Source organism: Streptomyces sp. f51 (genome assembly GCF_037940415.1).
In the GTDB taxonomy this organism is placed as follows: domain Bacteria; phylum Actinomycetota; class Actinomycetes; order Streptomycetales; family Streptomycetaceae; genus Streptomyces.
In genome coordinates this window covers 7,260,728-7,316,665 of the sequence record NZ_CP149798.1, presented here as the reverse complement: position 1 = coordinate 7,316,665, position 55,938 = coordinate 7,260,728, and the positions used below count along the sequence as shown (strand labels likewise).

The following is a 55,938-nucleotide window of genomic DNA, read 5'->3' as shown; positions in this document are numbered from 1 at the left end:
TCAAGGACGACCCGTCCCTGATCCCGGGCGCGGTCGAGGAGTTCCTGCGCTGGGCCTCCCCCGTCTACCACTTCCGCCGCACCGCCACCCGCGACGTCGAACTCGGCGGCAAGCAGGTCAAGGAGGGCGACAAGGTCGTGATGTGGTTCGCCTCCGGCAACCGTGACGAGGAGGTCTTCGGCAACCCGTACGACTTCGACGTCACCCGCACCAACAACGACCACATCACCTTCGGCAAGGGCAGCCCTCACCTGTGCCTGGGCAATCTGCTCGCCCGCACCGAGATCCGCATCATGTTCGAGGAGCTGATCCCGAGGATCGCCGACATCAGGCTGGCCGGCGACGCGCCCCGCGTCCTGTCCAACTTCGTCAACGGCATCAAGAAGCTGCCGGTGGAGGTCACGCTGGCCTGACGACGGTGGCGGCCTCGGGACGCTGCCCGCGGCACGCGCGACACACGACACGGCTGCCCCCCGTCCCGCCGGACGGAGCGACAGCCGTGTCGAGCGGTCCGCGCCGGAACTACCTCACGTCGACGTAGTCGCCCGTGGCGGCCTTGGCACCGGTGGTCGTGGTGCCGGCGAAGTTCCAGCGCCAGTAGCCGTCGACCGAGGCGGTAACCGTGGTCTTCAGGGTGCCGGTGCTGCTGGAGTTCACCGTCTTGACGGTGGTGTAGGTGCTGGATCCCTTCTTGCGGAACTGGAGCTTGACTGGCTGGCCGGTGTAGCCGTGGTACTGGTAGTCGTCCCAGTTCGCGCGCTTCAATGTGCCCGTCACGTTGATGGCCTTGCCCTTGGTCACCGGCTCCGGGGACGCGTTCACCGTCAGCGTGCTCGCGCGCTTGAGGTGGAAGCTGTCGATGCGCTCGTCCCACCGGTAGTCGTCGTCGAGCGCGTCCACCCAGGAGCCCACGTACCAGGTGCCCGCCTGGTCGTTGGCCAAATCGACCTGGGGGTCGAAGGTGAACGAGTGCGTGCACTCGCTGTCGGTCTCGCAGATGGTCTCGTCGTTCGCGTACCCGAAGCCCGGACCCTCCAGAGTGGTGTCGGCCGACAGCAGACCCGAGTCGTCGTCAGCGTAGATCGTCACGTCGAAGGTCTTCGCGGCGGTGGTGCCGATGACAACGTCCGAGCCGTGGTTGACGGATACACCGAGGATCTCGGTGTCGCCCGAGCCGCCGTCGGCGTGAGCCGCCGGCGCCACGAGGCCGACGACCCCGAGCGCCGCGGCGACAGACAGCGCTACGCGCTTGCCCATGTGGTGTTTCTCCTTCATCCAGGCCACGACGAGCACCAAGGCGCGTCATGACCTCGTCTTCGCAGGCGACCTCGCCGGCGCCCCTTCCCGATAGCCGACTTCGGAGTCGGGGGAAGGAATGAGCGCTGCGGGCCATGCCGTGGTGAGCTGCGAGTTTCGCAGAAGGAAATGAATCATGCACTATCCGTGACGAGCTTGTGACGATTCCGAAAAGATGCAGCTCGGGGGCATCACGGCCTGGAGCGAAGCCGTCGCCGGCGGCCCGGTCCGAGTTGTGGACGCAGCAGCAGAAGACCGGGCCCCTCGTGCGCGCAGATCCAGTGGATCCCTGGCGTCGCGGGGCTTCTCGATCTCGCGCAGCCGTACCCGCGCGTGACCTTCGTGCTGCTGGCCGACGTGCACGCTCAGCCAGGTCGAGCAGCAGCCTCCGCCGCCAACGCTTCCGGCCGGACCAAGAACGCCGACGACGGCCCCTTATCGGGCGGCGCGGTCCAGAACTCTTCTCGGGAAGACCGACTCCCGGGTGAGAAAGGCGAGTTGGGCGTGCTTCGCCGGGAGGTGGACGTCGGGGAGGTCCACCTCCGGCAGCACGACCTCGGGCCCCGGAGTGAAGCCCTGCCGGTGGAAGCGGGCGATGGCCTTCTCGTTGCGCACGTCCGGGTCGACCACCACACGCTCGCGGTCCAGGCCCAGCAGGACGTACGACGCCACCGCGCTCAGCAAGGCCGTGGTCCAGCCGGGACGGCCGCCGCCGGGTCCGGCCGGGGCGAGCAGCAGGTGGACGCCGATGTCGCCGGGCTCCACCGGATAGCACGCGCCGACGCGATCGGCGCCGGGCTCGTAGGTCTGGAGCAGCGCGACGGGCTCGTCGTCGTTCACGAGCAGGTGGGCGTGGTGGGTGCCGAGCGTTGCCATGTGGGCGTATATCGCGACGACTTGCTCCTCGGTCAGGTCTCTCATGCCCCAGAAGGCGGCCCGGTCCGCGTTCACCCAGTCATGGACGACCGGGCCGTCCAGCGCCGCATCCAGCGGCAGGACGCGGACGGTGCCGTAGCCGTCGACGAACTGCTCGTACAGGGCTGCGCGCGTGATGGGGGTGCGAGACATGCGACTCCTCCGTTCGGCCGGTCACGGTCACGTACCGGCGGTTCCTGTGACCATCCTGTGCGCCACATGGCCATATTAGGTTAGGCTCACCTAACTAATAACCCGGTGATGTCGTGGCGAGGGGCGGAGAAAGTGACAGGGCAGGCGCAGGGGCGGGGTTGGGAAGGCGCGGTGCTCAGACTGCTGCGCGCGAAGGACTACGTGTTCACCGTGACGGACGCGCAGGACGTCACTCCCGAGTACCGCCGGGTGCGCTTCACCGACGGGGGCATGCTGGCGGCGACCGGCGTGCACCCGACGATGTGGGTGCGGCTGTGGTTCGACAACGCGGGCAAGCCCCACCAGCGGGCCTACACCCTGGTCGAACCCGATCCGGAAGCCGGCACCTTCGCCCTGGAGTTCGCCCTCCACGAGGGCCGCGCGAGCAACTGGGCCAGGGCGGCCGGACCCGGGGACACCGTCGAGGCGACCGTCCAGGGCACGGGGTTCGAGCACCCCGAGCCCGCGCCCTCCCACGTCTTCGCCGTCGCCGACCCGGCCTCCCTGCCCGCCCTGAACTCCCTGCTCACGGCGCTGGCTCCGGTCCCGGCGACGATCTGGTTCGAGGGCGGCCTGGAGGGACTGCCCTTCCGGGCCGCCGCGCACCACGACGTACGCCAGGTGCCACGCCGGGACAACGGACGCCATCTGACCGAAGAGGTGAAGTCGGCCCTGCCCGAGCTGCTGAAGGACAGCCCGCGGCCCTACGTGTGGATCGCGTGCGACACGGCGACCACACGCGCGCTGTCGGCGCATGTCCGCAAGGAGCTCTCCGTGCCCAGACAGCGGGTCAACGCCCTCGGATACTGGCGAGCGGGCTGAGCAGGGCCGGGTGCCGGGGCGGTGCGGGCGGCACGGGTGCCGGGGCGGCACGGGTGCTCGGGCGGCGCGGGCGCCGGGGCGGCACGGGTGCTCGGGCGGCGCGGATACCGGGGCGGCACGGGTGCTAGGGCGGCGCGGGCGCCGGGGCTGCGCGGGCGCGAGGGGCACGACACCCTGGCCTGCCGTCCGTGCGGCGACCGGCCACCTTCACCCCCGCGCCGCCCTCACCGCCGTCCCCGCGGCGACCGGCCCCCCAGCCGCGCTCACCCCGGTACCGGCCGCCCCACGCCCGGTACCGCCCGTTCGGCGGCGCTGAACGCGGGGCGTGCCAGGAATCCATCCTTCATGCAGTCCCCCACGCCACACTCTGTCGCCATCGCCGCCGCCGAAGAGCCGGCAGTAGCCGAACGCGCCGGTGTCGCTCCCCCGGCCGTCGCGGAACCCGAGCGGCGGGCAGGTCGCCCCGGGCCTCCCGGCGACGGTCTGGAGGCCCGCCTGGCCGCCGTCGCGGCGGAGATGGACGCGCGCCTCGCGGTGGCGGCCGTCGCCTACGAGGTCAACACGGCGCACATCGAGACGCCCCCGGTCGACTGGACCCGGATCGGCGCTCCACCCGGTCCGCCCGGCGCGCCCTCCCCCGCGGCTCCGGTCCCCACCGCTCCCCCGGCCCTCGCTCCGCAGGCCACCCCCATCGCCGCCCTCCTGCACCGCGCGTCACTGCGGCTGCGCACGGACGGCTGGTGCGCGGGAGGGCTGACCGACGAGGACGGTCATCTGTGCTCGCAGGGCGCGATCCGCAGGGAGTCCGGCGGCGACCGCCATCTTGAAGCGCAGGCCATGACCGTGCTCCTGGAGGCGATCCGCAGATGCTTCGGTCCCGACGTGGAATCCGTGCCGACCTTCAACGACGCCTGGGGCAACGGCCGTGAGCCGACCCGCATGCTGGAACAGGCCGCCGTCCTGGCCGAGGCGCGCGGCATCTGACGCCACCGCCCGCCCGGCCGTCGACAGCGGACGCGCGGTCGGCCACCCGCCCGTCGGCCCGGGGTCTCATCGGAAGGCGACGATGTGGCGCTCCGCCCAGTCGGCGAAGGTCCGGGGCGCGCGGCCGAGGACCCGCTCGACATCGGGGCTGACGCGCTGTTCGGCGGGGGTGGGCTCGCCGAGGATGGACAGGGTCGTGGCGACCACGGGCTCCGGCATGAACCGGAGCATCTGCGCGCGGGCCTCGTCGGGGGTCTGCTCGACGAACCGGACGGGCTCGCCCAGGGCGTCGGCGATCGCCGCGGCCCCCTGCCGGGGCGTGTTCAGCTCCGGCCCGGTCAGCTCGTAGATCCGTCCCGCGTGACCGTCCTCCCGCAGGGCGGCGGCGGCGACCTCCGCGATGTCGTCCGGGTCGACCGTCGGGAGGCCGATGTCGGCGAACGGGGCGGCGACGGTCCTGTCGGCGCGGACCGACTCGGCCCAGGCGTAGGCGTTGGAGTCGAAGCCTCCGGGCCGCAGGATCGTCCAGTCCAGGCCCGATTCCCGTACGGCGTCCTCGATGGCACGCGCCGTGTCCCCGTGCGAGGCCGACCCCGGCCGCGTCGCGACTCCCTGGGAGGACAACAGGACGACTCGTCGTACGCCACCGGCCTTGGCGACGTCGAGGATGTCCCTCGGGCTCAACAGGTGTGCGCTGGGGCCCCCGTTCTGGAGGAACAGCGCGTCGGCTCCGTGGAACACGGGCCTAAGGCTCTCGGGATCGGCGAGGTCCGCCCGTGCGTGCCCGACGCCGTCCGGTACGTCCGTCTCCGCGATCCCCCTGGAGGTCGCGGTCACCCGAACACCGGCTGCCGCGAGGATCCCCACGAGCGACCGGCCCACGTTGCCGGTTGCCCCCGTCACTACGAACATAAACAACTCCCGTGTCGATTCAGCGTGTTGTCCCGCCCGGTCAGGGCGGAATCCGCCGCGGAGACCTGCTCTCCGGGCGACACGGGGACGCTAACACCGCCGATATAGTAGGTACCTAGAGGAAAGTGACTACCCCGAGGGGGAGTACGTGGCCGACAGCACCGACCGGATGGCGGATGCCGCGACCGACCCGGAACTCGCCTGTCCCACCAGCGCGGTCGTGGAGATCGTGTTCAGCCGGTGGACCACGCCGATCCTGTGGTCGCTGCACACGGACGGCCGGCAGCGTTTCGTCGAGCTGGAACGGCGGATCGGCACGATCACACCGAAGGTGCTGACCCAGCGGCTGCGGCAGCTGGAACGCGACGGCATGGTCCTGCGCACCTACCACCCGGAAGTCCCGCCCAGGGTCGAGTACGAGATCACCGAGCTCGGCCGCAGCCTGGCCCCGCTCTTCGCCCAGCTCGCCGGCTGGGCCGCCACCAACCTGGACAAGGTCGAACGGGCCCGCGCCGACTACGACACCGAGCCACCCCGCTAGGACCCCTCGCGCCGGGCCCGGACCACCTGCTCGTGGCGGAGGGCGACGACGGTCACATCTGCGGATACGCGCTGGCCACACCGCCGAACAAGGGACAGAGCTGGATCGTCAGTCTCGCGGTCGACCCGGCCGTGCAAGGCATGGGCGTGGGGCGGCAGTTGATGCGGGAGACCCTCAAGTCCCTGCGCGCCGCGGGGACGGGGACCGTCCTGCTGTGGGTGGAGCCGGCCAACGACCATGCCATAGCGCTCTACGAGTCCCTGGGGTTCGTCCGTGACCCCGCGGGCACGCGCCCGGACCACTTCGGCCCGGGCGCCGACCGCCTCCTCATGTCGCTGCCCCTGAGCGGCTGAGGCACACGGCCGGCCGGGGCGGGCGCCCGTCGCGTCGACGGGTGGTGCCCCGGCCGGCCGTGCCCGGCAGTCCTTCGTGGCCCGCTACGACGCCGAAGGGCCTTCGAGTTCGGCTCGCCTGGCGGCCAGTGCCATCCCCAGCACCTTGTCCCGGTAGGGGTTCGCGGGGCTCAGGGCCGCCGCCACCGCCACCGCCTCCTCCAGCAGGGCCATCCGCCGCTCGGGCAGGTCCCGCACCGAGGGGGACGCGCTCGCCTTCACCAGTACGTACGCCAGTTTCGACCCGTAGACCTCCGGCTCGACCGGTGTCAGGGTCCGGTAGATCCACAGTCCTTCCCCACCGCGCACCACCCGCACGTTGGCGCTCAGCAGCATGACCCTCGCCCGCATGACCATGTCCTGATCCATCGATCCCCCTTCGCTCCACCACCCCCCGGCCCGCCCCGTCGCACGACGGGACAGCACGACGAACGCGCCGGCAGCCCGAGTCGGGTGCCGGCACGTACGCCGGTGGGTGGATGACGACGAGTCTGCGGGCAGTCCCGTGCCCGTGCCAAGGTCAAACGGACGTGCGCTCCGTCCTACCGCGAACGCCCCCCGAGCAGGCATGATGGACCTGACACTCTCCCAGGCCACCTCGCGCCACGGACCGCGCGCCATCAGGCGGTCACGGGAGCGGGCCGGGGTCCCGGCCCGACCGTGACTCCGTCCGGTCCCGCCGGGATACTGCGGTCATGGCATTCCTCGTCTTCATGACCCTGCCCGGGCTGGTCATCATCCTGACGGCGCTGTCGTTCGTCGATCAGCTGCTGTTGCGTGCGAGCAGGGCCGGTGTCCTTCCCTGGCGCAACTCGGCACGTCAGGGGCAGATCTCGGCGACCGGGTTCGAGCAGCTGCACGCGAGCCTTTCGCCGGGCAAGCAGACCGAGCTGAAGGAACGCCAGTCGGCCCTGCTGCTGCGCGACGACGAGGAGGACGGGGCGCCGCCGAACCGGACGACGGTGGATCTCGACGGAGGAATCGCGGTCGTCCGCATCCCCGCCGCATAGGATCGCCCGCATGGCACTGCGGCCCGCTCACGTCATCGTCAAGGCGCTCGACAGCTCGGCGGTCGGCCGGTTCTGGGCGGAGGCGCTCGGCTGGAGCGCGTACAGCCCCGGCGTGACGACGTACGTCGGGCCTCCCGGCGGGCCCGTCTGGCCGGACCCGGTCTTCCTCGGCCTCGACGTCGTTCCGGTGCCGGAGCCCAAGACGGCGACGAAGAACCGGGTGCACCTCGATCTCGCCACGACTTCGGCGGCCCATCAGGCGGAGCTGACCGAACGTCTGAGGTCACTCGGCGCGACGCCCGTCGACGTGGGCCAGGGCGAGGTGCCGTGGACGGTCCTCGCCGACCCGGAGGGCAACGAGTTCTGCGTGCTGGAGCCGCGCGAGGTCTACCGGGACACGGGGCCGATCGCCGCGGTGGTGGTCGACTGCGTGGATCCGCGGGCCATGGCCCGGTTCTGGGGCGAGGCGACGGACTGGACCGTGCACGAGGTGGCCGACGATCACGCGACCCTGCGGTCTGGCAAAGGCGTCGGCCCGTATCTCGAATTCCTGCGCGTTCCCGACGTGAGGACCGTGCCGGACCGCCTTCACCTCGACCTGCTGCCGTATCCCGGTGACGACCAGGAGGCGGAGGTGGCCCGGCTGCGGACGCTCGGCGCCACCGACCTCGACATCGGCCAGGGCGACGCCCCGTGGACCTGTCTGACCGACCCCGAGGACCACGCGTTCTGCGTCCTCGCCCCGCACTGACACGCCACGCCGTCGGCGGTGCCACGCGCGCTCACCGGCGGTGACAGCGACGGCGGACGCCGATGCCTGGCTAATGTGGGCGGTTCCTCGGCGTGATGCCCAGCCCGGTCCGGCGGACGGCGCGGGCGCCTCGTACGGCCGGGGAACGCCCCGATGTCTTGGTGAGAGCACAGGGACTGCCGTGAACGAGGTGTCGCCCGCAATGCCCGCGTCGGGGGAGGAACGCCATGCCACCTGGCTGGAGCTGTTCTTCGACCTGGTGGCCGTGGCCGGCGTGGCCCAGATCGCGCATCTGCTGCACGGCGAGCCCGGCGCCGGCGATCTCGGGCTGTACGTCCTGCTGTTCCTGGCGTTCTGGACCGCGTGGATCTGCTTCACGCTGTACGGGAACGTGGCGGGAGAGCGCACGCACACCCGCACGGTGCTGGCCGCGATGTTCGGGATGGCCGTCATGGCGGCCGCCGTGCCCGGCGTCCACGCGGGCGAGGACGGTCAGGCCAGGGCGCTGGCGCTCGCCTACATCGTGGTCCGTTCCCTCGCCAGTGGGGCCTGGCGGCATCGCCGGGAGATCCTCGTGGACTGGCCCGCGGCCCAGATGTCCCTCGGCGTGATCCCGTGGATCGTCTCCCTGTGGGCGGACGAACCCGCCCGCTACTGGCTCTGGGCCCTGGGCATCGCCCTCGACCTGTACGTCACGTTCACCGTCTCCGCACGCGACATCATCGAGAGCCGTCGAGCCCACGACCGGCGCGAGGAGACGCGCTCCCGGCGCAGGGAGCCCGTACTGCCCGTGTCAGTGGCCGCGCCGGACGCCGACCACCTGAGCGAACGGCTCGGCCTGTTCGTGATCATCGTGCTGGGCGAGGGTGTCGCCCAGGTGATCGAGGCCGCGTCCGATGCTCCCTGGAACCGACGGCTCTACGGCCTCGCCGCCGCCGCGTTCTTCCTCCTGGTCGCCCTGTGGTCGCTGTCCTTCCGGCACGGCTACGCGGGGGTCCCCTACCTCACCGCGCGCTCCCTGCCGGCCCGGGCGGCCCTCCCCCTGCACTGCTTCCTGTCCGGCTGTCTGGCGGCCCTCGCAGCCGGTCTCGGCGCTGCGGTGGAGCACCTGGAGACACTGCCCGACAGCACACGATGGCTGTTGTGCGCGTCGCTCGCCGGGTACTTCCTGCTCACCGGAGTCGCCGCGCCGCGCCAACTCGTCGGCGCCCGCCGCCGACTGCTGCTGTCCGTCGTCCTGCCCTGCGCCGCCGTACCGCTGCTGATCGCAGGGTTCGGTGCCGGACTCGGGACCGTGGCCGTGGTGTGGCTGCTGGTGGCGGTCACCCTCTGGCCGACGTTCTACGAGAGCCGGCGCGCCGGACATCCCGGGTCGGACCCGCGCCAGGAGGCGTGAGCCTCGTAGGGCGCCCCGATCACCGACCGGACGCAGAACGCAACGCGGCGACCACCCATCGACTCGGTGGCCGCCGCGAACGCGCGGGACGCACACTCACCAGGAGTGCGCGACGTCGATCACCAGGCGCCCGGAGAGCTGGGTCACCCGGAACGGCAGCCGGGCGCGTACCCCGAGTCCCACCTGGGTGACGCCCTCGAAGCTGGCGCCGAACTTCGCGTCCCTGAAGGTCCGGTAGCCGGTCAGGTCCACGCCCGGAAGGGGCCGGCCGCCCCGCCCGGGATAGGTCGGGGTGTTGGTCTGCGGGTCGTACGAGGGCGCGGACACCAGGATCTCGATGATCGCCCCGCCGGAGACCGGGATGAGGATGTTGGACGGGTCCTGGTAGAAGGCGTCGACGTAGTGCACGGTGTACCCGATCCCCGTGGTTCCGGCGGTGGGCACGTCGAGGACCATGCGGTCGTAGCAGTCGTGCTGACCGGTCCTGATGTCGGTGAGCGAGCCGTTGTCGCTGTCGGCCGCGGTCTTCGGGAGGCTGCCCCAGCCGGTCGGACACGTGACCGCCGTCGTGGCCGCGCCCGCCGGTGTGGGCATGGCCACGACCACGCCCGCACCGGCCATCGTCAGGGCGGCCAGCACCGCCGTGAATCGTCTCGTACGCATGGTTCCCCCTTGTGTCAGCGGCTCTCGGTGGGCCTGCCATGTACGACATGACGGTCAAGGTTTTGGTTGTACGGACCGCCCCGGAAAGGGACCCGTCATCCGTGCCGCCCGCGACCCGCACCGCGCTCAGGAGAACAGCCGCGACGGCCCCCGCGCACCGGGCCGGGTGCGAACGGCTCTCGCTCGCACCCGGCATCGGCCACATCTACCGAATCCGCCACCTCACCGCTCAGAAAGCGGAGTTGGCGAACCAGAGCGTCAGCAGGTCCTCGTCCCCCTCGCACTCGACGCCCTCGGCGTGGCGGTCGAGGCGGCCGTAGACCAGCAGCAACAGGTTGGCAGCCGTTCCCCGGACGGTCGCCTCGGCGGATCCGGCCGCCGCGCCCGACGGGTCGAGCCCGAAGCCGTCGGGCCGCAGGCGGACCAGCCAGTCGCCGTCACCGTCGGTCGCCCGGAACCGGATGGTCCTGTCGGGACCGCGCAGGTTGGCGACACCGGGTGCGAAGGAGCCGGCGAACGGCAGGTTGACGAGGAACTCGTCGACGCCGTCGACCGCGAGCGGGCGGTCGACGGTGGGCCGCAGTCCGAGCGCCTCCTCGGCGTCGACCCGGTGCAGCAGGGTCTCGAAGAGCATCCGGCGCGCCCAGAAGCGGGCGTGCTGGTCGACGCCCCAGGCCCACATGGGGAGGTCCGGGTCGGTGGCGGCGAATGCCACGGCCGCCACCGTGGCGCTGTCGGCCAGCCAGTCGGCGTAGCCCTCCCACTGTTCCGGAAGGCGCAGGTCGACGTCACGCGTTCGCGGGGGTTCCTGGACGCGGGCGTGCAGGAGGGCCGAGAACCAGCGCTGGACACTGCCGGTGTGCTTGACCAGGTCGGCCAGGGTCCAGCCGGGGCAACTCGGCACCGGGGTCGTCGAGTCGGCGTTCTCGAGCGCCGCGACGAACCGGGCGGTCTCCACCATGATCGCCGCACGGTGGTCGACCGGAGTCGCTCCCTGTGCGCGGCCGTCCGGGGACATCATCGTTGGGGTGCCTTTCCACGAGCTACGGGCTACGGGTTGTGGGCTGCGGGTTACGGGTTGTGGGCTACGGGCTGCGGGGGAAAGAGGGCCCGCTCACGCGGACTTGGCGTCGGACCCGGCGGCCGCGAGCTCCGCGGGCTCGGACGCGGTCGCCGCGCGCTCCGTTCCCTCGGGAGCGGCGGACTCGCGCACCACGGACGCACGAGGGGCGTGCGCCGCCTTGAGTCCGAAGAGGGCGACGACGGCGACCAGGACGAACGCGGCTCCGGCGATGGCGAAGCTGAGCGTGAACTGGCTCTCCTGCGGCAGGACGGGCATGCCGGCCGGCAGGCGCACGGTCTTGGACGCGAGCAGCGAGGTGATCACCGCGCTCGCGACGGCGCTGCCGACGGAGCGGGAGATGGAGTTGATGCCGTTGGCGATGCCGGTCTGGTGCGCCGGGACTCCGGCGACGATGAGGGCCGGCATGGAGGCGTAGCCGAAGCTGATCGCCAGACCGATGAGCATGCCCGCACTGATGACGGAGGCGCTGGTGTCGTGGGCGGCGGTCAGCCAGGCGAAGCCGAGCACTCCGAAGCAGGCGCCCGCGGCGAGCGTGACGCGTGCACCGAGCCTGCGCACCAGGATCCCGCCGAACTGGGCGCCCACGAGGGAGACGAGCGTGGTGGGCAGCAGATAGACGACGGAGGCGGCGAGCACGGACGCGCCGAAGCCGTAGCCGACGAGGTGTTCCGGCATCTGCACGAGGTACGAGACGCCGATGAACTGGGTGAACATCGCGAAGCCCAGCAGCAGTCCGGCCAGGTTGGTGAAGAGCACGGGCCGGTGGACGAACATCTTCATGTCCACCATCGGTTCCTTGACCCGGTTCTCGGTGAACACCCACACGCCCGCCATGACGACGGCACCGGCGAAGGCGCCGAGGGTGCGGCCGGACGTCCAGCCCCACTCGTGACCCTGGGAGATGGGCAGCAGCAGGAGCACCAGCAGCATGCCGAGGGTCAGCGCGCCGAGCCAGTCCGTCCGCCCGCCGGTCTTCGTCCGGGAGGCGGGCACGGTGACGAGCACCCCGATCAGGGCCACCACGGCGAGCACGACCGCGAGCCAGAAGGGCCGGTGGTAGTCGGGGTGGGAGCCCTGGGTGAGGAGGCCGGCGCCGACGAGGGCGAGGCCGCTGCCGAACGCGAGGGTGCCGCTGACCAGGGCCATCGCTCCGTGGAGCTTCTCCGGCGCGATCTCCTCGCGCAGGACGGAGAGGGCGAGCGGGAAGATCGCGGTCGCGGCTCCCTGCATCACGCGGCCGACGATCAGCCAGGTCAGCGAGGTGGTGGTGGCGGCGAGCACCGAGCCGGCGATCATCACGACCAGCACACCGACGAGCGTGGGCTTCTTGCCGTGCTGGTCGCCGAAGCGGCCGAGCAGCGGGGTGAACACGGCGGCGGAGAGCAGTGTGGCGGTGGTCACCCAGCTGACGTTCGCCGTGCTGGCCTTCAGGTCGCTCTGGATCATGCCCAGGATCGGGACGACCAGGGTCTGCATCATCGAGACGACCATGGCGGCGAGCCCGAGCACGAGGACGATCCTGGTATTCCCGGAGGATCTCGGCGACGCCGCTTGCTGTGTGTGAGACACGGAAAGTCTGCCCTAACTAGTTAACAACCTCGATGCTTGAGAACTTCAAGCAATAGCTGACCGTAGCCGTGAATATTTGAGATGGTCAAACTTCCTGGCGTAGAGTGAGCCACATGACAGGAACCAGCGGTGTGGACACGGACCAGCTCATGGAGCTCCTGTCCGTGTCGCTCGGGGCCTACTACGGCGACTTCACGGCGGCCGCGGCGAGCGAGAACCTCACCGCGAGCCAGGGCAAGACGCTGAACGTCCTGCGCCGGGGTCCGGCCGCGATGCGCGCGCTGGCCACCATCCTGACCTGCGACGCCTCCAACATGACGGGGATCATCGACCGGCTGGAGAAGCGCGGTCTTGTCCGGCGGGAGCCGAGCCCCACCGACCGGCGCGTCAAGAACGTCGTCCTGACCGCCGAGGGCGAACGTGTCATCGACGTGATCCGCGGAAAGATGGACACCACACGCGCCGGCCTGGACAGGCTCAGCGCCACGGAACAGGACACGCTCCACACCCTCCTGGAACGCGCCTTCACCGCACGACCGACGGCACTCCGCCCCAGCGCCTGACCGATCCGACCCCGGACCTCCCGTCCGAGGGGGCCCACCGGCGGACCGGCGGGCGAAATCCACGCGCACGGACGACCGCGAACCGTGCAGACTCCCACGCATGTCCACCGATGCGGCCGTGCCGGTCACGGAGAGGGCGCTGCGGCATGTCGCGGCCTCGTCCAGGGGGCTCCCCCTCCCGCCCGACCTCCGGGTGACGATGCACTTCCATCCGGACCGAGACTCGGGGAACCGTCCCGTCCTGGTCCAGATGGCCACCGATGGCATCTACCGATCACAGTTCGTGACGGGCACGAGCAACGGAGGACTGACCGCCCACCCGGGCGGTGACCGCTGGCACTGGGAGAGCCGCATCTTCGCGGGCGCCTACGACGACGCCGCGCCTGAACTACGCCCCGTCTACGGCGCGTTGAACTACTGCCGCGACCTGACCGGCGGCGCCCCCAGGTTCGGCTCCTCCCACTTCAGGCTCACCTCCGAGGCGCTCGCACGGGCGACGTTCTGCTACCCGGACAGCTCCGCCGAGCCGTCCCACTTCGGCGTCGCCGACCGCTGTTCCCTCATCGACCTCGCGGGGACAGCCGACGCCGACGTTCTGGACGACCACATCGAGGCACAGCTCCACGGGCCCGTCCGGCTCGACCGTGACATCGAGGCTCTGGTGCTGGATCCCGGCTATCGCGGAACCGAGGTCCACGAGGCGGCGCGACACCTGCCGTGCCCCATCGAGTGGCACCCCGGCTTCCGCCTCACCGTGGCCGAACTGCGGCGCCACCCTCACTATCGCGGCCGGCAGTACACGGACCTGGGAACCGAGATCGCCGTCGACTCCCTGCTCACCCCCAAAATCATCGGAGACGCCGCCCGCACGGGCCGGTACGAGCCTCAGGACCTCAAGAAGGTCTGGCACTGTCTGGCGCGGTTCGGGAACCTCGGCACCCGGTGAGCCCAGTGGGCTCGGCGGGCTACGAGCTCCGCGGCCACCGGCTCGATCGAGCAATTCCGTGCGTCGAGAACCGTCGGTCGGCGGCTGCGGTGTCGGGAGCTCGGGTCAACTGGCCTGGCACGCAGGTATGTTGGGCGCCCCGTAGAGCGCGGTGATTTTTCGCCAAGGGCGGGGAACCGGATTGGTCTACACCTTGACTGGTACAGACCAAGGCGGTTGAGTGTGGCTCCACACCCCCCACCTGGGCCGCCAGGAGTGCATCGCTCCGCCCTCGTCGGCGTGCGCGCGAGGCCATGCCATGCCTCCGTCGCGGCCTGTTCCGTGAAGGACTGATCCCTTGTCACAACGCCGTGTGTCTTCCGTGCTGGCCGCGCTGCTGATCGGAACCGCCGCACCCGTACTGCTGCCGGCCGCGAGCGCCTCCGCCGCCTCCTGCGCCAGCTACCCGGACTGGGTGGCAGGCAGGTCCTACGCCACCGGCAACATCGTCCGGTACACCGACGGCAAGACCTACATCGCCGAGCACGACAACCCCGGCTACGACCCCACCATCAGCACCTGGTACTGGGACCCCTACGCCTGCGACAGCGGCCCGACCAACCCGCCCGGCGGGTCCTGCGCCAGCTACCCGGACTGGGTGCCCGGCCGGTCCTACGTCACCGGCAACATCGTCCGGTACACGGACGGAAAGGCCTACATCGCGGAGCACGACAACCCGGGGTACGACCCCACCATCAGCACCTGGTTCTGGGACCCGTACACCTGCGACGGCGGCTCGACCAACCCCTCCGACGGATTCGTCGTGAGCGAGGCCCAGTTCAACCAGATGTTCCCGAGCCGGAACTCGTTCTACACCTACAACGGCCTCAAGGCCGCGCTGAGTTCGTTCCCCGGGTTCGCCAACACCGGGAGCGACACCGTCAAGAAGCAGGAGGCGGCCGCGTTCCTCGCGAACGTCAACCACGAGACCGGCGGTCTGGTCTACGTGGTCGAGCAGAACACCGCCAACTACTCGCACTACTGCGACTGGAGCCAGCCCTACGGCTGCCCGGCCGGTCAGTCCGCGTACTACGGCCGCGGGCCGATCCAGCTCAGCTGGAACTTCAACTACAAGGCCGCCGGTGACGCGCTCGGCATCGACCTGCTGGGCAACCCCAACCTCGTCCAGACCGACGCGGCCGTCGCCTGGAAGACGGGCCTGTGGTACTGGAACACCCAGTCGGGCCCGGGCAGCATGACCCCGCACAACGCGATGGTCAACAGCGCCGGATTCGGCCAGACCATCCGCAGCATCAACGGCTCGCTGGAGTGCGACGGCAAGAACCCGGCCCAGGTCCAGAGCCGGGTCGACGCCTACCAGCGGTTCACCTCGATCCTCGGCGTCACGCCGGGAGCCAACCTCTCCTGCTGAGCCGGCGCATGCCTCCCGCACCACACGACCGGCGGGTGCGGGAGGGCCTTCGCTCCGGGTAGTCGTTGAGCATGAGGGAATACGATTCCGGCGACGCACCGGACGCGCGGACGGCTTTCGAGTCCAGCGCCGCTTCGGCTCGATGGCTGTCCTGTCTGGCCCGTGTCGAGCGGTCGACAGCGGCGGACCCCGCGATCCGCACGCTCCAGCGGGGAATCCGCTCGCTGCCCCTGGGCACGGCCCGCGATCTGCTGCGCGGCAGGCCACTGGGCCATCCCGTGCATCCCGTCCTGGTGCAGGTCCCGATCGGCTGCTGGCTGTCGGCCGCCGTCATGGACGTCATGCCGGCGGGGCAGCGGGCGGCGACAACCCTGACGGCCGTCGGACTGGTGGGGGTGGCCCCGGCGGCGGTCAGCGGGTGGGTCGACTGGGCGGACCTGCCGCCCGAGCAGGCGCGCGTCGGGCTCGCCCACGCCGTCACGAACGTGGCCGCGGTGGCGTGCTTCGCCGCGTCGCTCACCGCACGCCTCCGCCACCACCGGGCCAAGGGGAGGCTGTGGTCGCTCGCCGGACTGGCGGCGGTCGGCGTCACCGGAGCACTGGGCGGCCATGTGGCCTACCGGCGGGCGGTCGGAGCCTGGCCCGCGACCTAGGGCCGGTCTGACGAAGCTGTGCGGGTCCACCAGGTTGGGTCGGGGTCCGTACGGGTCCGTGCGGGTTCCGTCCGTACAAGTTCGTGCGCCTCCGGGTCCGTACGAGTCCGTGCGGGTCCCGGGTCGCACGAGTCCCTGCGGGTCCCGGGTCGTACGAGTTCGTGCGGGTGCCGGGTCGTACGAGTCCCTGCGCAGACGCGCCTATACGGCGTCGGCCATGTCCTTGTCGTCCGCCAGCATCTCCTCCCGCAGCGCCGCACAGCAGCCGCTGAGCAGTCGCGAGACGTGCATCTGGGAGACCCCCAGCTCCTCCGCGATGCGGCTTTGTGTCATGTCACGGAAGAACCGCAGGTAGAGGATCGTCCGCTCACGCTCGGGCAGCCTCGCCAGAGCGGGCTTGAGGGTCTCGCGATCCACGACGAGGTCGAACCCGGTGTCGGGCTCGCCTAGTGCCTCGGCCAGGGAGTACCCGTCGTCACCGTCGGTGAGCCGGGCGTCCAGGGACAGGCTCGCGAAACTGTCCAGGGCTTCCAGACCGACGCGTACGTCGTCCTCGCTGAGCTGCGCGTACGCGGCTATCTCGGCGACGCGGGGCTGCCGGTCGGAACGGGTGGGTGCCAGGTCCTTCATGGCGCCGCGGACCCGGTTGCGCGCTTCCTGGACCCGGCGCGGCACATGCACGGCCCACATGTGGTCGCGGAAGTGGCGCTTGATCTCGCCGACGATGGTCGGAACCGCGTAGCTCTCGAAGGCGTTGCCCCGGCCTGGGTCGTACCGGTCCACCGCCTTCACCAGGCCCAGGGCGGCGACCTGGGTCAGATCCTCGACGGATTCCCCCCTGCCCCGGTACTTTCCGGCGATGCGCTCGGCCATCGGCATCCAGGCCCGGACGATCTCCTCGCGCAGCGCCCTGCGCTCCGGTCCGTCGGGAAGCCCGGCCAGGCGCGAGAAGGCCGCGTCGGTCGCGGGGGCGTCATCGTGTCGACGGCGCTGCGTGGCTGCTGTACAGGTCATGTGCGGACAGCTCCCTCAGGGGTGCCGACTGGACAGGAGGACCATGAGGGCGCACACGTCTGCGGGGCACACCCGTGCAGGGGAAAGCGGACGCTCTCACGGACGTGCCTTTTGTCCGAAGCACTGCTATTCGACTCCCCGGACCGGGGCGCAATAAACGCATATCCGGACATCGTGACGCACGGGCGGCGAACGGTCATGCGGTGTGACGGCGCGGAACGGGCGGCGACCGGTCATGCGGCGTGACGGCGCGGAACGGGCTTCGGCGGGACTCACCCGAAGGTCAGTCACCGCCTCCATCCGGCCCCCGCGCACACTTTTCGGATCACCACGGGAACTGGAGGGCCCGCCCGTCCGACTGCTTCTCCGCACGGCCGGAAACGGGCCGTTAGACGGACGCCGTGGCCCGGTCGTCACCGAGGCGCGCACCGCCCGGGACCGGGGAGCGGCATCCGGCGCAGCCGACACAGAACGAGGTGGAACCGATGTCCGTCAGCTCCGATGCCCCCGACGTGCCCGCTCCGGGCGAGGAGACCACCGACACACCGGAGGACGGCCCCGCGCCCGGGGGCACCGAGACCCAGGACAGGACACCCGGCAGGCGACAACGGCCGACGGGTTTCGGGCCTCTGCTGGCCCGGCTGCATTTCTACGCCGGAGTCCTGGTGGCACCGTTCCTCCTCGTCGCGGCGGTGACCGGCCTGCTCTACACCTTCACCCCTCAACTCGACTCGTTCGTCTACGACAAGGAGCTGACCGTCGCGCATCCCGCCGGCGCCCCCCGGTCGCTGGCCGAACAGGTGGACGCCGCTCGGGCCGGTCACCCGAAGGGCACGCTGGTCGCCGTCCGGCCCGGAAGCGGGGCGTCCACGACGCAGGTGGACTTCGCGCTGCCCGAACTGGGCGAGCGGGCGCACACCGTCTACGTCGACCCGTACTCGGGCGAGGTCACCGGGCAGCTGACCACCTGGTACGGCTCCACACCGCTGAAGACATGGCTCGACGACCTGCACCGCAACCTGCACCTGGGCACGACCGGCCGCTACTACTCCGAGATCGCGGCGAGTTGGCTGTGGGTCCTCGTCCTGGGCGGCCTCGTCCTGTGGTGGCGCCGCCTGCGCCGCGACCGGACCGCACGGCGTCTGCTGCTCCCCGACCTCGGCGCGGGCAAGGGCGTGCGCCGCACACGCGGCTGGCATGCGGCGACGGGCGTGTGGCTCGCGATCGGCCTGCTGGCCCTGTCCGCGACCGGCCTGACCTGGTCCCGTTTCGCGGGCGCTCATTTCGGTGAGGCGCTGGACGCGCTGCGCTCCGGTACGCCCGGGGTCTCCACCGCTCTGCCCGGCGCGTCCGCCGACGGACAGGGCGGCCACCACCACGGCGGCTCGGCAAGTCCCCACGCCGGGCGCGGTGTTGACCCGAGCGCCATCGACGGGGTCCTCGATGCGGCTCGGCGTGACGGCCTGTCGGGCCCCGTGGCCATCGGCGTGCCGCGGGACGGGACCACCGCCTGGACCGTGTCGCAGACCCGCGATCTCTGGCCGGTGGGCCGCGACAGCGTCGCCGTCGACGCCGCCGGCGACAAGGTGGTCGACCGGGTGGACTTCGCCGACTGGCCGGTCCTGGCCAGGCTGACGCGCTGGGGCATCAACGCCCATATGGGCACGCTGTTCGGTCTGTTCAACCAGATCCTGCTGGCCGTACTGGCCGTCGGACTGACCTGCATGACCGTCTTGGGTTACCGCATGTGGTGGCAGCGGCGCCCCACCCGCGCCGATCGGCGCGCCCTTCTCGGCACCCCGCCGGCCCGTGGTGCCTGGCGCGGAATCCCGTACGGGGCCCTGGCGGCCGGAGTCCTCGCCGTCGCCGCGCTCGGGTGGGCGCTCCCCCTCTTCGGCCTGCCCCTCGCCGTGTTCCTGGCCGCCGACCTGGTCGTGGGTGCCGTACGGCGCCGTCGACAGGTGACCCCGCCCACCGACGGGACCGCCTCCACGGGCTGATCCCACAGCCCTGATCGGCCCAACAGCTCCGGGTCAGTTCGCACTTTGCGGGGCCGCGATGCAAAGCGGCCCCGCTCACCGCCGAGTTGACAGGGAAATGCCCTGGCCGTCGGACCTCAGCTGCTCGCCACGATCGCTGCGGCGCCCGTCCCAGGCCCTCTCGAACTCGGCGGCAGGATACGGGGTTCGCTTGCTCTCGGTCAGCAGACGCCGGGCGAACTCGCCCATGGCCGCGGCGGCCCGGGAGTTCCGGTCGACGATCGCGGCGATCTCGGACCGTACGCCGTCGGGTCGGCGCCCGGCGATCCACTCGCGCAGGAAGACCGCGTACTCCCCGTCATCGCTCGGACCCGCGGGCAGATGATGGCGCAGCAGGTGGCGGGCGATGAGGCAACGGTCGTAGAGGTGGTGGGCGGAGAGGAACTCCCGCTCGGCCGTGGTCAGTTCGAAGTCCGAGCTCAGCGCGAGCCCGAAGTCGGCGAAGTACACCTGCCGGCCGTCGGTCAGGATGTTGGCGAAGTGGGCGTCGAAATGGACGAGTCCGCGCGAGCCCATGAAGGCGGTGCCGCGCGTGAGGGCTTCCTCCGCCCAGAGATACGACGACCCCCCGCCGCTCTCCGGTGCGGCGGCGCCGTGGTCGTGCAGCCAGTCGGCGAGCGTCTCCGGGATGTGCTCCAGGAAGAGAACCAGAGCGGCCGATGAACGGCCGATGGCCTCCAGCCGCTCACGCACGGCCGCCGAACCCTCCCAGTGCTCGACCGCCCCCTCGATACCGCCGAACGCGTCGGCGAACCCCTCGGGCGGCGCGTCGGGCAGGACGCGCCAGTGGTACATCAGCGGAAAGCCCTCGTACTCGTTCCCGAGAACCCAGTTGGTGGTCATGACATGCGCGGCCAGCTCGCGCCAGGCCCCGAACCCCGCCGAGCCGATTCCGTACTGGTAGAACATCGGCAGCCCGAAGAGGTTCGCCGTCGACCGGATGTTCCCGGGGCGCAGCTCGACGTCCGTCACCGGGACCTTCTTGACGAACACGCGCGTGCCGTCGACGTCCAGTTCCGCGGACCTGCCGCCGATGCCGGACCCGAGCGGCGACGCCCCGGCCACGATCTCGCCGAGCCGGCGGTCGCTCAGCAGGGACAGCCGCGTGGACACCCGCCCGTACGCGGCGAGCCGTGTGTCGTGGCGCGGCTCGGGGGTGCGCATCGACGGCTCCTCGGCGCCCATGACCAGGGCTTCGGCGTTGTCTCGGACTCGGCCGACCCTATCCGGGCGACCTCTCGGACGCACTCGTCCTCCGCGCGATGAGCGCCGCGTTCGCCCCGGCGGCGTCCAGCGGTGCCACCGAGATGTCGGTGAAGCCGGCGTCGGCGAGCCACCGCCGGTACTCGCCGTGGGTGTAGTTGTGGCCCGAGCGTGTCTCGACGACCATGTTGAGCCCCATCAGCGCCGCCGGGGCGGGACCGGTCTCGTCGTCGTCGAGGACGAGTTCACAGATGATCACCGCTCCTCCGTCGGGCAGCGCCGCGTGGCACTTCTCCAGCAGTCGGCGTCCGGTCGCCTCGTCCCAGTCGTGCAGGATCATGCTGAGCAGGATCACGTCGTACCCGGACGGCAGCGGCTCGTCGGACAGGAAGTCGCCGTCGTGGGTGTTGATCTTGCCCGTCAGCCCGAGCGCGGCGACCTTCTCCCGGGTCATCTCGGTGATGTGCGGCAGGTCGAGGACGGTGGCGCCGAGGTGGGGGTGGCGTCGGCACAGTCCGACGGGGAACGCCCCGGTGCCGCCGCCCACATCGAGCAGTCAGCCGTACGCCGTGAAGTCGTGGGCGTCGGCCAGTGCCCGCGCGGTGAACGACGACAGGGTGAACATCGCCTCCCAGAACCCTTCGAGGATCTCGGGGTCCGTGGTGACGAACGCCGATTCCTGGAGGTCGGGGTCCCAGGTGGTGGGCCGGTTGTCACGGATCGCCTCCTGGAGCCGTCCCCAGCCGGGATAGCCGTGCCGGTCCGAGTACCGGACGAAGCCACCGAAGTAGTGCGGCCGGCCTTCGACCAGAAACTCCTCGGCGATCGCCGCGTTGCGATAGCGGCCGTCCTCGCGCGTCAGCAGCCCGAGGGCCGTGCAGCAGGCGAGCAGCATCCGGGCGGGCCTGGGATGCAGGCCCAGCTCCGCGGCGATCGTGCGCGCGTCGACGGCTCCGCACCGGGACAGGACCGAGAAGAGTCCGAGGTCGACACCGGCGGCCAGCACCTTGAACCGCCAGAATCCGGTGGTCAGTTCCATCAGCGGGACCGGTGTGGCCCACCCCGGTTCGGCCGCGTCGGCGGGGCCGGCCGCCACCGGGGGGCGAACCGGCCGGTTCGCCGCCTTGTCCATCGTCTGGTGAATGGCACTACTCCCGCTCGGCAGTGAAGGTGGGTCAGAAGCACTCCCCGTGAGCACTTAGAGCAGTGGATCAAGAGCCCTCCGTTACACCCTCTGTCACCGATCGAAGCCGAGAGACTTGTGACGAACGACGCCGTGCACGGCAGTCCCACCGTTCTGACCCTGCCGTTGCCCACGGATCTTCCCGCCACCACCGCCCGTGTCGGTGAGCAACTCACTTCCCTGCACGAAGGTTTGCCACCGGGCCTGTACGCCACCGCCCTCCAGGACGGCACAGCCGCGGCGGCGGCCCGGACCGAGCTGCTGGCCTGGTGCGGCACCCGACTCGATCGGGGTGTGCCCGTCGAGGGCTCGCGTCCCGCCGGCGGCGACATCCACGACCGGTTCTTCTCGGTGCGGCGGGCCGGTGGCGGCGGCGCCGGGCTGCTCGCCGCCGCGCTGGTCGTCAGCGACCTCCTCGTCCGCGACGACCTGGCCCGCAACGGCAGCACCCTCGACGAGGACCCGGACGACCTGTTGCTCGGGGTCGGCACCTTCCTCACGGGTGTGCCGAGCCCGGCCGTGAAACACACCCGCTGGCAGCCCGCAGACCCGGCGGCAGCCGCCCGGGAGCGATGGCTCGTCGGCCATCAGCGCTTCTTCGTCATGCTGCAACTGCTGATCGTCGCCCTGTGCGACCTCGACCACGGCGGCACCGAACACGAGGAGGAAGAGGTGGTCCGCGCGTTCGGCCGGATCTGCCGCAGCACCGCCGTCTCCATGCGCTACGCCGCCGACTTCCCGCCGGATCTGTACGGCCCCGTACGCGACACCATGACCCCGCCCACGGTCAACGCGGGCTTCAGCGGGCTACAGACCAGGGATCATCACGCGCTCGTCGCCCGCATGCGCCAGTCCAGGAACAGCGGCGTCTTCGACCGGCTGGCCCCGGCGTCCGTGACCGCCGTGCATGCGTCGGTCCAGCATCTGTACGACGCTCATGTCTGGGTGTGCGACCGGTTCGGCGGATCGACGGAGCAGAGTCTGCTCATGGCCCAGACCACCCAGCAACCCGGTCCGCGGCGGCCCGAGACCGGGGTCGAGGCCGCCGAACGCCTCGCCCGGCAGCGGCTCGGCCACCTCAGCCCCCGCGCCTCCGGGTAGCCGGTCCGTACCGGTCGGGGTGAGGCCGCGCCCCCGCACCCCGGCGGCCGCGACCGCGGCCGCCCCAACCCGGCCGGGCCCGGCCGGAGTTCGTCCAGGAGAGAACACGATGAGCACTGCCCCGGGGACGTCCACCCCTTCCTCGGCCTCCGCCGCGCGAGCGGAAGCGGGCCACGGGATCGTCGAGTCGGGGCGGTTCCGCGCCCGGCAAGTGGCCGAGGTGCTGCGGCCCGGCGATGCCGACGAGGTGGTGCGCATCGTGCGGGACACGGCCCGGCGAGCGGCCAGCGGGGCGCACTCCCCGCTGCATCCGGTGAGCACCGGCTTCAACTGGGGCCTCGGCTCGGGCAGTCCGGTCGCGGACGGCGCCACCGTCCTCGACCTCTCGCGGCTCGACCGCGTCCGCGCGATCGACCTCCGGGCGGGGTACGCCGTCGTCGAACCCGGCGTCACACAGGGCGAGTTGGCCGGACGCCTCGACGGTTCGGAGCGGATGCTCAATCTCACCGGCGCCTCGCAGCACACCAGTGTGCTCGGCAACATCCTGGAACGGGGAGTGGGCCTGCACCGGGGCCGCGCGGAGGATCTGGCCGGGCTCGAACTCGTCCTGGCGGACGGCACGTTCACACGCTGCGGCTGGTGGCCGGACGAGCGCTCCGCAACCGTCCAGCCGCACTGCCGCGGCCCCTCCCTCAATCACGTCTTCACCCAGTCCGCGATGGCCGTGGCCACCGCCGCCGTCGTCCGTCTGCTGCCCCGGCCGGATGAGGTACGTGTGCTGCCGCTGACCTTCGCCGAGTCCGAACTCCCCGCCGCCGTCGACGTCCTGCGCACCTGGACCGCCCAGCGTCTGATCCCCGCCACGACCAAGATCTACAACCTCGTCGCAGCCCGGACCTACGGGGTCCGGGCGCGGCTGCGCCGGCCCGGATCCCGTGACCGCTGGCTCGTGCACATCTGCCTCACGGGCGACGCCGGCCTCGTCGCCGCGCAGTCCCGGCTCGTCGCCGAAAGGGCCGCCGGGCACGGCTCGCCCTTCGTGGCCGCGCCCCCGCACACCGCCGACGAACAGGTGCACCGCGCCTACGCGGGTCTGCCGGACCCCGACGACACGCTCTTCCGGCGCAAGACGGGCTGCTGCGCACGCTGTCTTGACACCGCCCGTGGCCTGCTGATGTTCCTTCCCGTCGTCCCGTTCCTCGGGTCCGCCGTCGCACGGGCCGCCGAGCTGATCGCCACGGCGCTGGAGGGCCGCACGGCAGCTCCGGGCGTCACCATGAACGTGCTCGACGCCGACACGATCGACCACGTCGTCACCCTCGGTTTCCCGCCGCGGGACGCGCGTGCCGTCGGCGACGCCCACCGCACGCTCGACCGGCTCCACCGGGCGTTCGTGGCGGAGGGCCATCAGCCCTACCGTCCCGACATCGATCACCCCCTCCCCCGTCCCCACGGCGTGCTCCGGCAGCGGATCGGCCGCGTTCTCGACCCGGACGGCGTGTTCGCGCGAGGACGGTTCTGACGCCGGAGGCTCCCGAACAGGTGCCGACCGCACGACTCCCGGAGCCGCCGCCTCTCCAGCGCGGAGCGGCACCGGGGTCGTAACACCAACGCACTCCCGCGGTTGACGGGCGTCGCGGCCGCGGTGACGGTTGGAAGGTGGAGCACGGCCGCGCGGTCTCCCCGCTGCCGCACGACGCGAACCCGCACCCCGAGGGCAAGGGAGCACCGCTCATGACCGAGGCCCGGCACGACCGCCCCGGACCTGACCAGCACTCCGTCTCCCGCCCGGAGGCCCCGGTGCCGCGCCATTCGGACAGCCGTCCCGCGGCCCGGCCCGACGCGGTCTCCGACCTCCGCCGGGTCGGCATCTCCCCCGATCACTGGTACCCGGTGGCGACCTCGCGCAAGGTGCGGCGCAACCGGACGTTCGCGGCCGTCTTCGCGGGTGAGCGGATCGTGCTGTACCGGGGGCGCAGCGGTGCCGTGCACGCGCTGGAGGACCGGTGCGCGCACCGCCAGGTGCCGCTGAGCATGGGCGTGGTCGAGGGGGACGTCCTGCGGTGCTGCTACCACGCGTGGGCCTACCGGGGCGACGGCCGCATCTCGCAGATCCCGTATCTGCCCAAGGGCTGTGAGCGGCCGCCGCGCGGGGTGCGCTCGTATCCGGTCCGCGAGGCCTACGGCCTGGTGTTCGTGTTCCCCGGTGACCCGGCGCTCGCCGAGGACGCGCCGTTCCCGTTCCTGCCCGAGTACCACTCGGCCGCCCACCGCACCATGACGTTCTCCCGGACCGTGCGCTGCCACTACTCGTTCATGCACGAGAACCTGCTCGACATGAACCATCAGTTCCTGCACCGGAGCGTGCTCGGCAGGATCCGGCCGGAACTGCTGGGGTACGACGCCGGGCCGCGGCACGTCGAGGCGCGGTATCTCTTCGTCCCGGCCGGTGGACGCAAGGACAGGGGCGCGGGGCTGCTGTCCGCGGAGGGGTTCGGGGGCGCGGACCGGCCCGACGTCATCACGATCCGCACCGAGTACCCGTACCAGACTCTTCGGGACGTCCCCGAGGGCAGTGACCTTCCGGTGTTCTCCCTCTGGGCGGCCTACGTGCCGGAGGACGCGGAGCAGCGGGTCAATCACGCCTACGGTCTGCTCACCATCGCGAAGCCGGCGGTGCCCGGTGCGCTGCATCTGGCCTGGCCGCTCATCCGCCGCTTCACCGAGCGGGTCTTCGCCCAGGACCGGACGGCGGTGGAGGCCGAGCAGCGTGCCTGGGACGAGCAGGGCGAGGACCACAACCACGAGGTGTTCCCGCTCATCCTCGACCTCCGTGACGTCCTGCGCGACAACGGCGTACCGCTGCGTCCGGAGACGGCGTCCGGATGCGCGCCGTGCGGCATGGCGGGACCCGCGCACCACGCGGCCTCGCTAGCGGGCGACGCCGGTGCGGCGGACCCCGCCGATGTCACGGAACCCGCCGGACCGGCGCAGGCCGCCGGTCCCGCGGTGGAGGGCGCGGGCATGCCCGAGTAGGTCCGGCGCCCCCTCCGCGCGCGTGCGTCGCGTGGCCCGGTCAGTCCGCGGTACGGACCGGCGTCTCCGGCTCGGCCACCGGCGCGGCCTGCGTGATCACTTCGGAGCGCCGGCTGCCCCGGTCCATGACGCCGCCGGTGAAGGCGAGGCCCAGACCGGCCACGGCGAGCGCCGCGCCGACCAGGTTCGGGGCGGCCCAGCCCCAGCCGGCCGAGATGACCAGTCCGCCGAGCCAGGCGCCACCGGCGTTGGCCAGGTTGAACGCCGAGTGGTTGGAGGCCGCCGCCATCGTGGGGGCGTTCTTCGCCTTGGCCATGAGCAGCATCTGGATCGGTGTGGTGATCAGGGAGCCCATCGCGCCGATGAGCGTGATCATCAGCAGGGCCGGCACGGTGCTGTGGACCGCGAAGTAGAAGGCCACCAGGGCGGCCGCCAGCAGGATGAGGCCCCAGTACATGGTGGGGCGCAGCGCGCGGTCGGTGAGCGGTCCGGCGATCAGGGTGCCCAGCGTCATGCCGACGCCGTACAGCGCGAGGACCCAGGTGGTGGAGGTGCCGGACAGGCCGGTCAGGTGCGTGAGCATCGGCACGAGGTAGCTGTACACGGCGAAGAATCCGCCGAAGCCGACGACGGCCGTGGCCAGACCGATGACGACCTGCTTGTTGCCCATGGCCCGCAGTTCGTGCCGCACGCCGGACTGCTCGCCGCGCGGCTGGTGCGGGACGAAGGCGGCCAGCGCGGCCAGCGCGACCAGGCCGATGACGGCGACCGCGCCGTAGGCGGCGCGCCAGCCCAGATGCTGTCCGAGTGCCGTGGCCGCCGGGACGCCGACGATGTTGGCGATGGTGAGTCCGAGGAACATCTTCGAGACGGCGCGCGCGGCGCGGTCGGGAGCCACCAGTCGCGAGGCGACGACGGCGCCGACGCCGAAGAGCGCGCCGTGCGGCAGGCCCGCCATGAAGCGGGCGGCGAACAGCGTGCCGAAGTCGGGGGCGAACGCCGACGCCGTGTTGCCGATCACGAACAGGCCGGTGAGGAGCAGCAGCAGCCGCTTGTGCGGGACACGCGCGCATATGCCCGTCAGCAGCGGGGCGCCGACGACGACACCGAGCGCGTACGCCGACACGACGTTGCCGGCGTGCGGTACGGACACACCGATTCCGTCGGCGATCTGGGGCAGCAGCCCCATCGTGGCGAACTCGGTGGTGCCGATGCCGAACGCGACGACAGCCAGGGCCAGCAGAGCCAAGGGCATGGTGCGGGAGAACCTTTCGAAGACAAACGGGCCGGGGACCAGGAGCGGGGTGGTGCGGACTCGTCCGCACGGGGAGTGCAGCAATGACGCCGCGGCATCCATTCCAAGATCGCCCCGCGATGTGCGGCGCCGGGTCGGGCCCGGTGCCTCTGGCTGCGGTGGTCGACCCCGGCCGGTGAGCAAGGATAGCTGCTGGGGCCACACATCCCGTCCGGGCGGGGACCGGTGCCCGGACGCGCCCAGGGCCACGCGCGGGCTGGGGCTCCGTACGGCCGCACACCGCGGCGGCGGCCGATGGGATCGGCCGCCGCGCCCGTGCGTGTTCGCCGGTGAGAGACGTTCCTCACCAGGGTGCCGGGGCCGGGGGCGGTACCACCGGGGGCCGGTCGTCGCAGGTGATGGTGTTCGGCAGTTCCCAGGACGCCAGCCAGGGGCCGGTCGTCCCGCCGCCGTCGTTGCCGCCGAGGTCGTTCACCGAGAACTCGGATCCGGAGGCGGGGAAATGGAAGGAGCCGCAGTTGTTGACGCCCACCGCACCGACGTTGCGGGCGTCCACGTTCTCGAAGGACGCCGATCCCGCGGAGCGGGCGCTGAGCACCGAGGTGCCGGTGCCGTCCACCCGGATGTCCTTGAAGTGGACGCCTCGGATCGCGTACTTGTCCTTCACCGGGAAGTCGGAGACGAGCATGATCGCGTTGTAGGTGCTGTCGAGGAAGTGGTCGCCGGTGACCTGGATGTCGGCGTCGATGTCCCGCTCCAGGGCGTAGAACCAGATGGCACCGAGGCCGATCTTCCAGTTGAGCTCGAAGGGGCCGGAGCGGACGGTGGTGTTGTCGGTGATCCGCAGCTCTCCGGTGAACGGCTCGGCCCCGAAGCGCGATCCGACCTGGACGGCGCTGCCCTCTCTGACGGGGTCGGCGACGAGGTTGCCGGTGACCGTGTTGTCGGTGCCGCCGTAGAGCGCGATGCCGTTGGCGAGGACCGGGCTCTGCACGGTGTTGTGGGCGAAGACGTTGCGCGCGTCGCCCGTCTTCTCCGACCACATCGCGAGGCCGTCGTCGCCGGTGTTGCGGACGAAGGTGTCCGTGACGCTCGAATCGCTCACGCCGGTGTGGAAGTTGACGCCGTCGGCGATCTGGTCGGCGATCACGGTGCGGGTGACGCGCAGGCCGGTCATCGGGCCGTCGAACCACATGCCGACCTTGGTGTGGTGGAGGTAGAGGCCGTCGATGGTCGAGTCGCTCAGCGCTCCGCCGATGGAGTTGACCTGGTCGGTGTCGACGCGTTCGCGTACGTCGCCCTCGACGGCGAAGCCCGACAGGTGGACGTCGTGGCTGCCGCCGTCCGCCGCGTCCTTGCCGTAGAAGCCGACGCCGGTGTGGACCGAGCCGTCGGGGGCGGGGGCGCCGAGGGTGACCTGGTGGCCCTTGACGACCGTGTACCAGCTGCCGGCCCCGACGATCGTGACGTCGTCCACGAGGATGTGCCGGTTCACCTGGTACGTACCCGGCGGCACGTACACCTTGAGGTGCCGCTTCTTCGCGTGGGCGATGGCCCGGTCGAAGGCGTCGCCCGCGTCACGGCGGCCGGATGGATCGGCTCCGAAGGCGACGACGTTCGCCGCGTGCTTCTCGACGTGCGGGGCGCCGACGAGCTGCGTGTCGAGCAGGTCGACGACGGTCCAGGCCGCTCCGGAGTTCCTGGGGGCGGTGAGGCGGACGGTGTCACCGGCCGCGTACCTCTTGCCGAGCAGCAGTCGTTGTTCGTCGTAGAAGTGGCTGGGCCGGAACGGCTTGTCGACGGTGGGCGCCGGGGTGGTGGAGGCGGGGACGCAGCCGCATTCGGTGATCCACCAGTCGGGGTGCAGCAGGTCGCCCTGGGGGTCGTTGCTGAACGGGTACTGGTTGTAGAGCCAGGAGTACCGCGAGGTGAGCGGCATCGTGGTGCGGTGTCCGCCGGCCACGGTGACGTCGAGGGGCGCGGTGATGCCGCCGCCCCGAGGGGCGTCGGGAACGCTGTACCGCACGGTGAGCGCGTTGGCGGCGCGCGGCAGGGTGAACTCGACGTACTGGCCCGGCTTCAGGCGCACCGCCGAGCGGCCCGAGGCCTCGGAGGGCAGGGTGTAGGCGGTGCGGTCGGGGCCGATGACCGTGCCGTTCGTGGTCGCGTTCTCCGCCTCCTGTTCGGCGAAGTCCACCGAGGCACCGCGCCCCGCGACCAGGGCGGGATCGAGCCCGGCCCGGGTCACCGCCGGTGCGCCCTGGCGGTCGCCGTGCCCGGCGGCTGCCGGAGCCGGGGCCCCGAGCCCGAGCACGAGTCCGGCGGCGGCCGCGGTCACCACCGCGACCGCTCGGACGGGTCTTCGCGCACGGCCCCGTACCCGCCCGGCGGCCGTGTGGAGGGTGTACCGCGCCATCGGCTTCTCGTTTCTCTCGAAGCGGAGGACACCGAGGGCAGCTCGGTGCGCGGCGGCACGGCGGTCAGGGAGCCGTGCCGCTGCGTACCGGGACATTAGGGTGCGCCTGGACACCGCGACAAGACGCAGGACACGTATTTCCATCTTTCAGTACGAATCCTGCAAGCGTCCGTCGATTTTTTGCGCATCTTGCGTTGCTTGCGCTTTGGTCTCAGCTCCCGGAGGACACCGTGCGCCGGTCAGGGCCGGACCACGTACTCCAGAATCCGGCCGTCGACGGTCCCGACGAGCAGGTTCCCGTGCGGCGCGACGGCGAGGGAGAGTGCCGTGGTCGGTGCCCCGTCGACCGCGAGTTCGGTGTGCCAGCGGACCGTGCCGTCGTCGGCGTCCAGCGCGGTCAGGGCGCCCGAGTTGTACGCGACGTAGACCGTGTCCTCGTCGACGTCGAGCGCGGTGGCCGGACGATCGGTGCGGTGCTGCCACTGCACCGCGCCGTCGAGGGAGCGCCGTACGACATAGGCGCCACCGGGCTGGAGCCCGGCTCCGTCGTGGACCGCCCCCGCGTAGACCAGGCTCTGCCCGATCTCGGCCGCCGGGCCGCCGAAGTGGTGCTCCTCGGGCACCCAGGAGAGCGGGAAGAGCCGCCGGGTCGTACCGTCCGCGGCCAGGGACACGATCCATTTGTCCTTGTGCGGCGCGTCCGGCCGCGTGCCCACCAGGACGTACGGACGGCTCGCGCGGCTGACCGGGAACGGGTGGTTGAACAGGTCGAATCCGCCGACTTCCTGGAAGGCGTGGGTGGCCGGTTCGAAGGTGCCGGCCTCCAGGAGAGAGCTCCCGTCCACTTCGGAGCCGCCGCCGTCCCGGCCCTCCGCCCGATCGGCGAGGCCGAACATCGTCAGCCGTTCGCCACGTCGGTGCGTATGGTCCGACGGCCTCGCCAGCACCCTGCCACCGCCGGCGACCAGGACGGCGGACTCCGTCAGGCTCAGCGTCTCCAGCACCTGGCCCGTGTCGACCGCCACGCGCGCGATCCGGGGTGCGGGGCGCTCCCAGCCTCCGTCGCCTCGCCGCATGCGGCGGTCGCCGTTGGCCCACACCGAGGTCCCGTCGGCGGCGGGGACCAGCTGGCGGCCCCCTTCGTCGTCCTCCACCGCCCACTCGCGTTGCCCCGACGACGACCACGACTCCGCGAGGACTCCGTCCAGGGCGGCCAGCACCCGGCCGTCCTCCCTGCCCTCGACGGCCCACACCCGTCGCCGGGGCGACCACCGCCGGCCGGCCCCGGCGGCGAGGTCCGCGAGCAGCCGGCGTGTGTCGGCCCGGTGGTCGGGACGTGGAGCCGGCCGCACGGGCGCCGAGAGCTCCTCCGGCTCGATGTCCCCCGGCCTCACCGCTCCCCAGTCGTCACGGGAGACCACGGCCTCGTGCCCCTGCTCGTGCGCGTCGTCGTTCTCCCAGTCGTCGCACGGCGCCAGCACCAGACCCAGCCGCGTCGGACCGCACCATTCGAGGCTCAGCACCTCCCGCCCGTACCGCAGCGCGGACACCACGGTGCCGGTGTCCAGGTGCAGCAGGAGGAGTTCGCCCTCGAACGCGTAGCCCCCGTCGTAGCATCCGGTGCCGACGGCCAGCAGGGGAAGCGTGGGGTGGAAGGCGGAGGAGTTCACCGGGTAGCGCGATCGCACCAGGTGCTCGCAGCGCAGAGTGTCGCGGTCGTAGACGCCGATCCGGTCCCCCGTCCAGCGCGCGTCCGCCGTCCCGCTGCCGCTCCATTGCAGCCGGCCGACGTCGCCGGCCACGGCGATCCTGCGCGAACGACCGTCGAGGACGGCCAGGCACGGCAGTCCCGTCCCGGCGAAGGGCGCGTCGCCCAGCACACGTCGGACCAGCGGCAGTACGGTCATGCAGATGTCCTCCAGAAGGCGCGCGCACGTCGAAGGCCGCCGCCCCTTGCGCGGGACGGCGGCCGTTCATGCTCCCGTTCTCCGCACCCCGGGCGCCATCGGATATACGCCGGGTGCGGTGCGCTCCCCCCTCGGAGCGCTGTGATCAGGGGCGGTCCAGTCCCCAGGTCTGGAGGACGAAGGGGCGTCCCTTCTCCTCGCCCGTGATCGGCGGGACGTCGAGCAGGGTGAAGCCCGCCTTGGTGGCCACGGCGACACTGGCGGCGTTCTCGGCCTCCAGTTCCAGGATCACCCGCTCCGCGGCCAGTTCCTCGAAGGCGTACGCGGCCATCACCCGTACCGCCCGTACGGCCAGACCCTGACCGCGGTGGGCCGGGCCGACCGCGTAGCCGATCTCCGTTCCCTCGGGAGCGCGGCGCAGCATCACCTCGCCGAGCGGCGCTCCGCCGTCGACCGTGATCGCGAGCAGGACGGCCGTGCCCTCCGCGCGCAGCGTCCGGTCCCGGTCAAGGCGTCCGCGGGCGGCGGCTTCGTCGAAGGGGGAGACGATCGGCGTCCAGTACGCGATGTCGGGGTGGTCGAACAGCTCCGGCATCGCCGGCAGGTCCCCCTCCGTCCAGTCGCGAAGGACGAGGCCCTCCCCCCTGAGCTCGATCCGCTCGGGAAACGACGACGTGGTGCTGCTCATGGTGCGGGACCTCCTGGCCTGTTCGGAACGAGGCAGGATAACCGGGACGGCCCGGGCGGCCGGACCCGCGGGGCCCCGGCGGACCGGGCGGCCCGTGTGACGTTCAGGCGCCCGCTTGCAGACGCAGGCCCGTCAACGTCAGCTCCAGCGCGGAGCGGAACTGGTCGGCGTCGTCGTGGCCGTCGAACTCGTCGACGATCTCGTGCACGAACGGAAACTCCTCGGGGTCGAGCTCCCGCCAGGTCTCGGCGAAGCGGCCGAGGAACTCCTCACGGTTCACGGCGCCGTCGAGGATCTCCTGGGGCGGCTCCTGCCCCATGTCGACGGCCGAGCCGACCACGACACCGACGATCGCGGACACCGCGTGGAACCGCTGGTGCGCGGTGAGGTCCAGGCGGAGGGTCTGCTGGCCGAGCTTCTCGTACAGGCGCAGGGAGTTGCCCTGGACGTCGGTGTTGCGCATGAAGTAGGCGCCGAGCCAGGGCCGGTCCACGATCGCGTCGAACAGCGTCACGGCCATCGCGCGCAGGTCGTCGATCGGGTCGTCGCTGCGGGGAAGCGCCTCGATGTCGGCCAGTACGGCGCCCACCACATGGTCGGTGGCGCGGTCGAGCAGTTCCTCCTTGCTCGCCACGTACCAGTAGATGCTGGCGACGCCACCGCCGAGGCGCTGCGCGAGCGCCCGGAACGTCAGCGCCGGCGCCCCGGCCTCGTCGAGCAGGGCCACCGCCTCGGTGAGCACCGACTCCATCGAGTGCGAAGCCCGTCGGCGCCCCTCGGCCGCACGGCTCGGCGGACGGGTCCCGGTCGCACGGTTCGGCAGGCGTGCCATGGCTTCCATCCCATCACTCTTGCGTCGTATCGAACGTTGTTCTATCGTATCGCATCGTACGCCGTTCGATAGCCGTACACTGTTCGATAGACGAACGATGTTCGACCGGGAGGACCGCCATGACCACCGCCACGCTCCACCCCCCGTCCCGCACCTATCCGTCCCTACGCGCGGCATGGATTCCGCTGGCCGCCCTCTGCCTGGCCTTCTTCGTCGAGATGGTCGACAACACGCTGCTGTCGATCGCGCTGCCCACCATCGGCCGCGACCTGGGCGGCGGAACGACCGCGCTGCAATGGGTCACCGGCGCCTACTCGCTGACCTTCGGCGGTCTGCTGCTCACCGCCGGGTCGCTGGCCGACCGCTTCGGCCGCCGCCGGGTGCTGCTCATCGGGCTCGCCGCGTTCGGCTCGCTGAGCCTGTGCGCCCTCCTCGTCACCACGGCGGGCGAGCTCATAGCCCTGCGGGCCGTCCTCGGCATCGCCGCCGCGGCGATGGCCCCGATCACGAACTCCCTGGTCTTCCGCCTGTTCGACGACGCGGCCCTGCGGATGCGCGCCATGACGGTGATGATCGTCGTCGGCATGTCCGGCTTCATCCTCGGACCGCTGCTCGGTGGCACCGCGCTGGCCCATGTCGGATGGGAATGGCTGCTGGTCGTCAACGCGCCGATCGCGGTGTTCGCCTGCATCGGCGTCCGGCTCGGCGTCCCCGCCGACCGGCCGGAGGGCCTGACCCACGACCCGCTCGACCTGCCGGGCGCCGCCCTGAGCGTCACCGCCATCGGACTCGCCTGCTACTCGCTGACCAGCGGAGTCGAGCACGGCTGGCTCTCCACACCCACCGTCGCCTCGATCGTCGGCGCCGTCGCCGCCGCGATCGCGTTCGTGTGGCACGAGCGCCGCAGCGCCGCACCCATGCTGGATCTGCGTCTCTTCTCCAACGGCACCGTCCGCGGCGCCGCCATCGCGCAGATCGGGACCTCGATCGCGATGGCCAGCGTGATGTTCGGGCTGATCCTCCACTTCCAGTACGCGTACGGATGGAGCCCGGTGCGGGCCGGCCTGGCCAATCTGCCGCTCATCGTGACGATGCTCGCCGCGACACCCGTGTCCGAATGGCTCGGGCGCCGGTTCGGCCACCGCGTCGCCTGCCTGGTGGGCGCGGCCTGCCTGGCGGGATCGCTGGCGGGTCTGTCCTGGGCGGTCGGCCACGGGTACGCCGCCATCGCCGTGTGCATGGTCGTCATGACGGTGGGACTGCGTACGGTCATGACGATCTGCGCGGTCGCGCTGGTCGGCGCGATGCCGGCGAACCGCACCTCCATCGGTGCCGCGCTCAACGACACCGCGCAGGAGGTCGGCTCCAGCGTCGGTACGGCCGTGGTCGGCACCCTGATCGCCGTGCTGGTCACCACCCGACTCCCCGCCGGCACCTGGAGCGGCGACCTCGTCGCGTCGTTCTTCCACGGCGAACGGATCACCTACGCCGTGCTCGCGGTCGTCGTCGGACTGATCGCGGCCGGCGGCGCGCTGAGCCTCACCGACTCCCGCACCGTCGAGGAGCACCCCGCCGAGGAGCTCGAAGAGCAGCCCGTCGGGGAACCCGTCTGACGGCGGCGCCCGGCCGCCCGCCCGGCCCCGCGTCCGCCGCGGCCGAAAGGCACCCGGCGTACGCGTGGCACTGGGACCATGAGCCATGCGCCCCGAAGACTGGTACCTCACCGAAGACGTCGACGACTTCCTCGCCCGCGCAGGGGACTTCCTTCGCTCGCGGCCCGGGCTCCACGTCATGCAGCTCACCTGGGCCGAGAGGGTGCGCAAGCGCGGGGCGGACGCGTTCGGCTCCGGGGCGCCCCTGTTCGGCCTGCTGGAGCGAGGCGGCGAGGTCGAGGCCACCTTCTACCGCCTCGCTCCCCGCGGATTCGGCCTCTCCCCGCTCACACCGGAGCAGGCGGACTCCCTCGCCGCCCGTCTGAGCGCCCTCGGGGCCTCCCCTCCCGGCGTCAGCGCCGACGACGAAACGGCCACCCTCTTCGCCGAGGCCTGGCAGCGGCACACCGGCGCGACCCCGAGACCGCGCGCGACACGCCTTCGTCTGTATCGCCTCGGCACCCTCACCCCACCCGAGCCGATGCCGGCGGGCCGCGCCCGCGTCCTGGGCGAGCAGGACCTCGATCACGTCATGTTCTGGTGCCGGGAGTTCGCCGCGGCCGTCGGCGAAGAGGTGTCCATCAGCGCGGCCACCTGGGCCGACACCCGCTTCGCCGACAAGCGCTACACCCTCTGGGAGACCCCGGACGGCACCCCCGTCTCCGTCGCGGGCATGAACCCCCTGATCGGTGGCCAGATCCAGGTGGACATCGTCTACACCCCCGCCGAGCTGCGCGGCCGTGGATACGCGGCCGCCGTGTCGGCTGAGGTGAGCCGCGCGGCTCTCGCCGCGGGAGCGCAGGACGTGGTGCTGTTCGCGGACCTGTCCAACCCCATCAGCAATGCCGTCTACCAGCGCCTCGGTTATCGAAGGCTGGCCGACTGGTCCGGGTACGACTTCCTGCCCGGCACACCGGGAAGTCCGCGCCGACCGGTGCGCCGGGCCGGGTGACCCGCGCCCTAGGACGTGTGGTGCAGCCAGCGCTGAAGGACGTCGTTGACATCGTCCGGGAGCGCGCTGATCTGGTCGATGGCGGCACGGTCCTCCGGCATCGGCGGGACACCGGCGGCGGTGAGCGTGGCGTGCAGGGCCAGGCGCCGCTGGTCCCGCGGGTCGAGGGTGTAGCCGATCCGGTGGGCGGGGTCGGGCGGTGGCAGCAGGGCGTCGACGTCGTCGCGGGACTGGGCCGCGGCACCCCAGGCGCTGTCCTGCGGCAGTACGGCATAGGGGTCGACGAACGCGCGGGAACTGAGGTTCTCACTGCTCCAAGGGGTCATCTCCGGCTCCTCACCGTAGGAATCGCTGTGCACTACAAGCCCAGAGTCCGAGGAGCACGGCTCCGGTTGCGTCCACCGCCACACATCACGCCGACGGCGTCATCGGCGGCTGATCACCTCGTGTGACCAGCAGACGGACGCCGGGCGCCGCACGATCCCGCCGTACGCGTCACCCGCGGTCCCCGTGCCAGCGGACCGCGGCGGCTCCCGCGAAGTCGCCGGCGTGCGCGAAGCCGCCCAGCACCACCAGGTCACCGTCCTTCACCCGGCCCGAGCCGATCGCGTGGTCCAGGGTGACCGGGATCGCCGCTCCGAAGAGGTTCCCGCACCGGTCGAACGTGTTCAGGTGCCGTTCGGCGGGCAGTTGCAGCGCCTCCCTCCAGTTGCGCAGGAAGGTGCGGTTCGGCTGATTGGTGACCAGGACGTCGATGTCCTCGGTCGCCACGCCGAGCCGCTCGCACAGGTCCGTGATCACCTCCGGGACCAGTCGGTTCCCGCGTGCCAGGACCTTCGCCACACTCGCGTCGGTGAACCCGATCCGCAGCTGGGACTCCCCCGGCTCCCAGTACTTGCGCCCGTCGTCGAGCGCCAGGGTCATGTCACCGGCGTGATCCCCTATGTGCCGGGTCTCCACGTCGAGAAGCGGCGAGCCGGCCGAGGTCGTCACCCACCCCACACCGCAGCCGTCGCCCGGGATCGCGGCCTGGGCGAGCCGACGCACCTCGGACTGGGTGAAGCACTGGCCCGCCGCGCTCTGCGCGTTGCAGATCAGCGCGGTCCGGGCGTCGGTGGTGGCCAGGATCTGCCGGGCCAGCTTCAACATGTACACGAAGGAAGCGCAGCCCGCGTTCGCCACGTCGACGAGCCATTCCGGGTTCAGGCCCAGTCGGCGCGCGACCTCGGTTCCGGCGCCGACGAACGGCAGATCCGGCAGCTGGCTGTGCACCAGCAGGACGTCGACGCCCCGGATCTCGTCCCTGCCGTGCCGGTCGATCAGGGGCTGCACGGCGCGTTCGATCATGTCCGTGTTGGTCTCGTCCGCGGCCACGTGGTGCCGTGACTGCGGGACCTTGAACATGGGGTGGCCGCGGAGCTTGTCCTCCGCGCCCGGGTAGTCGGTGTAGAACTCCGCGGGGACCGGGTCGCCCGGAAGGTAGCCCGAGACGTCGGTGAGGCTGACCGTGGTCACCGCGCCACCGCCCTCGGGGGCACCGCGTTGACGGGTTGGCCGTTGCGACGGCGGTGCTCCAGGATCGCCTTGAGGTTGTTCATCTCCACGGTGTGCCCCGCGTAGAACAGGTCCCAGTAGTCGCCCACCCAGGGCCGGTCGGGCCGGGGCGCCAGGCCGGGGTGCGGGTTCGTGTCGTAGTGCGGATGACGGCAGTTGGTCCAGGTGATCACCGATCCCGGCTTGTCGAGCACCAGTTGGGCCGGCACGACCCGCATCAGGTAGATCATCCACAGTTGGTCGCCCTGGTCCCAGGAACAGTGGAAATCCACGGTCATGGCCTCGGGGTTGGCGACCACCTTGCAGTAGATGCGGGTGTCCTCCTCCAGGCGGTCACGGCCGACCCACAGCCCGGGTGTGCCCGAGGGAGCGAAGTCCCGCAGGCTGCACGTCCATTCCTCCAGGTGGTGACCCTGCCGGAGGTAGTCGAAGGTGAGGTCCGGCGGGCAGTCGACGTACTCGTGGATGGTGCAGTACCGCCCGTAGACCTGATGGTGGGGGTAGACGGCGTGGGTGAGTTCCACGCAGTGGGCGGTCAGTTCGTCCTTGCCGGGGTTCTCGATCCGCATCAGACCGGGGATGTCAGCCAACGGGGACGACTCGTCGCTCATCTGCGTTCTCCTTGCTGTCGGGGTGTTCGGCACGGTCATCGGCTCCGGGAGGGTCGGTGGCGCCGGTGGCACGGTCGGTGGCGCGGCCGGTCCGGTCGGCGGCGCCGGTGGCCTCGGTGAAGGGCTGGAAGGGGAGGAACGGAGGGATCTCCCTCGGGTCGCAGTCCAAGGCGACGAACGCCGGGCCGCCGCCCTCGTTGCCGCGCAGCAGCGCCTCACGGAGCCCCGCCGCGTCCTCGGCACCGGTGACGTCGAGGGACGGGAAGGCGGCGGCCACCCCGGCGGCGATGTCGGTCCGGCCGAACAGGTCGTCGCCGCGGACGCCGCCCTGGAGGAACTCCTCGCGCAGCACGCACATGGCGTGGGCGTTGTTGTTGAAGACGACGAAGGTGACCGGTGCGGAGAGCTCCACCGCGGTGTGCACCTCCGCCCCGTGCATGAAGAAGGCCCCGTCACCTGCCAGTACGTAGGTACGTCGGCCGGTCGCGAGCGCGGCGCCGATGCCGGCGCCGAAGGTGTAGCCCATGCCTCCCATGCCGAGGGCGACGACGAACCGCCCGTGTCGTGGTGCGGGAAGGAGATGGACCGCGCTGGCACCCGTGTTCCCGGCGTCGACGAAGACGTGCGCGTCCTCGGGAAGCGCCGACTCCACCGCCGCGAGGGCCGCTGCGTACGGGAGGGTCCGACCGTGGACGGCCGGGGAGTCCGGATCCGGCGTGGGGGTGGGTACGGGTCCGGAGTGGCGCGGGCACGCACGTGGGGTCGGCGCGAGCCTGCCGGTCACCGCGCGGAGGGCGTCCCGCAGATCCCCACCCATCGCCGTCGCGGCCACGAAGGGCTCTTCGGAATCGAGGCATACGACGTCGGTGGCGTCCAGCGCCCGCTCCAGTCCGCCGCGCGCCAGGAGGGGCAGCCGGGTGCCGACCAGCAGACACACATCGGCCCGGCGCAGACACTCCTCGACGTTGGCATGGCCCATCACCCCGGCCACGCCCGCGAATTGGGGATGGCGGTTGTCGAACACGTCCTTCGCGTCGGGGGTGACCGCGACCCATGCCCCCAGTCTCCGCGCCAGTTCGGCCAGTTCCGCACGCGCGTCCGCCGCGGCCACGCCCTCACCGGCGACGACCAGGACCGTGGCCGCGCCACGAAGGACGTCCGACACCTCGGTGAGAGCGGCGGCGTCGAGCGGTGTCGCCGGCACGGCGGGCACCGGCGCGGGATCGGGGCCGGGCAACCTGATCCGTGCCTGCTGCACGTCCTTCGGCAGGAGCAGCACGGCCGGCCCGCGCGGCTCGGTCAGGGCCGCCGCGATCGCCCGCGGCAGCAGCTCCACGAGCGACTGCGCGTCCTCGACCCGGGCGCAGTACCGGGAGATCGGGGTGAAGACCTGGGCCGCGTCGAAGGAATCACCCTTGCCGCTGGTGTCCTGGAAGGCGCCCCGCCCGTCCTGGACGGTCGGCGGCTGACCCACCAGGGCGAGCAGCGGCACCCGTGAGGCGTACGCCTCCGCGAGACCCGGCACCAGGTTCATCGCGCCACCGCCCGAGGTGGCGGCGACGACCCCGAGGCGCCCGGTGGTCCGGGCGGATCCGTCGGCCATGGTGACGGCCGAGAACTCGTGCTTGGCGACGACCCCTTGGACGGTTCCGCAGCGGTGCACGGCGTCGTAGAGGTCCTCGATGTTGGCGCCACCGACGCCGAACACATGGGTGACCCCGGCTTCGGCCAGCTCGGCGGCCAGGTGGTCGACCATGCGTACCGTCCCGGTTTCGGGCACGCCCGCCACGACGGTCATACGGGGCTCCCGTCCCTCTCCTGGTGCCGGTCGACGAGGCCCGACGGCGTGATCACCTGGAAGCGGTGCCGGTACTCCTTCGGGGTGAGCCCGAGGGTCCGCCCGAAGGAGCGGAAGAAGGTCTCGGGAGCACCGAATCCGCAGCGGCCCGCTATCTGGCCGATCGGGAGGTCGGTCGTCTCCAGGAGTTCCCGGGCGCGGGCGATCCGTGTGCGCTGGACGTACTGCCCGGGGGTGGTGCCCACCTCGCGGCGGAAGACCCGGGAGAAGTTGCGGGGGCTCATGTTCGCCTGCTGGGCCATCTCGGCCACCGGTAACGGGTTGTGGAGGTTCTCCAGGATCCATTCCTGCGCCGTCCGGATCGGCGGATGGTCGGCCAGCTGGGCGTCCAGCATCGCGCTGAACTGGGACTGCCCGCCGTGCCGTTTGAGGAAGAGCACCAGGAACCGTGCCGTCTCCAGGGCGAGAGCGGCTCCGTGATCGGCCTCCACCAGGGCCAGTGCCATGTCGATCCCGGTCGAGACTCCCGCCGAGGTGACGAAGGGGCCGTCCCAGACGAAGATCGGCTCGGCGTCCACCGTCACCGCCGGATAGCGGCGGGCCATCGCCTCGCCGTACGCCCAGTGCGTGGTGGCACGTCTGCCGTCCAGCAGGCCCGCCTCGGCCAGCAGAAAGGATCCGCCGCAGACGGAGGCGACCCTGCGCGACCGTCCCGCGGCCGCGCGGATCCACGAGATCAGCGCCTGGTCGTGCAGCGCCTCCTCCACACTCCAGCCCCCGGGTACGAGCAGGGTGTCGACGGGGCCCCGGCCGACTTCCAGCGGCAGTGCCGCCATGCTCACGCCCGAACTCGTACGCACCAGTGGCGCGTCGGCGGACACCATCTCGATCCGATAGGGAGCGGCCCCCGGATCGAGGAGCCGGTTGGCGATGTCGAACACTTCGATCGGTCCGGTGATGTCCAGCGCCATGGCACCGGCGTACACCACCACAACAACACGTCGCTCTGCCACGGTCACAGCCTGTATCGGATCTCGGACTGACCGCAATGACAGTTCACTGACGCATCCGGCCAACAGGATTTCGCTCCAAGGGAGTTGCGGCCGCCTGGCCAGGCGGTTCACCGACGAGCGCCGGTCACCGCGGGTGAGGCAACTCACAGGGGGCCGGAAAGTTGAAGCGGTACAACGTCTCGGCGGTGCACGCGAGTTGCCGAAAAAACCGTTGGGCCGACCGACCTGCCTTCAGGCAGGATCGACGCGTGGAGACCTATCTGGAGACCGAGCGCCTGGCCCTGCGGCGCTTCACCGCCGACGACGCGGACCTGCTGATCGAGCTGGACGGCGACCCGGCGGTGATGCGCTATCTGACCGGCGGCGAACCGACCGCGCCGGACATCGTGCGCGAGCTCCACCTGCCGAACATCCTCGCCGGATACGAGAGGTGGGGCGGCACCCTCGGACTGTTCGCCGCGCACGAGAAGGACGGCGGCGCGTTCATCGGCTGGTTCCTCCTGCGCCCCGAGCGCGAGGGCCCGCTGGACGAGGTGGAACTCGGCTACCGGCTGCGGCGGGCGGCCTGGGGCAAGGGCTATGCCACGGAGGGCTCGCGGGCCCTGCTGGGCAAGGCGTTCACGGAACTCGGCGTACGCGTGGTCTGGGCCGAGACGATGACGGTGAACGAGGGTTCGCGCAACGTCATGAAGAAGCTCGGCATGACCTTCACGGACACCCTCACCACTCCCCCGGACATGGTGATGGTCGAGGGCTCCGAGCAGGGCGGCGTCCGGTACGAGATCGCCAGGAAGCAGTGGGAGGCGCGGTAGTCAGGAGCGTCGGCCGTCGCCGAACCAGTCGGCGAGCGCGGCAGGTTCGCCGAGCCGGGCGGCGGCGGTGCGCCAGGCGGCCGTCACCGCGGCGCGGGCCTGCTCGGTCCGGTCGGCCTGCTCCGCCGCCGGCTCGATCGGCTCGCCCACGTGCACGTGCAGTCGCGGACGGCGAAGCGGTGACGTGAGCAGGCCCGCGAGCTGCTTGGCCCTGCTTCCCGAGGTGACCCGACGGGCACCGGCCTGGCCCACGGGCACCACCGGAGCCCCGGTCAGCCGGACGAGCCGGGACAGGCCGCTGCGGAAGGCTCCCGGGGCCGCCTCCGCGACGTCGGCCCGGTGCGGGAGCCCGCCCTCGGCGTAGATCAGGACCAGGCGCCCGCGCTCCAGCGCCTCGGCGGCTCCGTCCAGGGCGTCGGCCGCCCGTCGGTCGCCGCGGTGGACGGGGATGTGCCCCTCCCGTGCCAGCGCGCGTCCGAGCACCGGGACGCGCCACAGCCCGGCGGTCGCCATGACGACCGGACGCACCCCCAGGCGGTGCAGCGCGGCCAGGACGACGGCGGGGTCGGCGAGCGAGGTGTGGTTCGCGGCGATGATGCTGCCTGGAGCCAGTTCGGCGCCCGCGTCGGTGGTGACCGTGAGGCGGCCGACGGCGGGCACCAGGACGTCGGCGAGGCGGCTGAGCATGTTCGGTCTCCCGATCTCGACTCTGTTGGCCTTCATCGTCGACCGTGGGGGTCTCCGGAGCCTGAGTACGCGCACTCATCTTGCGCGGCCCGGTACCCAGGACCGTCGTCCGCCGTCGGCGCGGGCCACCGTCCGGCGCCGGTACACCCGTCGTCGGGGCAGGCGGTCTTCAGGACAAGCCGTCGTACGCCGCCATCACGATCTCCATGCCACGGTTGTCCTCCTGTCCGTCCTCCCGGTCGATCATCCGGTTCATGGCGTAGGCAACCGTCATGCGCGCGGCGGGATCACTGACGACGAGCGAGCCGCCCCAGCCGCCCCAGCCGAACGTGTTGCCGAACCGGCCGAAGCCCACGGTCCAGGACATCGGCGTCCCCAGCACCCGGTCGTCGCCGCGGAAGACCTCCTGCCACGCCGGCTCGCACCCCTCGGGGGACAGCAGTCGCACCCCGCCCGCCGACCCCCGGTTCGCCAGGACCGACTGCACGAGGGCGACCGAGCGGGCGTTGCCGAACCCGTTCACCGCGGGGATCTGCGCACGGCGCCAGGCCACGGAGTTGGCGTCCTCGACCCGGATCGTGAGACCGGTTTCCTCCCGCCGGGTGCCGTCCGGGCCGGCCGGTGCGGCCGCGGCGTACTCCTCCGTCAGTCCCGGTGGCGGGATGAGCGGTGCGACGCGGTGGTCGTGGTCGGCCGAGAGCCCGATGTGGAAGTCCGCGCCCAGCGGTCCGGCCACTTCCTCGGCGAAGAACGCGCCGAGAGGGCGGCCGGTCACGCGGCGGACGATCTCACCCACGAGATAGCCGAAGGTGAGCGCGTGATAGCCCGCGGCCGTTCCCGGTTCCCACACGGGCGCCTGCGCGGCCAGACCCGCCGTCACGGTCTCCCAGGCGTAGAGATCCTCCACCTCCGTCGGTCCGGGCAGGTCGGGAAGCCCCGCGGTGTGCGAAAGGACATGCCGTACGAGCACGTTCTCCTTGCCGGCGGCGGCGAATTCGGGCCAGTAGGCGGCGACCGGCGCGGACAGGTCGAGCTCGCCCCGGTCGGCCAGCATCAGCGCGCACAGGGCGACCATGTTCTTCGTCGTCGAGTTCACGCCCGTCAGGGTGTCGCGTTCCCAACTGCGGGAGCGGTTCGCGTCGGCGTACCCGCCCCAGACGTCGGCCACCGGCTCGCCGTCGAGGTACACGGCCGCGGAGGCACCCACGTCGTCCTTGTCGAGCAGGGCCGCGAGCGCGTCACGGACGGCGACGAAGCGCGGATCACAAAATCCCTTAATATCGGTCATGGGTGCAACCCTCGGACAAGGGAGGGGCTTCGCACCCGACAATTCCCGCACCGGTTCTGTCGGGTCGGGCGCGATCACCTCCTCCGCTCCGGTGAGACGGCCGACCGGGGAAGGAAGGACGGACACACGTGCTGGAGCGGCTGAACCAGGCACTGGACCACCTGGAGGCCTCCCTCGACGGCGAGGTCGACATGGCCGAGGTGGCCAGGATCGCCGCGGTCTCGGAGTACCACTTCCGCCGGCTGTTCTCCGCGCTCGCCGGGATGCCGCTCCCGGTCTACGTACGGCGCAGGCGGATGACGCTCGCCGGGGCCGAGGTGCTGGCCGGGGAGCTGACCCTGCTCGATGTCGCGGTGCGCTACGGATACGGGTCGGCCGAGGCGTTCGCGCGGGCCTTCAGGTCGCTGCACGGCATCGGGCCGGGCGAGGCCAGACGCACGGGCGCGGTGCTCACGGCCCAGCCGCGCATGTCGTTCCGGGTCGTCGTCGAGGGCAGTACGGCCATGCGGTACCGGATCGTGGAGAAGGCGGCGTTCCGGATCGTCGGCAGGAAGGCCCGGGTCCCGCTCGTGCGCGACGGGGTCAACACGGCCGCCGAGGCGCACGTGGAGAGCCTCGACGAGCGGACGGTCGTACGGATGAAGGAGCTGGCCCACCGGGAACCGGCCGGCCAGGAGCCTGCCGGGATCCTGTCGGCGGCGGTGTACCTGACCGGCGGCCGGGAGGAGGGCGCCGACGCGGACTACTGGATCGGCGTCGTGACCGGTCCCGGGGCGGCCGTCGAGGAGCTCGACGCCCTGGACGTGCCGGCCGGGACCTGGGCGGTCTTCGACAACCACGGGCCGTATCCGAGCGCCCTCCAGGAACTCTGGCGGGACGTGTTCACGCAGTGGTTCCCCTCGAACCTGTACACGACCCGGCCCGGTCCTGAACTCCTGCTGACCCGGCCGGTGGAGACCGGAGCGGAGACCGACTCCCAGCTGTGGATCCCGGTCGAGCGGGACGGCACGGGCGCCGGGATCTGAACGTCGCGGTTGCCTGTGGACGCGGAGCGCCCCTTTGCTTACGAAGCAACCTTGCGTAAAAAGTGATCATCTTGAGTGAAGTGAGCGACATCGGCGTGCCCTACGGCGAACCCGTACGCATGCGGTCGCAGGAACCAGGACGTGGCCGTCCACCCCAGGCCGAGGAGACAGAGCATGAGCGCACAGGCAGCCGATGAACTCACGTTTCGGGTGCTGGGGACGGTACGGGCCTTCCGTGGCGAGACGGAACTGCCGGTCGGACCGCCACAACAGGCGGCCGTGCTCTCGGCCCTGCTGCTGCGCGTCGGGCACGCGGTGTCCTTCGACGATCTCACCGACGCCCTGTGGGACGACACGCTGCCCAAGTCCGCGTCGACGACGATCCGTACGTACGTATGGCGGTTGCGCCGGCTGCTGGAGAGGGATCCTTCGGCGCCGGACCACCTGCTGTCGGCCGCGGACGGATACCGCCTCGCCGTGGGCAACAGTGCGGTGGACGCCTGGCACGCCGAGTCGCTGGCGCGGCAGACCGCGCGGCTCAGGGCCCAGGGCCGGTTAGCGGATGCAGAGGAGAGCGCCGGCCGGGCTCTGGCGCTGTGGCAGGGCGAGTCGCTCGCGGGCGTCCCCGGCCCCTTCGCGGCACGCAGGCGCGACAGCCTGGAAGAACTCAAGGTGTCCCTCCAGGTCGAGCGCCTCGACCTGGCCGTCCAACTGGGCCGATTCCACGCGGCTTTGCCGGAGCTGTCCGAACTCACCGCCGAACACCCCCTGCGCGAGCGGCCGCACGCGCTGCTGATGCGGGGCCTGTACGCGACGGGACGGCAGTCGGAAGCGCTCGCGGTCCACGACCGGATACGCCGTCGCCTCATCGAAGAGCTCGGCGTGGGGCCCGGACGGGAACTGACCGAGGAATACACCCGCATCCTCAACGGCGACTCCGTGTCCGACGCCCCGTCAGAGACCGTGCTGTCGCGTGCGGATGCCGTCCGGGCCGCCGACCCACGTGCCCTGCCGGGCGACGAGTTCCTCGCACGGAGCGGTCACACAGCGGCGGACGAACGGACCCCGTCCGCGGGATCCGGTCCCGGGACGGTCCTGGGCCCGGATCAGGCGCAGACGCCGGAGGACGGGGCTGCGGGCGGCACCCGCCCGGCCTTTCTGCCGGCGCCCGCCCAACTCCCTGCCGACACACCCGTCTTCATCGGTCGCGAAGTGCTCGCGCGGCGCCTGCACGACCTGCTCACCGCCTCCGATCGACACGCTTTGACCACGGTCTCCGTGACCGGCATGAGCGGCGTCGGCAAGTCCACCTTCGCCCTGCACGTGGCCCACCGCACCCGCCACCACTATCCCGACGGTCAGCTCTACGCCGATCTCGGCGGCAGCAGCGTGGCGGCGGCCGACCCGTTCGGGGTTCTGGGGGGTTTCCTCACCGCGCTGGGCGTGCCGGCCGACCGGCTGCCCGATGAACTGGAGGCCCGAGGAGCCCTGTTCAGGTCCCTGCTGGACCGGCGCCGGGTCCTGGTCGTCCTGGACGACGCCCGGGACGCGGTGCAGCTGCGTCATCTCATGCCCGGCAGCGCCGGCTGCGCGGTGATCGCCACCAGCCAGCCGCGCATGTCGGGGCTGGACGCCACCGCGCACATGGCGCTTGACGTCTTCACCCTGGAGGAGGCGTTGGCCCTGCTGGAGGAGGTGGTCGGACCCGCGCGACTCGCCGCCGAACCCGAGGCCGCCCGGTCCTTGGTGGCCGTGTGCGGTCAACTGCCTCTGGCCATGCGCATCGTGGCGGCGCGACTGGCCGCTCGCCCCGGCTGGACGATCGCCTCCCTGGTCGGCAAACTCGCCGACGAGCGCGGTCGCATCACGCATCTGCGGTTCGGGGACATCGCCGTCGACGCGGCTTTCGAGCTGGGCTACCGGCAGCTGGCCGACCTCCAGGCGCACGCCTTCCGGCGGCTCGCTCCGGTCGCCGAGCCCGACGTCGGACTGCCTGCCGTCGCGGCGGTGCTCGGCCTCGACCAGGTCGGTGCCGAAGAGGTGATGGAGTCCCTGGTCGACGCCTCGATGATGGAGTCGCCCGCGCCGGGCCGCTACCGCTGCCACGACCTGCTGCGGGCCTTCGCCCGCACCCTTCCCGTACCGGCGGGCGCGGAACCGGCCGGCGTGACGGTCCGCCGACTGCTCGACTTCCTGCTGGCGAGCGCCTGCCAGGCGTTTCGCCGGATCGTGCCCGGCGACCCGGTGACCGACTGCCTCGGGCCGCTTCGCCTCCAGGGCCTGGACTTCGCCGATGGGCCGGCCGCCCGCGCCTGGGTCGCCGAGGAGGCCGACGGCATCATGGCGGTCCTGCGGCAGGCGGGGGACGACGCCGGGGCGCTGCCCGTGGCGATGGACCTGCTGATCGCCCTCACCGCGTTCGGCCAGGAGGTGGCACTGACCGGCCTGACGGCGGCGGCCGACGTCCTGGCCGCCGGCGCCGAGACCCACGGGGACCGGCGGGCGCTGGGAAGGGCCCGGTGGCTCAGCGGCTCCCTCGCCCTGCGCGCGGGTGATCCGGCCCGTGCCGAAACACTGGCCACGCAGGCCGTGACCCTCTGCCGGGCCACCGGTGACGAGGTCATCCTGCGGCAGGCGCTCAACGACCTCGGGGTCGCGGCCCAGCTCTTCGGCCGCTACGAGGACGCGCTCACCCACTTCGAAGCGGCCCTGGTCCTGGCGGAGAAGCTCGGGCACCGCTCCGGCAAGGTCGCCACCCTGCTCAACATGGCGCTCACGCTCATCCGCGACGGGCGGCCGGCCGACGCGGCCGACGCGTGCGAGAAGGTGCTGGCGGATCCCGACTCCCTCGGCGACGACGCCGGGATGACGGCGTACGCGCTCTATGTGCTGGGGCTGGCCCACCACGGTCAGCGGCATTGGGAGGCGGCGGCCGGGCGGCTTCGGGAGTGCCTGCGCCTGTGCCGGGCCGCGGGCATCCGGGACCGGGCCGCGCAGGCCGGCTTCCGTCTCGCCGAAACGCTGCGCCTCATGGGCGACTTGGACGGCGCAGCCCTTCACGCGGAGGAGTCGCTGGCGCTCCTGGAGGAGAGCGGCGGAGACCGCGACCTGGCCACGGCACGGCTGGTGCTCGGCCGGGTCCTGGCGGGGCGCGGCGAACGGGACCGGGCCCGGACCCAGCTCGAAGAGGCGTACACGACGCTGGAGCGTCTCGGGCTGCCCGAGGCCCGACAGGCCGCCGACGCCCTCGCGACCGTCGATCCCGCCGCGCGCGCCGACCGGACCTGAGGCGGACCGGGCGCCGCGCGCGGCCCATGACGTGCGGCGGCGCTAGCCGATGGCCGTGCAGGTGACGCAGCTCGCGCTGGTGCTGTTCCAGGCGACGACCTGCGAGGCGGGCCGTGTCCGGTCCTGCGCTCCGGCGCCCTCCGCGACGCCGGTGAGCGCGCTCACCAGGACGACGAGCCCGAGGGCGGCGACGCGAATCGGCTTGAGGGTCTTGCCACGCATCATCACGCGTATCTCACTTTCGTACGGCTGAACCCGCTTCGTACCTGCGGGCGGTCATCGTGACACGGCCGCGTCGACAGCCGGTCAACGTCTGATCGGAGACCGTCACAGAGCCGGCGTCGACGCTGCGTTGACACGTGCTGCCTAGCGTTCTCATCGGTCGGGCCAACCGGCCCAGTACCGCAACCAAGAGATCGAAGGAGTGCGACATGACTCGCAACCACGCCACCGGCCTGCGTCCCCGCCTTGACAAGGTGAAGGTCAAGGCCGCCAAGGCCTGAGGCACCGCATAGTCCGCGGCTGCCGGGAAGCACACGTCTTCCCGGCAGCCGCTGCACCTCTTCCTCCTCCGGTTCATCCGTACTTCGCGGCGGTCCCCGCCGCGCACGGCCCTGCGAGAGTGGCCCTTGACTGTCTACGACCTCACCGCCCGCCTTCCGGGGCCGGCGGGCACCTCCGTCCCCGTGCTCGCCGTCGTCGACGAGCGGCTGAAGACCACCAGCGTCTGCCTCGCGCTCGCCCATGGCTCGCGCGACGATCCGCAGGGCCGCGGCGGCATCGCCCACCTGCTCGAACACCTGGTGATGTCCAGTCCCCTCGGGGGCGACGGACCCGCCTGGTCGTTCAGCGAGTACGTCGAGCGCCGCGGCGGTCAGGCCAACGCGCAGACCGGCCTCGAAGTGATGCTGTACTACGCGCAGACACACGCCGACGACGCCGAGGACGTGGCCGCCGCACTGCTGCGGGCCGTCTTCAGGCCCGTGCTCGACAGCGACACGCTGGACCGCGAACGCGCCGTCGTGCTCCAGGAGTTGGCCGCAGCCGCGGCCGACCCCTCGGACGCCGTCCAGGACGCGGTCCTCGCCGGTCTCTTTCCCGGACACTCCTTGGGCCGCCCGGTCGGCGGCACGCCCGACGACCTGGCCGCGGTGACGGCCGAGGAGCTGACCGCCGTCCACCGCGACCGGTTCGTCCGGGCTGCGGGCGCGCTGGTCGTCGTGGGCCCGAAGGTCCCCTCGGTACTGGCCGGGGCCGCCGTCCCGGACACCGAAGGACCGGCGGCCCCGGCGCCGCGAGAGGAACTGGAGCCGGCGGGCCCGGACGATCCGCTGCCGGATCCCGGGGAGGCGAGCTTCACCTGGCTCTGCTTCGCCGCGCGTTCACCACGGGCCGACGCGGCGGGGCGGGCAGCCTACGGCGTCCTCGCCCACCTCCTGGGTTCGAGTCCCTCGTCCCTGCTGTACCGCACACTGCGCAGCGAGCACGGGCTCTCGTACTCGTTCCACGCCTGGGACCGCGGCTACCGCGAAGCGGGCGCCTGGCGGCTCCTCATCGGCGCGGAGGCATCCGCTGCCGGTCAGGTCCGCACGGTCGTTGACGTGTTGCTGGCATCCGTGGCCGAACAGGGGCTCGCTCCCGACGACTTCGACGCGGCGGTGCGACAGGCGGAGATGAGCCTGGTCCTGGAGTCCGAGACACCGCTGGAGTACGCCAAGCTCATCGCCGAGCGCACCTGCGCCACCGGACGGGTCTGGTCCCTGGAGAGCGAGATCGCCGGTCTGCGGCAGGTGGGCATCGACGACGTGCGGCGAGCCGCCGCGCACGTCCGCCGGGAACTGCGGATGACGGTCCGCTCGGTGGCCGCCTGATGTACGCCGCCGAGGGCTATCTGAAGTCCGCACAGGACGCGGAGCTGGTTCATGTCGTGTCCGGGTTGCCGTGCGTGGCGGGCGTCTCCACCGATCCCCTGTCGGGCGAACGGCGTCTGCTGGTGGAGTACGCCGACCCGGGACTGCTGTCGGACGCCGAGGCCTCACTGACCCTGTGGCGGGCGCTGCTCGCCGAACACCCCGGGGTCACCACGCTCGTCGTACGCGCCGGTGCCGCCGTCCTGCTGCCGCGGCCGTGGCGACCCGACCTCACCTACGTCCGGCTGAGCGAGGACGCGGAGATGCCGACCGCCTCGGACGGCCCCCCGGTGACACCGGCACGGCAGGAGCACCGGCCACTGCTGGCCGACTGGCTCGTCCGCGCCATCCTGCACGCCGCGCGGGAGCAGAACCGGCCCGCCGACCTCGAAGCCGCGGCCGCCGAGGCCGACGCCCTGCTCGACACACCCTCCCGGCAGTCACTGCTGGTGTGGGAGCGGGACGTCCCGGTCGGCCACGCCACCGTCGTCGGCGACGCGTGGGACGAGATCACGGCCGAGGCCCACATGGAACTCGTGGACGTCCTCGTCGAACCCGGCGCCGACGGCCCCGCGGGCCGCAAGGCGCTGGTCGCCGCCGTGGCCGGCCTCGCCCGCGCAGCGCGGCTCCCGTTGACCGGGCACGTCGTGCACGGCCTCGACGGAGGAGGCGACCGGGTCACGGACGCCCTGTGCGCGCGGGGCTGGCGGATACACCACCGCTACTGGACGACCGACGCCCAGGAGCTGGCCACGACCTTGAAGGGGGCCCGGCAGTCATGACCACCGCACCACTCGACCTGGATCTGCTGCACCGGCTGCTCGACGTCCCCGAGCACGAAGGCACCTACCGGCTGGTCCGCCACGCCCAGCAGACGTCGGGAACGCTCGCCCAGCTGGTCGTCTCGCTGGCCGTCGCCGAAGGCACCGAACCCGGCAGCGGCAGCAGGGACCTCCTGGAACGGGCCGCCTCCCGCGCCGCCCGCTACGCCGCACTCCGCTCGGCCCTCGCCGACCGCCCGGACGTCGTGACCGTCAAGGGCCCCTCCCTGGCCGGTCATTACCCCACCGGCGTCCGGCGTCCGGTCGGCGACCTGGACCTCATCGCGTACGACGAGGAACAGCTGTGGCGTGCCGCGCTCACCCTGTGCTCGCTGGGCGGCGAACCCGCGGAACTGTCGCTGTTCGTCGCCGACGGACGCCTGCACGTCATGCTCGCCGTCCTGTGGCCCTCCCCCGACCCTCTGATGGAGGAGGAGATCCGGGTGGAGCTGTGCACGGCCGCGTTCTGCGGCGACTTCGCCACCGTCCCCGTACGGCACCGGCTGCCGGAGGACCAGGTCCTGGCCGATCTGCTGTCGGTGGCCGAAGAGCGGTTCCAGCGCGCGTTCCACACCAAGGACGCCGTCGACCTGCTGGTCCTGCTCGACAGCGGGGCGCTGAAGCTGGCCGCGGTGGCCGAGGCCGCCGTCACCTACCGCCTGGCACCCGAACTCGTAGAGCTGCTGGACCTGTTGACCGCCTCCTTCGTCCATCCGCAGGCCGAACCGCTGCGGCGGGCGCTGACCGACGCGGCGGACGAGGAGCGGGCCCGCCGGGCCGCCACGTCCCTGACCCGTCCGGAGCCGGACCTCTCGGTCCCGGCGCGGCTGGAGTCCGGCCGGCCGGTCTGGGGCATGCCGCTGACCCGTGCCGTACGGGCCGGGGAGCGGTGCGCGCTGGAGCACCGGGACGACATGACGCTCGCCCGTACGCCGGTCGGCGACTTCCTGCTGGTGGCCGGCGAACTGGTGGCCCCTGAGCTGCTGGCCGCCGCTCTGGCCGCCGTCGAGGACGAGGAGGCCCGCGCATGACGATCCCGGACGCCGACGCGATCGAAGTACGCGGCCTCACGCGGGAGTTCGGCTCCCGCCGCCGTCCCGACGCGATCGTCACGGCCCTGCGTGGCATCGACCTGACCGTCCGCCCCGGCGAGGTGCACGGCCTGCTCGGGCCGAACGGCGCCGGCAAGACGACCCTGTGCAAGATCCTCACGACCGTGCTGCTGCCCACCGCCGGCTCGGCGCGGGTGTGCGGCCACGACGTCGCCGCCGACCCGCGGGCCGTGAAACCGCTGATCGGCATCGTCTTCGGCGGCGACCGGGGCCTCTACGGCCGGATCACGCCCCGTCAGAACCTCTCCCTCTGGGGCGCCCTCTACGGCCTGCACGGCCGCGAACTGCGCGTACGCATCGACGCGTTGCTCGAACGAGTCGGTCTGAGCGAGCGGGCGGACGACCGGGTCGACGGCTTCTCCCGGGGCATGAAACAGCGGCTGCACCTGGCTCGCGGCCTGGTCAGCGACCCCCAGGTCCTCATCCTCGACGAACCGACCGCCGGCATGGACCCGCTGGCCGCCTACGACTTCCGCACGCTGGTACAGGAGTTGCGGGCGGAGGGCCGCACCGTCCTCGTCACCACGCACGACATGGCGGAGGCCGAGGCCGTATGCGACCAGGTCACCCTGATCGACCAGGGCCGCGTCCTTGCGACCGACCGGCCCGAGGTGCTGGCCCGCCGGATGTCGGCCTACGAGAAGGTGACGGCCGAGGACGTTCCCGCCGCCGTCGCCGACGCGTTGCGCGGCCTGACCGGTGTCTCCTCGCTGGAGCGGACGCCGGACGGACGGATCACCGTCGAGATCGCCGCGGCCGACACCACCCGCGAGGTCCTGCGCACCCTGGTGGAGGCGGGCGTCACCTCGCTGGCCACCGTCCGCCCCGGCCTCGCCGAGGTCTACCGGCACCTGGTCAAGGACCGCGGAATGCGGGTGGCCAGATGAGCCCGACCCTGTTCTGGCAGGTCTTCCGCCTCCAGATCGTGATGACGCTGCGCACCCCCGACACCCTTCACGTCTTCGTGACCGCGCCGCTGTACACCTGTCTCTTCCTCGCCATCACCGAGCACGCCGACCGCCGGGACCTGGCCGGATTCGCCGTACTGGCACCGGTGTTGATGTCCCTGTGGTCGATGGCGCTGATGGCGGGCGGCGAACTGATCGGCCACGAACGCGAACGCGGCACGCTGGAGGCCGTGGTCGCCACACCCGCGCGCTACTCGTCGGTGATCGCGGCCCGGATCGCGGCGGTGACCCTCCTGAGCACACTCAGCCTCGCGGAGGCCTGGCTCGTCGCCTGGGCCGGCTTCGGGGTCCTGGTGACGATCGCCCACCCCGCACTGTTCCTCGCCGGGGTGCTGCTCACTGCCGCCGCCATGGCGGGCACCGCGAGCTGTGTGTCGGCCCTGTTCGTGCTCGCGCCCTCGGCCCGCATCCTCCAGAACACCCTGAGCTTCCCGTTCTTCCTGCTCGGCGGGGTCCTGGTGCCCGTCAGCTATCTCCCGCACTGGTTGCAGCCGGCGAGCAAGGCGGTGTTCCTCTCCTGGAGCGCCGAGGTGCTGCGGGCCGCCGTCAGCCCCGGCCCGGTCCACGACGCGACCGGCGGCCTGCTGGCCGTCGTCCTGCTGGGGCTGGCCGGCTACGCCGCCGGGACGCTGCTGATCGACCGCATTCTGCGCAGGGTCAGGGTCACCGGCACCCTGGCCCGGATGTGAGGCCGTATGGACATCACCGCTTCCCGCGCCGTCGTCGTGAGCCGGGTGGTCCGCGCGTCCGCCGCCAACGCCCTGGCCGACTTCCGAGCGACCTACACCTGGTACAGCTGGACGTTCGGCTGGCTGGGCCGGATGCTGTGCCAGGTCACGTTCTTCGCGCTGATCGGCTCCTTCCTCCACTCGCCCGAGCAGACGCGCTATCTCGTCCTCGGCAACTCGGTGGCGACCTGTGTCATCGAGGCCATGACGGTGGTGGTGTCGACCAGCTGGGAACGCGCCCAGGGCACCCTGGCTCTCATGGCCGCCGCCCCCAGCGAGATGGGCTGGGTCTTCGTCGGCCGCAGCCTCCAGTGGCCGGTCAGCGGCTGCGGTACCTCGCTGGTCGCGCTGTTGCTGCTGGACCCGCTGTTCGGTGTGCGCTTCACCGTGGCCCAGGTGCCCGCGCTGGTGGGGCTGGTGCTGCTGACCGCGTTCGGCACGTACTGCTTTGGCCTGTTCCTCGGCGCGTTCGTCCTCGCCGCGCCCGCCGTCCGCAACATCGTCTACAACGCCGCTTTCCTTGTCACCATGGCGATCAGCGGGGTGCAGGTACCCACCGGCTTCTGGCCGTACGGCGTGCGTCTGGTGGCCGAAGCGCTCCCGGCCACCCACGGTCTGGCCGCGGTACGCGCTCTCGCCGCCGGAGCCGGGCCGGCCGCCGTCGCCCGCCCGGCGGCGTTCGCCGCCACGGCGGCCCTGCTGTGGCTGGCGGCCGCACTGACCGCCTTCCGCCTCTCGGCGGAACGGGCCCGCCGGCACGACGGATACGAGTTCGCCGTTTGACTTCCGTCCCCTCCTGAAAGAGGGGATTCCTAAGGCTCGCGCCGTAGGACTTCCTGCTTCATCGCCGACCGCCCGCCCGGAAAGGATTCCCGTTGAGGTCTTACACCGGCTCCACAGGCTGTCACCGCCAGTCCGGCGGTCAGCAAGTTCTTCGCCGCGTTCACGTCCCGGTCATGGACCGTGCCGCACTCGCACGTCCAGGTACGGACGCTCAGCGGCATCGTCGCAGCGATGCTGCCGCAGTGCGAGCACAGCCGGGAGGAGGGGAAGAAGCGGTCGACCACGACTACTTCCCGCCCGTACCAGGCGGCCTTGTACTCCAGCATCCTCCGGAATTCCGACCACGCCGCATCACTGATGGCGCGGGCCAGACTTCGGTTCCTGACCAGGTTGCGGACGCTCAGGTCCTCGATCACAAGTGTTTGGTTCTCACACACGAATCGAGTGGTCAGCTTGTGCAGGTGGTCACGCCGTCGGTCGGCGATCCGGGCATGAATCCTCGCGACCTTCCGCCGGGCCTTGGCCCGGTTCGCGCCATCCCCCTTGGCCTTCTTGGCGAGACGTCGTTCGGCGAACGCGAGCCGGGCTCTGTCGCGAAGCTCGTGCCTCGGGTTGGTGATCTTCTCGCCCGTGGACAAGGTCAGCAGGTCGGTCAGGCCCACGTCGATACCCACCGCTGCGTCGATGACGGGCAACGCCTTCACAGCCGGGTCCTCGACCAGCAAGGACACGAACCAGCGGCCGGCCGCGTCCTGCGACACGGTGGCCGTCGAAGGGCTCGCGTCCTGCGGCAAGGGACGCGACCACACAATCTTCAAAGGCTCGGACATCTTCGCCAGCGTGAGCTTCCCGTCGCGGAAACGAAAGGCGCTGGTGGTGTACTCCGCGGACCTGCGGGACCTTTTGCGGGACTTGAACCGCGGGTACTTGGCCCGCTTGCCGAAGAAGTTCGTGAACGCCATCTGCAAATGGCGCAAGCACTGCTGCAACGGGACGGACGAGACCTCGTTGAGGTAGGCCAGTTCCTCGGTCTTCTTCCACGCTGTCAGCATCGCGGACGACTGGTTGTAGTTCAGTCGCTCCCGCCGTGCCCATGCGTCGGTGCGGGCCGCGAGCGCCATGTTGTAGACCTTGCGCACGCACCCGAATGTCCGCGACAGCTCAGCCGCCTGCGCATCGGTCGGATAGAAGCGGTACTTGAACGCCCGCTTCCGGTGACTCGTGGCCATGTCCGCAAGCTAGCCCGGTCGCGGGCCGTGAGCAAAACCGCCGGGCACGACAGCAAGCGGCACATACTCCCATTCCATCTTGGAGGACGGAGCATCCCTGAAGTAAGCCGAGAAGCGGCAAGCCGTTCGAAGAGAAAGGGCACCCCATGTCCCACCAGGCAGCACCCGGGGAACTGAGCGTCCTGGTCGTCAAGCCGGACGGCTACCGCTGCCCGCAGGCACGCGAGTACGTCGACGTGCTTCTGGAGGCCTCGCGGCTGAGCGTCGAGCTGCGCTACGAGGTCTGCCTGGAGGACGAGGACGTCATGGACACCTGGCCCAAGTTCGCCGGGCCCAAGTACCCGATCACCGCCGAACTGCTGAAGCTGTACCTCACGAGCGGTCCGTGCGAGGTCGTCGTGGTCCGCGGACCGGACGTGGTCAGCCGGTGCGTGGAGGTGCGCGGCAAGGTACGGGCGCGGTTCGGGACGTCGGCGTTCGCCAACTGCGTGCACACGCCGACCGAGCCGCACGAGATCGCCCCGAACGTGGAGAAGTACCTGGTCAGCCTGCCCACCGGGCAGCCCTTCGTACGGCACCGCGACGAGGGCACCACCGAGGGCATCACCGGCCGGCTGGCCGCCGTACCGCGGTCGGAGCTGCTCGGTGAGGCACGGGCGTTCTGGCGGACCGCGCAGGAGGACGGCTGGCGCGCGGCGTGGCGCCCCCGGCCCGAGGGCGGGGAGTTCGACGCCTGTCTGCTGCCCGGTGATCCGCACTCCGTGGACCACGGCATGTCGCTGATCGCGGACGCGCTGCCCGAGGCCACCGCGCGTGAGGTGATCTCCGCCTATGTGGAGGCCGAGGTGGAGGGTCGCTCCTGTCTGCTGTCCGGTACCGAGGCGCGGGCCAGGGAACTGGCCGGCCTTCTCGCGGCGCAGGGCCTGTACACCG

Annotated in this window: 53 protein-coding genes (2 of these 53 only partly in view); 28 read left to right on the top strand and 25 right to left on the bottom strand. The window is 71.6% G+C overall.

Annotation, left to right across the window (positions count from 1 at the left end; all coding sequences use genetic code 11):
- Positions 1–413: the 3' portion of a cytochrome P450 gene (locus tag WJM95_RS31765; protein ID WP_339134005.1), read on the top strand. 904 nt of this gene lie to the left of the window's left edge; 413 of the gene's 1,317 nt are visible here — the last part of the coding sequence; its start codon lies beyond the left edge, outside the window; it ends in the stop codon at positions 411–413.
- Positions 414–522: 109 nt separating this feature from the next.
- On the opposite strand, the gene WJM95_RS31760 is transcribed toward WJM95_RS31765, so the two are convergent.
- Together WJM95_RS31760 and WJM95_RS31755 are read right to left on the bottom strand one after the other, a co-directional pair.
- Positions 523–1,257, bottom strand: coding sequence for a calcium-binding protein (locus tag WJM95_RS31760; RefSeq protein ID WP_339134003.1), 735 nt, complete (start codon positions 1,255–1,257; stop codon positions 523–525).
- A 474-nt stretch (positions 1,258–1,731) separates the two neighbouring features.
- A complete protein-coding gene (locus WJM95_RS31755; protein WP_339134001.1) occupies positions 1,732–2,364 on the bottom strand; it encodes a GNAT family N-acetyltransferase in 633 nt (210 codons plus the stop codon).
- 108 nt (positions 2,365–2,472) lie between these two features.
- Here WJM95_RS31755 and WJM95_RS31750 point away from each other — a divergent pair, with 108 nt between their 5' ends.
- Both WJM95_RS31750 and WJM95_RS31745 read left to right on the top strand, forming a co-directional pair.
- Positions 2,473–3,225 (top strand): siderophore-interacting protein, encoded by a 753-nt coding sequence (locus WJM95_RS31750; RefSeq protein ID WP_339133998.1) that lies wholly within the window; start codon positions 2,473–2,475, stop codon positions 3,223–3,225.
- Between the two features lie 345 nt (positions 3,226–3,570).
- Positions 3,571–4,209: a hypothetical protein gene (locus WJM95_RS31745; protein WP_339133996.1), complete on the top strand. Its 639-nt coding sequence runs from the start codon at positions 3,571–3,573 to the stop codon at positions 4,207–4,209.
- A 66-nt stretch (positions 4,210–4,275) separates the two neighbouring features.
- Here the strand turns inward: WJM95_RS31745 and WJM95_RS31740 are convergent, their stop codons facing one another.
- Positions 4,276–5,121: an NAD(P)H-binding protein gene (locus WJM95_RS31740; protein WP_339133994.1), complete on the bottom strand. Its 846-nt coding sequence runs from the start codon at positions 5,119–5,121 to the stop codon at positions 4,276–4,278.
- Between the two features lie 169 nt (positions 5,122–5,290).
- On the opposite strand from WJM95_RS31740, the gene WJM95_RS31735 reads away from it, so the two are divergent.
- The gene (locus WJM95_RS31735) at positions 5,291–5,662 is read left to right on the top strand and encodes a helix-turn-helix domain-containing protein (RefSeq protein ID WP_339135982.1); all 372 of its coding nucleotides are present in this window, start codon (positions 5,291–5,293) and stop codon (positions 5,660–5,662) included.
- Positions 5,593–6,015: a GNAT family N-acetyltransferase gene (locus tag WJM95_RS31730; RefSeq protein WP_339135980.1), complete on the top strand. Its 423-nt coding sequence runs from the start codon at positions 5,593–5,595 to the stop codon at positions 6,013–6,015. The genes WJM95_RS31735 and WJM95_RS31730 overlap by 70 nt, the downstream gene beginning before the upstream one ends.
- A gap of 84 nt (positions 6,016–6,099) precedes the next feature.
- On the opposite strand, the gene WJM95_RS31725 is transcribed toward WJM95_RS31730, so the two are convergent.
- Positions 6,100–6,423 (bottom strand): hypothetical protein, encoded by a 324-nt coding sequence (locus WJM95_RS31725; RefSeq protein ID WP_339133992.1) that lies wholly within the window; start codon positions 6,421–6,423, stop codon positions 6,100–6,102.
- Positions 6,424–6,749: 326 nt separating this feature from the next.
- Here WJM95_RS31725 and WJM95_RS31720 point away from each other — a divergent pair, with 326 nt between their 5' ends.
- The 3 genes from WJM95_RS31720 (at position 6,750) to WJM95_RS31710 (ending at position 9,211) form a co-directional block, all read left to right on the top strand.
- On the top strand, positions 6,750–7,064 hold the full coding sequence (locus tag WJM95_RS31720; RefSeq protein ID WP_339133990.1) for a DUF6191 domain-containing protein: 315 nt from the start codon (positions 6,750–6,752) through the stop codon (positions 7,062–7,064).
- 10 nt (positions 7,065–7,074) lie between these two features.
- On the top strand, positions 7,075–7,815 hold the full coding sequence (locus WJM95_RS31715) for a VOC family protein (protein WP_339133988.1): 741 nt from the start codon (positions 7,075–7,077) through the stop codon (positions 7,813–7,815).
- Between the two features lie 202 nt (positions 7,816–8,017).
- Positions 8,018–9,211, top strand: coding sequence for a low temperature requirement protein A (locus WJM95_RS31710; protein ID WP_339133986.1), 1,194 nt, complete (start codon positions 8,018–8,020; stop codon positions 9,209–9,211).
- A gap of 96 nt (positions 9,212–9,307) precedes the next feature.
- Here WJM95_RS31710 and WJM95_RS31705 read toward each other — a convergent pair whose 3' ends face one another.
- The 3 genes from WJM95_RS31705 to WJM95_RS31695 all read right to left on the bottom strand — a co-directional run bounded on the left by WJM95_RS31705 (position 9,308) and on the right by WJM95_RS31695 (position 12,527).
- On the bottom strand, positions 9,308–9,874 hold the full coding sequence (locus WJM95_RS31705; RefSeq protein ID WP_339133984.1) for a hypothetical protein: 567 nt from the start codon (positions 9,872–9,874) through the stop codon (positions 9,308–9,310).
- Between the two features lie 229 nt (positions 9,875–10,103).
- Positions 10,104–10,895, bottom strand: coding sequence for a maleylpyruvate isomerase family mycothiol-dependent enzyme (locus tag WJM95_RS31700; RefSeq protein ID WP_339133982.1), 792 nt, complete (start codon positions 10,893–10,895; stop codon positions 10,104–10,106).
- A gap of 93 nt (positions 10,896–10,988) precedes the next feature.
- Positions 10,989–12,527: an MFS transporter gene (locus tag WJM95_RS31695; protein WP_339133980.1), complete on the bottom strand. Its 1,539-nt coding sequence runs from the start codon at positions 12,525–12,527 to the stop codon at positions 10,989–10,991.
- Positions 12,528–12,640: 113 nt separating this feature from the next.
- On the opposite strand from WJM95_RS31695, the gene WJM95_RS31690 reads away from it, so the two are divergent.
- The 4 genes from WJM95_RS31690 (at position 12,641) to WJM95_RS31675 (ending at position 16,100) form a co-directional block, all read left to right on the top strand.
- Positions 12,641–13,090 carry a MarR family transcriptional regulator gene (locus WJM95_RS31690; RefSeq protein WP_339133978.1) on the top strand — a complete coding sequence of 150 codons (450 nt, stop codon included), beginning with the start codon at positions 12,641–12,643 and terminating at the stop codon, positions 13,088–13,090.
- 100 nt (positions 13,091–13,190) lie between these two features.
- A complete protein-coding gene (locus WJM95_RS31685; protein WP_339133976.1) occupies positions 13,191–14,036 on the top strand; it encodes a DUF3626 domain-containing protein in 846 nt (281 codons plus the stop codon).
- Between the two features lie 337 nt (positions 14,037–14,373).
- Positions 14,374–15,447, top strand: coding sequence for a glycoside hydrolase family 19 protein (locus tag WJM95_RS31680; RefSeq protein ID WP_339133974.1), 1,074 nt, complete (start codon positions 14,374–14,376; stop codon positions 15,445–15,447).
- A gap of 71 nt (positions 15,448–15,518) precedes the next feature.
- Complete coding sequence (locus tag WJM95_RS31675) at positions 15,519–16,100, top strand: DUF2231 domain-containing protein (RefSeq protein WP_339133972.1); 582 nt, start codon at positions 15,519–15,521, stop codon at positions 16,098–16,100.
- Between the two features lie 201 nt (positions 16,101–16,301).
- Here the strand turns inward: WJM95_RS31675 and WJM95_RS31670 are convergent, their stop codons facing one another.
- Complete coding sequence (locus WJM95_RS31670) at positions 16,302–17,114, bottom strand: SigB/SigF/SigG family RNA polymerase sigma factor (protein ID WP_339133970.1); 813 nt, start codon at positions 17,112–17,114, stop codon at positions 16,302–16,304.
- Between the two features lie 485 nt (positions 17,115–17,599).
- Here WJM95_RS31670 and WJM95_RS31665 point away from each other — a divergent pair, with 485 nt between their 5' ends.
- Positions 17,600–19,114, top strand: a complete 1,515-nt coding sequence (locus WJM95_RS31665; protein ID WP_339133968.1) for a PepSY-associated TM helix domain-containing protein — start codon at positions 17,600–17,602, stop codon at positions 19,112–19,114.
- A 75-nt stretch (positions 19,115–19,189) separates the two neighbouring features.
- Here WJM95_RS31665 and WJM95_RS31660 read toward each other — a convergent pair whose 3' ends face one another.
- From WJM95_RS31660 to WJM95_RS31650, 3 genes are read right to left on the bottom strand one after another with little or no spacing between them, the layout of a single operon-like run.
- A complete protein-coding gene (locus WJM95_RS31660; RefSeq protein ID WP_339133966.1) occupies positions 19,190–20,317 on the bottom strand; it encodes a serine/threonine-protein kinase in 1,128 nt (375 codons plus the stop codon).
- A gap of 58 nt (positions 20,318–20,375) precedes the next feature.
- Positions 20,376–20,903: a methyltransferase gene (locus WJM95_RS31655; protein WP_339133964.1), complete on the bottom strand. Its 528-nt coding sequence runs from the start codon at positions 20,901–20,903 to the stop codon at positions 20,376–20,378.
- Between the two features lie 9 nt (positions 20,904–20,912).
- Positions 20,913–21,488 carry a methyltransferase dimerization domain-containing protein gene (locus WJM95_RS31650; protein ID WP_339133962.1) on the bottom strand — a complete coding sequence of 192 codons (576 nt, stop codon included), beginning with the start codon at positions 21,486–21,488 and terminating at the stop codon, positions 20,913–20,915.
- Between the two features lie 129 nt (positions 21,489–21,617).
- Here WJM95_RS31650 and WJM95_RS31645 point away from each other — a divergent pair, with 129 nt between their 5' ends.
- The 3 genes from WJM95_RS31645 to WJM95_RS31635 all read left to right on the top strand — a co-directional run bounded on the left by WJM95_RS31645 (position 21,618) and on the right by WJM95_RS31635 (position 25,676).
- Positions 21,618–22,640 (top strand): hypothetical protein, encoded by a 1,023-nt coding sequence (locus WJM95_RS31645; protein WP_339133960.1) that lies wholly within the window; start codon positions 21,618–21,620, stop codon positions 22,638–22,640.
- A 109-nt stretch (positions 22,641–22,749) separates the two neighbouring features.
- Positions 22,750–24,162 carry an FAD-binding protein gene (locus WJM95_RS31640; RefSeq protein ID WP_339133958.1) on the top strand — a complete coding sequence of 471 codons (1,413 nt, stop codon included), beginning with the start codon at positions 22,750–22,752 and terminating at the stop codon, positions 24,160–24,162.
- Positions 24,163–24,299: 137 nt separating this feature from the next.
- The gene (locus tag WJM95_RS31635) at positions 24,300–25,676 is read left to right on the top strand and encodes an aromatic ring-hydroxylating dioxygenase subunit alpha (protein ID WP_339133956.1); all 1,377 of its coding nucleotides are present in this window, start codon (positions 24,300–24,302) and stop codon (positions 25,674–25,676) included.
- 40 nt (positions 25,677–25,716) lie between these two features.
- Here WJM95_RS31635 and WJM95_RS31630 read toward each other — a convergent pair whose 3' ends face one another.
- From WJM95_RS31630 to WJM95_RS31610, 5 genes are all read right to left on the bottom strand, one after another.
- Positions 25,717–26,931 (bottom strand): MFS transporter, encoded by a 1,215-nt coding sequence (locus WJM95_RS31630; protein ID WP_339133954.1) that lies wholly within the window; start codon positions 26,929–26,931, stop codon positions 25,717–25,719.
- 343 nt (positions 26,932–27,274) lie between these two features.
- Positions 27,275–29,347, bottom strand: a complete 2,073-nt coding sequence (locus tag WJM95_RS31625) for a glycosyl hydrolase family 28-related protein (protein ID WP_339133952.1) — start codon at positions 29,345–29,347, stop codon at positions 27,275–27,277.
- Between the two features lie 239 nt (positions 29,348–29,586).
- A complete protein-coding gene (locus WJM95_RS31620) occupies positions 29,587–31,254 on the bottom strand; it encodes a PQQ-binding-like beta-propeller repeat protein (protein WP_339133950.1) in 1,668 nt (555 codons plus the stop codon).
- A 145-nt stretch (positions 31,255–31,399) separates the two neighbouring features.
- On the bottom strand, positions 31,400–31,942 hold the full coding sequence (locus WJM95_RS31615) for a GNAT family N-acetyltransferase (RefSeq protein ID WP_339133948.1): 543 nt from the start codon (positions 31,940–31,942) through the stop codon (positions 31,400–31,402).
- Positions 31,943–32,045: 103 nt separating this feature from the next.
- Positions 32,046–32,693: a TetR family transcriptional regulator gene (locus WJM95_RS31610; RefSeq protein ID WP_339135978.1), complete on the bottom strand. Its 648-nt coding sequence runs from the start codon at positions 32,691–32,693 to the stop codon at positions 32,046–32,048.
- 200 nt (positions 32,694–32,893) lie between these two features.
- Between WJM95_RS31610 and WJM95_RS31605 the strand changes: the two genes are divergently transcribed.
- Together WJM95_RS31605 and WJM95_RS31600 are read left to right on the top strand one after the other, a co-directional pair.
- Positions 32,894–34,387, top strand: a complete 1,494-nt coding sequence (locus WJM95_RS31605) for an MFS transporter (RefSeq protein WP_339133946.1) — start codon at positions 32,894–32,896, stop codon at positions 34,385–34,387.
- An 85-nt stretch (positions 34,388–34,472) separates the two neighbouring features.
- Positions 34,473–35,378: a GNAT family N-acetyltransferase gene (locus WJM95_RS31600; protein WP_339133944.1), complete on the top strand. Its 906-nt coding sequence runs from the start codon at positions 34,473–34,475 to the stop codon at positions 35,376–35,378.
- An 8-nt stretch (positions 35,379–35,386) separates the two neighbouring features.
- Here the strand turns inward: WJM95_RS31600 and WJM95_RS31595 are convergent, their stop codons facing one another.
- The 5 genes from WJM95_RS31595 to WJM95_RS31575 form a co-directional block, all read right to left on the bottom strand.
- The gene (locus WJM95_RS31595) at positions 35,387–35,704 is read right to left on the bottom strand and encodes a hypothetical protein (protein ID WP_339133942.1); all 318 of its coding nucleotides are present in this window, start codon (positions 35,702–35,704) and stop codon (positions 35,387–35,389) included.
- Positions 35,705–35,873: 169 nt separating this feature from the next.
- The gene (locus WJM95_RS31590; protein WP_339133940.1) at positions 35,874–36,893 is read right to left on the bottom strand and encodes a ketoacyl-ACP synthase III family protein; all 1,020 of its coding nucleotides are present in this window, start codon (positions 36,891–36,893) and stop codon (positions 35,874–35,876) included.
- Positions 36,890–37,543, bottom strand: coding sequence for an SRPBCC family protein (locus WJM95_RS31585; RefSeq protein WP_339133939.1), 654 nt, complete (start codon positions 37,541–37,543; stop codon positions 36,890–36,892). Before WJM95_RS31585 ends, WJM95_RS31590 begins: the two co-directional genes overlap by 4 nt.
- Complete coding sequence (locus WJM95_RS31580; protein ID WP_339133937.1) at positions 37,515–39,341, bottom strand: thiamine pyrophosphate-binding protein; 1,827 nt, start codon at positions 39,339–39,341, stop codon at positions 37,515–37,517. The genes WJM95_RS31585 and WJM95_RS31580 overlap by 29 nt, the downstream gene beginning before the upstream one ends.
- Positions 39,338–40,354: a GlxA family transcriptional regulator gene (locus WJM95_RS31575; protein WP_339133935.1), complete on the bottom strand. Its 1,017-nt coding sequence runs from the start codon at positions 40,352–40,354 to the stop codon at positions 39,338–39,340. The genes WJM95_RS31580 and WJM95_RS31575 overlap by 4 nt, the downstream gene beginning before the upstream one ends.
- Before the next feature lie 248 nt (positions 40,355–40,602).
- On the opposite strand from WJM95_RS31575, the gene WJM95_RS31570 reads away from it, so the two are divergent.
- Positions 40,603–41,166, top strand: a complete 564-nt coding sequence (locus tag WJM95_RS31570) for a GNAT family N-acetyltransferase (protein WP_339133933.1) — start codon at positions 40,603–40,605, stop codon at positions 41,164–41,166.
- Here WJM95_RS31570 and WJM95_RS31565 read toward each other — a convergent pair whose 3' ends face one another.
- On the bottom strand, positions 41,167–41,853 hold the full coding sequence (locus WJM95_RS31565; protein ID WP_339133932.1) for a lysophospholipid acyltransferase family protein: 687 nt from the start codon (positions 41,851–41,853) through the stop codon (positions 41,167–41,169).
- 169 nt (positions 41,854–42,022) lie between these two features.
- The gene (locus tag WJM95_RS31560; protein ID WP_339133930.1) at positions 42,023–43,141 is read right to left on the bottom strand and encodes a serine hydrolase domain-containing protein; all 1,119 of its coding nucleotides are present in this window, start codon (positions 43,139–43,141) and stop codon (positions 42,023–42,025) included.
- A gap of 128 nt (positions 43,142–43,269) precedes the next feature.
- Here WJM95_RS31560 and WJM95_RS31555 point away from each other — a divergent pair, with 128 nt between their 5' ends.
- Complete coding sequence (locus WJM95_RS31555) at positions 43,270–44,166, top strand: AraC family transcriptional regulator (RefSeq protein WP_339133928.1); 897 nt, start codon at positions 43,270–43,272, stop codon at positions 44,164–44,166.
- A 174-nt stretch (positions 44,167–44,340) separates the two neighbouring features.
- Positions 44,341–47,454: a BTAD domain-containing putative transcriptional regulator gene (locus WJM95_RS31550; protein ID WP_339133926.1), complete on the top strand. Its 3,114-nt coding sequence runs from the start codon at positions 44,341–44,343 to the stop codon at positions 47,452–47,454.
- A gap of 42 nt (positions 47,455–47,496) precedes the next feature.
- On the opposite strand, the gene WJM95_RS31545 is transcribed toward WJM95_RS31550, so the two are convergent.
- The gene (locus WJM95_RS31545) at positions 47,497–47,679 is read right to left on the bottom strand and encodes a hypothetical protein (protein ID WP_339133924.1); all 183 of its coding nucleotides are present in this window, start codon (positions 47,677–47,679) and stop codon (positions 47,497–47,499) included.
- Between the two features lie 404 nt (positions 47,680–48,083).
- Here WJM95_RS31545 and WJM95_RS31540 point away from each other — a divergent pair, with 404 nt between their 5' ends.
- The 6 genes from WJM95_RS31540 to WJM95_RS31515 are packed head-to-tail and all read left to right on the top strand — an operon-like array spanning position 48,084 to position 53,776.
- The gene (locus tag WJM95_RS31540; protein WP_339133922.1) at positions 48,084–49,325 is read left to right on the top strand and encodes a pitrilysin family protein; all 1,242 of its coding nucleotides are present in this window, start codon (positions 48,084–48,086) and stop codon (positions 49,323–49,325) included.
- Complete coding sequence (locus tag WJM95_RS31535; protein WP_339133920.1) at positions 49,325–50,146, top strand: hypothetical protein; 822 nt, start codon at positions 49,325–49,327, stop codon at positions 50,144–50,146. The genes WJM95_RS31540 and WJM95_RS31535 overlap by 1 nt, the downstream gene beginning before the upstream one ends.
- Positions 50,143–51,216, top strand: a complete 1,074-nt coding sequence (locus WJM95_RS31530) for a hypothetical protein (protein WP_339133918.1) — start codon at positions 50,143–50,145, stop codon at positions 51,214–51,216. The genes WJM95_RS31535 and WJM95_RS31530 overlap by 4 nt, the downstream gene beginning before the upstream one ends.
- A complete protein-coding gene (locus WJM95_RS31525) occupies positions 51,213–52,184 on the top strand; it encodes an ABC transporter ATP-binding protein (protein ID WP_339133916.1) in 972 nt (323 codons plus the stop codon). The genes WJM95_RS31530 and WJM95_RS31525 overlap by 4 nt, the downstream gene beginning before the upstream one ends.
- Positions 52,181–52,954, top strand: coding sequence for an ABC transporter permease (locus WJM95_RS31520; RefSeq protein WP_339133914.1), 774 nt, complete (start codon positions 52,181–52,183; stop codon positions 52,952–52,954). Before WJM95_RS31525 ends, WJM95_RS31520 begins: the two co-directional genes overlap by 4 nt.
- A gap of 6 nt (positions 52,955–52,960) precedes the next feature.
- Positions 52,961–53,776, top strand: coding sequence for an ABC transporter permease (locus WJM95_RS31515; protein ID WP_339133912.1), 816 nt, complete (start codon positions 52,961–52,963; stop codon positions 53,774–53,776).
- Between the two features lie 29 nt (positions 53,777–53,805).
- Here WJM95_RS31515 and WJM95_RS31510 read toward each other — a convergent pair whose 3' ends face one another.
- On the bottom strand, positions 53,806–55,005 hold the full coding sequence (locus WJM95_RS31510) for an RNA-guided endonuclease TnpB family protein (protein ID WP_339133910.1): 1,200 nt from the start codon (positions 55,003–55,005) through the stop codon (positions 53,806–53,808).
- A gap of 146 nt (positions 55,006–55,151) precedes the next feature.
- On the opposite strand from WJM95_RS31510, the gene WJM95_RS31505 reads away from it, so the two are divergent.
- On the top strand, positions 55,152–55,938 hold the 5' portion of the coding sequence (locus WJM95_RS31505; RefSeq protein WP_339133908.1) for a hypothetical protein. 26 nt of this gene lie beyond the right edge of the window; only the first 787 of its 813 coding nucleotides appear in the window; it begins with the start codon at positions 55,152–55,154; the stop codon falls past the right edge of the window.

Bases quoted from the DNA above. Each gene is read 5' to 3' on its own strand.
- WJM95_RS31760 (WP_339134003.1), bottom strand. From the start codon at position 1,257: ATGGGCAAGCGCGTAGCGCTGTCTGTCGCCGCGGCGCTCGGGGTCGTC.
- WJM95_RS31755 (WP_339134001.1), bottom strand. From the start codon at position 2,364: ATGTCTCGCACCCCCATCACGCGCGCAGCCCTGTACGAGCAGTTCGTC.
- WJM95_RS31750 (WP_339133998.1), top strand. From the start codon at position 2,473: ATGTCGTGGCGAGGGGCGGAGAAAGTGACAGGGCAGGCGCAGGGGCGG.
- WJM95_RS31745 (WP_339133996.1), top strand. From the start codon at position 3,571: ATGCAGTCCCCCACGCCACACTCTGTCGCCATCGCCGCCGCCGAAGAG.
- WJM95_RS31740 (WP_339133994.1), bottom strand. From the start codon at position 5,121: ATGTTCGTAGTGACGGGGGCAACCGGCAACGTGGGCCGGTCGCTCGTG.
- WJM95_RS31735 (WP_339135982.1), top strand. From the start codon at position 5,291: ATGGCGGATGCCGCGACCGACCCGGAACTCGCCTGTCCCACCAGCGCG.
- WJM95_RS31725 (WP_339133992.1), bottom strand. From the start codon at position 6,423: ATGGATCAGGACATGGTCATGCGGGCGAGGGTCATGCTGCTGAGCGCC.
- WJM95_RS31720 (WP_339133990.1), top strand. From the start codon at position 6,750: ATGGCATTCCTCGTCTTCATGACCCTGCCCGGGCTGGTCATCATCCTG.
- WJM95_RS31715 (WP_339133988.1), top strand. From the start codon at position 7,075: ATGGCACTGCGGCCCGCTCACGTCATCGTCAAGGCGCTCGACAGCTCG.
- WJM95_RS31710 (WP_339133986.1), top strand. From the start codon at position 8,018: ATGCCCGCGTCGGGGGAGGAACGCCATGCCACCTGGCTGGAGCTGTTC.
- WJM95_RS31705 (WP_339133984.1), bottom strand. From the start codon at position 9,874: ATGCGTACGAGACGATTCACGGCGGTGCTGGCCGCCCTGACGATGGCC.
- WJM95_RS31700 (WP_339133982.1), bottom strand. From the start codon at position 10,895: ATGATGTCCCCGGACGGCCGCGCACAGGGAGCGACTCCGGTCGACCAC.
- WJM95_RS31690 (WP_339133978.1), top strand. From the start codon at position 12,641: ATGACAGGAACCAGCGGTGTGGACACGGACCAGCTCATGGAGCTCCTG.
- WJM95_RS31685 (WP_339133976.1), top strand. From the start codon at position 13,191: ATGTCCACCGATGCGGCCGTGCCGGTCACGGAGAGGGCGCTGCGGCAT.
- WJM95_RS31675 (WP_339133972.1), top strand. From the start codon at position 15,519: ATGAGGGAATACGATTCCGGCGACGCACCGGACGCGCGGACGGCTTTC.
- WJM95_RS31670 (WP_339133970.1), bottom strand. From the start codon at position 17,114: ATGACCTGTACAGCAGCCACGCAGCGCCGTCGACACGATGACGCCCCC.
- WJM95_RS31665 (WP_339133968.1), top strand. From the start codon at position 17,600: ATGTCCGTCAGCTCCGATGCCCCCGACGTGCCCGCTCCGGGCGAGGAG.
- WJM95_RS31660 (WP_339133966.1), bottom strand. From the start codon at position 20,317: ATGCGCACCCCCGAGCCGCGCCACGACACACGGCTCGCCGCGTACGGG.
- WJM95_RS31650 (WP_339133962.1), bottom strand. From the start codon at position 21,488: ATGGACAAGGCGGCGAACCGGCCGGTTCGCCCCCCGGTGGCGGCCGGC.
- WJM95_RS31640 (WP_339133958.1), top strand. From the start codon at position 22,750: ATGAGCACTGCCCCGGGGACGTCCACCCCTTCCTCGGCCTCCGCCGCG.
- WJM95_RS31630 (WP_339133954.1), bottom strand. From the start codon at position 26,931: ATGCCCTTGGCTCTGCTGGCCCTGGCTGTCGTCGCGTTCGGCATCGGC.
- WJM95_RS31625 (WP_339133952.1), bottom strand. From the start codon at position 29,347: ATGGCGCGGTACACCCTCCACACGGCCGCCGGGCGGGTACGGGGCCGT.
- WJM95_RS31620 (WP_339133950.1), bottom strand. From the start codon at position 31,254: ATGACCGTACTGCCGCTGGTCCGACGTGTGCTGGGCGACGCGCCCTTC.
- WJM95_RS31615 (WP_339133948.1), bottom strand. From the start codon at position 31,942: ATGAGCAGCACCACGTCGTCGTTTCCCGAGCGGATCGAGCTCAGGGGG.
- WJM95_RS31610 (WP_339135978.1), bottom strand. From the start codon at position 32,693: ATGGAGTCGGTGCTCACCGAGGCGGTGGCCCTGCTCGACGAGGCCGGG.
- WJM95_RS31605 (WP_339133946.1), top strand. From the start codon at position 32,894: ATGACCACCGCCACGCTCCACCCCCCGTCCCGCACCTATCCGTCCCTA.
- WJM95_RS31600 (WP_339133944.1), top strand. From the start codon at position 34,473: ATGCGCCCCGAAGACTGGTACCTCACCGAAGACGTCGACGACTTCCTC.
- WJM95_RS31595 (WP_339133942.1), bottom strand. From the start codon at position 35,704: ATGACCCCTTGGAGCAGTGAGAACCTCAGTTCCCGCGCGTTCGTCGAC.
- WJM95_RS31585 (WP_339133939.1), bottom strand. From the start codon at position 37,543: ATGAGCGACGAGTCGTCCCCGTTGGCTGACATCCCCGGTCTGATGCGG.
- WJM95_RS31580 (WP_339133937.1), bottom strand. From the start codon at position 39,341: ATGACCGTCGTGGCGGGCGTGCCCGAAACCGGGACGGTACGCATGGTC.
- WJM95_RS31565 (WP_339133932.1), bottom strand. From the start codon at position 41,853: ATGCTCAGCCGCCTCGCCGACGTCCTGGTGCCCGCCGTCGGCCGCCTC.
- WJM95_RS31560 (WP_339133930.1), bottom strand. From the start codon at position 43,141: ATGACCGATATTAAGGGATTTTGTGATCCGCGCTTCGTCGCCGTCCGT.
- WJM95_RS31550 (WP_339133926.1), top strand. From the start codon at position 44,341: ATGAGCGCACAGGCAGCCGATGAACTCACGTTTCGGGTGCTGGGGACG.
- WJM95_RS31545 (WP_339133924.1), bottom strand. From the start codon at position 47,679: ATGATGCGTGGCAAGACCCTCAAGCCGATTCGCGTCGCCGCCCTCGGG.
- WJM95_RS31535 (WP_339133920.1), top strand. From the start codon at position 49,325: ATGTACGCCGCCGAGGGCTATCTGAAGTCCGCACAGGACGCGGAGCTG.
- WJM95_RS31530 (WP_339133918.1), top strand. From the start codon at position 50,143: ATGACCACCGCACCACTCGACCTGGATCTGCTGCACCGGCTGCTCGAC.
- WJM95_RS31525 (WP_339133916.1), top strand. From the start codon at position 51,213: ATGACGATCCCGGACGCCGACGCGATCGAAGTACGCGGCCTCACGCGG.
- WJM95_RS31520 (WP_339133914.1), top strand. From the start codon at position 52,181: ATGAGCCCGACCCTGTTCTGGCAGGTCTTCCGCCTCCAGATCGTGATG.
- WJM95_RS31515 (WP_339133912.1), top strand. From the start codon at position 52,961: ATGGACATCACCGCTTCCCGCGCCGTCGTCGTGAGCCGGGTGGTCCGC.
- WJM95_RS31510 (WP_339133910.1), bottom strand. From the start codon at position 55,005: ATGGCCACGAGTCACCGGAAGCGGGCGTTCAAGTACCGCTTCTATCCG.